Origin of the sequence: Microseira wollei NIES-4236, from assembly GCF_020521235.1 — a bacterium.
GTDB classification, from domain to species: Bacteria; Cyanobacteriota; Cyanobacteriia; order Cyanobacteriales; family Aerosakkonemataceae; genus Microseira; species Microseira wollei.
Genome location: NZ_BLAY01000075.1, coordinates 1 through 46,067 on the forward strand (window position 1 = coordinate 1; position 46,067 = coordinate 46,067).

A 46,067-nucleotide genomic window follows, 5' to 3' on the forward strand; every position below is an offset into this window, starting at 1 on the left:
ACAACCTGTAGGGGCACGGCACCAGCAACTATTGTTCTCAAAACAGAGAAGGTTTATACTGCCGTGCCCCTACCGCCGCCGATGTTAGGGATGATTTGTTTAACAAATTGCAAATTGACCAACAAAAGAATCAATTGGTGGAACAACCTGTAGGGGCACGGCACCAGCAAATATTGTTCTCAAAACAGAGAAGGTTTATACTGCCGTGCCCCTACCTGTTGGCGAATCAATTGGTGGAACAACCTGTAGGGGCACGGCACCAGCAACTATTGTTCTCAAAACAGAGAAGGTTTATACTGCCGTGCCCCTACCGCCGCCGATGTTAGGGATGATTTGTTTAACAAATTGCAAATTGACCAACAAAAGAATCAATTGGTGGAACAACCTGTAGGGGCACGGCACCAGCAAATATTATTCTCAAAACAGAGAAGGTTTATACTGCCGTGCCCCTACCGCCGCCGATGTTAGGGATGATTTGTTTAACAAATTGCAAATTGACCAACAAAAGAATCAATTGGTGGAACAACCTGTAGGGGCACGGCACCAGCAAATATTATTCTCAAAACAGAGAACGTCTATACTGCCGTGCCCCTACCTGTTGGCGAATCAATCGGTGGCACAACCTGTAGGGGCACGGCACCAGCAAATATTGTTCTCAAAACAGAGAAGGTTTATACTGCCGTGCCCCTACCTGTTGGCGAATCAATCGGTGGCACAACCTGTAGGGGCACGGCACCAGCAAATATTGTTCTCAAAACAGAGAAGGTTTATACTGCCGTGCCCCTACCTGTTGGCAAATCAATCGGTGGCACAACCTGTAGGGGCACGGCACCAGCAAATATTATTCTCAAAACAGAGAACGTCTATACTGCCGTGCCCCTACCGCCGCCGATTTTAGGGGGGAATTTCTGTTGGTAATAGCCTCGCGTCCATTAAAATGGACAAAAAGCTGAAAATAGAAACTTGAACATTCCTCGCTCGCTCTGGGTACAGGTAAAATCTCATCCGATCGGCGCAATAATTGTGGCGTTCGCTCTGATTTTTTTTGCATCCAGCAGTATCCGACACGCTTTGCTTCAATCCTCGGCGTGGGATTTAGCCATTTTTGACCAAGCTGTTTATTTAATTAGCCAAGGTCAATCTCCCATTTCGTCTTTGATCGGGTTTCACATTCTAGGCGACCACGCGGCTTTTTTGTTATATCCCCTAGCCTTACTGTATAAAATTTACCCGGATGTCCATTGGTTGCTAGCATTGCAAGCCTTGGCGTTGGCATTTGGCGCGTTACCTACCTGGTATTTATCGCTAGAAGCAGGGTTAAAAAAAACACAAGCAATCGCAATGGTGGCGGTATATCTTTTATATCCGCTGGTGTTTAATATTAATTTGTTTGATTTTCATCCAGAAGTCTTCGCTTTACCCGGAATTTTAGCAGCAGTTTTGGCGGCGAGGTTAGGTGCGGTTGGGTGGTTTTGTGTTTGGATTATTTTAGTTTTAAGTTGCAAGGCGGTATTAGCTTTAACGGTAGCAGCAATGGGATTGTGGCTGCTGGTGTTTGAAAAGCGACGTTTGTGTGGTGCGATCGCTCTATGCACTGGCATCGCTTGGTTTATAATTGCCACTGGAGTTATTATTCCCTTTTTCGGTGGCGAGTTAGCAACTATTGGGCGCCACCTTTCCCGCTATCAACATTTGGGAAACTCTTTTTCAGAGATTGTAAAAAATCTTCTGCTTCAGCCAGGTTTATTTATTAAAAGCGTATTCTCACTAGCTAATTTAGAATATCTTGTTCTGCTATCAGCACCGATAATTTGGGGAATTTACCCGCAACATTTAACGCCTTTAGTAGGTGCAATTCCCGCCTTGGCGATGAACATTCTCGCAGATGACTTAACTCAAAAAAACTTAGTCCATCAATATTCGCTGCCAGTTTTGCCGTTTCTGCTATTAGCAGTAATTTCCAGCTTAGCCGCTGGACGAGGATGGCTGCGTCCGCGAGGAATAATTATTTGGTCGTTAGTGGCTTTTTTAGCATTGGCAAAGTATGGTTATTTTGGTTCCATTTATCTGAATTCTCTGGATAATTGGCAGGCTACGCGGGATGCGATATCGCAAATTAAAACCTCAGAGAGTGTCTTAACTACCCATAATATTGCACCTCATTTAGCGCAACGACGTTTAATTAAATTTACCAACGCCGATTCACCCCCGACTGACTTGAATGAGTTTGAATACATCTTACTCAATTTGCGCCATCCTGGTTGGAAAAGTAGCCGCGAATTTGCGGAAAATTTAGTGAATAAAGTGCAAGATAATCCTAATTTTAAGTTAAAATTTAAACAAGATGACGTTTATTTGTTTAATCAAACTAATCGTTCGTAGTAAGGAATTCAGTCTTTCCTCTGTTGCTGAATCAGGACTAAAGTCCTGACGACGAACGATCTGTCAATTTCAGGACTTATATTATGTCCGTTGAATCACCCATAATAAAACCTGACCACGTTGCCACCCAGATGATGGGAATTTAGGGAACATCCGAGATATCTTGCCAGAACAGATAACCTTCAAGCTGCCTTGGCCCTACGCTCAATCGCGGGTAATCGACCGGACATGATATGACGCAGCAACTCCAGATATGGTGGAGATGGTGCGTTACGCTTGGCTAACGCACCCTACATCTAGAGACTTTGGGATAAAGAGAAAAGTTGCTCAGCAAAGGATGCAATCAAATCGCGGTATGCTAGGCGATCGCGCCAGGATTGGGGTATCCCCTGTTCTCCATAAAAGGCTCCGGCTAACTGTCCGTAAACTGCCCCCGTTGTATCGGCATCATCCCCCAAATTGACGGCTAAAAGACAGCCTTCTTCAAAAGATTGACTGTGGTAGAATGCCCACAACGCTGCTTCTAAAGATGCGACTACATAGCCGGAACCTTTAATTTCTGGGGGTTGACGATGTTTAAACGATCCTGCTGCAATGGCGTCGATTTCATCAACTAATGGATTTTGTTGCCAATAGTTGGGAATCGGGCTGTAATATGGGGAGAGTAACTCATCTCGACTAGCTCCATTGACGGCTCCCACAAGCAGCGCGCCTAAATATCGACAAGCATCAATAGCAGTTGCTGCGCCATGAGTTGTGCGAGAACTTTCACCGGAAAATGCGATCGCATCTTCAGGGTTTTGAGCGAAAAACAGGGGTACGGGCGCCAAGCGCATAATCGACCCATTCCCAGCACTGCGGGGATTTGTGTCACCACAGTAGGATTCTCTTGTCTTCTCAAATCGCATCAGCGCCTTTCGCACAGTACGACCAATATCAAAGAAGTATCCTTTGCTACTCAGGTATCCGCGTCTATACCATTGCAGATATCGTTGCAGTTGATCGATGGGGACAAACCCGTTTTGCTCGATCAGACTTTCTGCTAAACACAATGCCATTGAAGTATCGTCTGTCCACTCTCCTGGTTGCAGTCCAAAAGGACCGCCGCCAACCATATCCTTAATGGGTGTAAATGTGTCAGGTGGTTGGAACTCTAGGGTGGTTCCCACCGCATCGCCAGCAGCTAAGCCGAGAAGACATCCCCGATAACGCTCGATTGCTTGCATAAACAGGACTTACGCAGGTTGAGGCCATCACCTTTGTTTCTTGGCGCCTGATAAAATTAAACCATTTTTTCTAAAGCTGTTTGCAAATCTTTTGTCAGATCGGCAACAGCTTGGCGACGATTGCTTTTATAAGCATCCCAACGTTCTGATATTGATATCGGTTCTCCTATACTTAAGCATACCCGTTGCTTACCCAGTTTTGGGCGCTTGAAGGCGTTACCGCCTTTAATTTTGGTCATTGTATCCCAAATGAGCAAAGTTGTTTCCGCAAACCGTTCGGGGGTTTGTTTTTCGATAACATACCTACCAGTTACAGCTACGAAACTTTCCACCAAGCGCATGTGCCACATTCGCAAACTGGCCTCTTCGGCAATCCGATCGGCGAGTCCTCGTTCTAGAGGGGGTAAAGCGTCTATATTTTTAATATCTTCTCGAAATATCCAATCCCACCCCGCTTGCTCTAGACGCCGACAGCGGTCGATTAAGCTACCTTTGGGCTGGAGGTTAAACGCTTGCTCTGCTACTTTTAAGGCTACATCGAGGAGAGATCCCAGTCGAGTTACTAACTCTTCATTCGTACTGGGGAGAGCGAATCGAGTGCTGGTAGAAGCGGCGGGCAAGGTTTGGTGATAAAACCGAGTGTAGAATTCTTCCACGCGGGTGAGTAAGTGTCCGCTCAAGCGAAACAAGCGCCGGTAACGCAAATGATGTTGGCTTTTTGCGGTTTCCTCGCTTAAATTCAAATCCTCTACAGGTAAACCGCTATCAATTTCTAATTGAGTTAAAAGCTTGTCTAAGGCATCCCACGGATCGTGTATATACTGATACTTAATACCAATGGGCACGATTAAAACTTGTTCCGAGCGTCCGGCTTTCAGTATATCTTCGACACACCAAAATCCCAGTTGGCATATTCCCGGTTCTAGGGGGCTGACAACTTCATTATGTCCGTTGGTGGCGCCTTCTGGAGCTGCCATCATGGGCAAGTTACCGTTGGCAAATAGCTCCCGTGCCGAGCGCAAACCGAGTCGGTCTACTTTCCCTCGCAGGATGGGGGTTCCACCTAGACGGGGATATAGCCATTCTACGATTGAACCAGCCCATAGGGGAATTCCCCGATCGTAGATAAAATGGGCGTGTACGGGATAGTTCAGCGGGATTTGCTTTCGTTTGGCAAGCTGCGGTACCAGATTCCACAGCAGGTGCATTAGGCTAAAAGGATCGTCGCCACTGGGATGGCGAAATGCCATTAAGAAGCGGATTTTCCCAGATTGAAACTCGTGGTAGAGATCGACGAGGCGTTCCACGTTATCTGCTTGAATGTCGCTGATATTGGTGCGCGATCGCCACCAAAACGGTAGTATCCACTGGCATCCCCGTAAAACTACCGAGTTGAGTGCCGGTGGAATAAATTCTAAAGGCGGTTGAACCTGACTCATAGCTGTCGTTATTCGGTGGAATTGATGAGTTTATTTTATTTAATCTTCGTTTTCTATAATAATTCTATCAATTCATACCCCTGAGACGATTGTAAGTTTTGCTATATTCAAAAATAAAATCATTGGAGAGTTTAGTCTTATTTGTCAACCTTAGAATTACTGAAATATTGGGTGATTTTGCGACGATTGGCTAGCAGCCATTTTTCCTGACTCTATTCAGTAGAATAACCCAAGGCATTTCTCCGAAAAGTGTATTTTAATTTAAGTATAAGGATTGAGAGCTGCTTCACAAAAACTTTAAAAAACCCAGTAGGTAACCCCGCTCCTGTAAAGTTTTCGTGAAATCACACTAAAAATATGACGGGCGTCACAAATAGGGGTGTATTAATATGAATAAGAGTTCAATTTTCATCTATCCCAAAGATAAAATTTGAACTCTGACTAAATGTAAGCTCAACAACTAGCTCCACGTTGAGTTGAACGGGAAGCGAAAAACTAACAGTTTGGGCATAGGCAATCGAAGAGATTGGTAAACTTCTTGTCTGTGCAGCACGATTAAGCAGACCTAAATTTACTTCATCAGGGGTTAAATCAGGGTATCTAGGTCTGATGATTAACATGTGATTCTTGCGGGTAAAAGTCGTTTGTCAGATAGGTAGTTATGTTCCACCTGAAGTCCCCTAAACCTAATAATTTTGACCAAGCTTTGAGCTTCCTGGAACAAAATCCTGCGCTCTCAGATTCATTGTTGGCTGAGTGTAACCACGACGTAGAAAAGGTTACAACGATTATCCAACCGATTTTGAATGCTGCCTTGCGTTGTGAAATTGCTCGCTTCTACATTCAGGCAATTACAACGGGTAGAACGACTTTTCTCGTGACGAACTTAAAAGAGTCGGAAGCGCTTCAGATTACGGACAGTGCTGCCAGCTGGTTGCTGGGACGTTCTGGCAATTGCGCGATCGCGATTAAAGATACCTGTATCTCTCGCCAACATGCCGTGATTGGACATGTCTTAGGCAGAGAGTTCTACATTACAGACGTTGGTAGCAGCAACGGGACTTGGGTAAATCATCGTCGCCTAGCTCATTTGGAGCGTTGTCTCCTTAGAGATGGCGACCTAATCCAGTTAGGTCCGGTACAGATAGAATTTTTTATCGCTAACAGTCAAATTTGGTCACCCGCAGCGTTTGATGTGGGTGTGACTGAATTTTGTTAATTCGGAAATGGGTAATGGCAAATTTTAGATTGCAGATGGCAGATTTAAAATCAATCTGCCATCTGCAATCTGCAATCTGCAATTCCCTACGTTGCAGCAGGTTGAGCGGGTTGGTCGATCAGTTCTTGGAACCGGATGGCGTCGGAGCGGGGGTCAACATAGCTGACGCGGACATCCAGACGCTCGCCCAGCGCCACGGAGCGCTTGATTTGCATGGGTAATTCTAGTCCCAGATCTTCTAGGAGAATTAACCCCAACCGTTCATCTTCCCTCAGCCAGCGCAACAATACCGCTTGCCAAGCTTGCTCCGAGGTGCGTCGGAGATATTCCAAAGCCCAATAGCGCTGGGTTTGGCGTTCTACGAGCGAGGCTTCTTGAGAAGCCGTCGTGACGCCGATCATCACTTCTTTGACTTCTTCTGCGGAAAAGGGCGGCTGTTCGCCTCGCAGGTGGGCTTTAATTTGGAAGTGGGTGAGCAAGTCGCTGTAGCGCCGGATGGGAGATGTTACCTGGGTATAGCTATCTAAGCCCAAACTGGCATGGCGAGCGGGGGTAATGCTCATTTCGCTGCGGGGCATACAGCGTCGGATGGCACAGGCGCGCACTGGACCGGCGGGGAGTTGTAGCAGTTCTTCGTCTGGGGGCAGTTCGGGTTGGGGTTGAGAGCGGAAGGGTAGGGCAAGCTGGTGGGTTTGCGCGTAACGGGCGGCGACTTCGCCTGCTAAGATCATCATTTCTGCTACTAATTGCCGCGAAGGCGAGTCCTCCAACACTTCGATGTGGATCTCGTCGGCGTCAACTTTAATGCTCGCTTCTGGCAGGTGGATATTGATCGCGCCTTGGGAACGCCGCCACATTTGTCGCCGTTGGGCGTATCGCGCGATCGCATCTATTTCCAGTTCTGCTGGAACTCCCAGTTGCAGCATCTCATCCACATCTTCGTAAGTCAACCGATAGGTAGGTTTGATAATGCTGGCGTGGATGCTGTATTCCGAAACGGCACCGTCGTCATCTAAAATAATGCCAAAACTGAGGGCGTTGCAGATTTTCCCCTGCACCAGACTCATCGGTCCGGTAGCCAGTTCCGCTGGGAACATCGGTATCATGCCAGTTGGCAAATACAACGTCGTGCTGCGCCGTCTGGCATCTAAGTCTAATTCATCACCTGGAGTGAGCCAGCGCGTCGGGTCGGCGATGTGAACCCACAGTCGCTGTTTCCCGTCTGGGATTAATTCCCAACTCAAGCCATCATCGATTTCTTTTGTACTTTCGTCGTCAATGGTATAAACTTTGAGTCGGGTCAGATCCAGGCGCTCTGAGTCCGGGTCGGGGGGAGCAACCTCAGTTCGCTGGTGAGCCACTTCTAGCACCTTTGTTGAAAAATTAACTGGAATTGACGAGCGCCGCAAAAATAAGTTTTCGTGGCGACTCCACAGGCCCAAGTCCACCAACAAATCGAAAGCACCTTGGGGGTTTTCCGGTCGTTTGAGGGCAGCCAGGGTTTCCACTGCGGCAGCGCGCCCAGTTGCTTCGTCTCCTTGGATGGCAAACCGTTCCAGTGCTTCTAGGCGATGGCGATCGCTCTGCTGCCATTCTACCTGAAAGCCACGCAGCGCTTGCTCTACCCGCGCCCAAAACTCCTTCTGCTGAGTCTCCCGCTCTCTTGCTACTTCCAATTGATGTTTTATTTCTGCCACTTGGTTCGTCGAGCGGGGTTCGTAGCGATCGCCTTTTTGTTTAAAATACAGTTTGTCTTCCGATAACAAATAGTACGCCGCGTAGCATTGCGCCGGACTTTTTTCCGAGAACAGCAGCATTGCCATTTCCGCCGGATCTACTGCCAAACCCTCTTCTACTAGGAATTCCCAAGCGACTTCCAAGCTTTCTGGGTCGATAAACGGATCTACCTCTTTGCGGAAGCGGGGTATATCCGACGGTTTGTAAGTTTCACCGTTTACTTCGTAACTAACTTGTTTAGCATTAATGGTACGAGCTTGACCGCGATCGTCTACTACGATCCAGTGGTTTTTGCCCTCCGGACGTTCTGCCACGGCGAGGCAGCGCTCTCCATGTAACCGAAATTCGACTAGGGTTCCTTTTTCCACAAGTTACTTTGATTCCCGGCACTTCTATATATATAAGTTATCCCAGACGCGCGCCATCGCTTTGTTCTTAGTAGGCGCTGTCTTCGCCGTTTCCGACTTTAAGCTATTCTTAATTTGCCCAATTCCTCTGTTTATTAGCTTGAATAGTTATGAGTGTAGAGTTTTAAGTTCCTATGAACCCTTATCTCTACCACTCAAAACTATTTTTGTTAGCCTTCTTGATTGATGAAAGGCAACAATGCCACAATGCGTGCCCGCTTAATCGCAAGTGTCAAGTCTCTTTGTTGCTTAGCGGTCAACCCGGTAATGCGGCGCGGCAAAATCTTCCCGCGTTCGGTGATAAATTTCCGCAACAGATCGATGTCTTTATAATCAATTGGTTCGCTTGGTTTAATCGGCGAAAGGCGACGACGGTAGTAGGTCATAGTTCTTGGTAATTGGTCATTGGTCATTGGTAATTGGTCATTGGTAATTGGTCATTGGTAATTGGTCATTCCCATTACCGATTACCCATTACCCATTACCATCTACTTGATTTCTTTGTGGACGGTATGTTTGTTACAGTGAGTGCAGAACTTTTTCAGTTCTAACCTTGCCGTCGTGTTGCGACGGTTCTTGGTTGAAGTGTAACGAGATACGCCCTTTGAGCGCTTGGCTGGGTTAGAGCGACACTCGGTACATTCCAGGGTGATGATAATACGAACACCTTTTGCCATACTTTAAACTTAGGTGTAAAGTCAAGAACAGAATTAATCACAAATTTCTATTCTCGCATAAGACGAGTCGCTTGTGCAACCAGCCGCTTGCAGCTGACGAGTCACAGGAGCAGGTGAGCAGGTGAGCAGGTGAGCAGGTGGGCAGGTGAGCAGGGGGGAAATTATTTTACTTGTGAGAGCAAGAAACTTTGGTGATAGGTCGCCCAAGCGTAAGTCCTGTAAATCTAAAATCTAAAATCTAAAATCTAACTTATTGTACGAGGCTGGGGAAAAGGCAATGCTTTCGGTTCAACAAGCAGAGGAAATAATCTTCAATCGGGTGCAGCCGTTGGATGCAAAGCTTGATGCAGAAGTTGCAGACTTATTGGCGGCGAGCAATCGCATTTTGGCAATGCCGGTAACGAGCGATCTGGATTTTCCCCATTGGGATAATTCGGCGATGGATGGTTACGCGGTGCGATCTGCGGACGTGGAAGGCTGTAGCGCCGAACAGCCAGCAGTATTGGAAATTGTAGAGGAAATCCCGGCGGGAAAGCAGCCCCAGCATACTATTCAACCAGGACAAGCGGCGCGGATATTCACCGGGGCGATGATGCCAGAGGGGGCGGATACCGTCGTGATGCAGGAAGTAACGCGCCTTTCAGGTTCCCGCGTTGTCATTTTAGCAGCCCCAAAACCCCAAGCTTTCGTGCGCCATCGGGCATCTTATTACCAAGCTGGTACGCCCTTGCTGATGCCGGGAATACCCCTATTCGCCCCGGAAATCGCGATTTTGGCATCGGCGCAATGTCCGCAGGTTTCGGTTTACCGCCATCCTCGCGTGGCGATTTTATCCACGGGTGACGAACTGGTGACGCCGGATCGTCCCTTACAACCGGGTCAGATTGTAGACTCGAATCAGTATGCAATGGCTGCTTTAGTGGCACAAAGCGGCGGCATTCCTCTTTTGCTGGGTATTGTTCCCGATCAACCATTAGCGCTGAAAAATGCGATCGCCTCCGCCCTCACCTCTGCCGATATCGTTGTTTCTTCCGGCGGCGTTTCTGTGGGAGATTACGATTACGTAGACCGCATTCTGGAATCTCTTGGTGCTGAAATACACCTGCGTGCAGTTGCGATTAAACCGGGTAAACCCTTGACATTTGCCACGTTTAAGCGGGGCGAAGCCCAGCGCCCAGTTTTATACTTCGGACTTCCGGGAAATCCCGCATCTTCCCTGGTAACATTTTGGCGGTTTGTCCAACCGGCACTGAAGAAACTGTCAGGACTTGCTCAGGGTTGGAAACCGATGTTCGTGCAGGCGCGTGCTGGTCAAGATTTGCGTTCCGATGGCAAGCGAGAAACATACCTCTGGGGACAGATGCATTTAATAGAAGGAGGTTATGAATTTCAGCTTGCAGGTGGCAGCCACAGTTCCGGTAACTTGATTAACCTATCGCGAACCAATGGATTAGCGGTTCTGCCAGTGGGTATAACCTCAATCAACGCCGGAGAGGCGGTGCAAGTTTTACAAGTTGGGTTGCCCTTTGGGGATTGAAGACTGGAGTCTGGGTGTGTTGATGCAAACGAAGGGGAAATCGCCGGATTTGGCGCAAGTCCGGCGTAAAAATAGCTTTCAGTATACAGCCTCTGCGATCGCTGCGCTGCCAAAATTTACAAGCGTAGGCTGGGTATGTTGATTTCGGCTAGTGGGAAATCAACAACAACCCGCCAACATGGACAGGACTTACGCTTGGGCAACCTATCACCAAAGTAACTTGGCAGCGAACGCGAGTGGGGAAGGGAGGCATATCTCTGGTGACAAAGCGACGATTTTTCCGAGAAACTTTGGTGTTTGCCTAAGTGCTGATGGAGCTACTCGATGTTTATTCAACCAGTAAAGCAGGTTATTGCGAAAGTTTATGGACAAGTACCGCTGCAAATGGTTCTCATCGTTCCGTTTGTCCTGCAAATTGCCGGGGCGGTGGGACTGGTGGGGTATCTCTCCTATCGCAACGGACAGAAGGCTGTTAACGATCTAGCCAGTCAATTGCGGCTGGAAATTACCAAGCATATAGAGGATAACCTGCGTACATACCTAGCCATTCCCCATCAGGTTAATCAGAGCAACGCTGCTGCGATTCGTCTCGGTCAATTGAACTTGCAAGATAAGGCAGGATTGGAACGTCACTTTTGGCAGCAAATCCAGATATTTGATAGCCTAACTTTTGCCGGATTGGGATTAGAGCGAAAAGATAACGTTGGGGCAGAAAGGCGCGATGATGGTTCGCTGACAATTCGAGTGGGGACTTTAGCTACGGGATATGATTTTCGGACTTATTCTACAAATGAATTGGGGGAGCGCACCAAACTCCTAGACCACAAAAGCGACTTCGATCCTCGTACTCGCCCCTGGTATAAAGCCGCTGTTGCTGCTGGTAAACCCACTTGGAGTCCGATTTATCCTCATACTAAAGGCATCACTGCTTATCTGGGTGCATCGATGCCTTTCTACGATAAACAAGGTAAACTTCAAGGAGTTTTACTAACTAATATTAATTTATCGCAAATTGGCTATTTTTTACAAAAAATAGAAATCGGAAAAACTGGACAAAGTTTTATTATCGAGCGCGACGGAATGTTGGTGGCAACTTCGACAGGGGAACAACCTTTTCGCACCAAACCAAAGGACTACGGAGCCGAAAGAGTTAAAGCCACAGAGAGTCAAAACTCTCTCACGCAAGCTACAGCGCGATATCTAGACGCAAATTTTGACAAGACAAAGCTGTTTCAAAAGTCAGAGCAACTGGAATTTAACATCAACGGTGAGAAACACTTTTTGCAAGTCGTGCCGTTTCAAGATGATAAAGAACTCGACTGGCTAATTGTCGTGGTCATTCCAGAAACTGATTTTATGGAGCAAATTAAGGCCAACACTCGCACGACATTCCTGTTATGTCTGGTAGCTTTAATCTGCGCTATATTCATCGGGATTATCACCGCTCGTTGGGTCACGAGTCCGATTTTACGTCTCAACGCCGCTGCCAAAAATATAGCGAAGGGGGATTGGGAGTTGACGGTAAAAATTGACCGGGTGGATGAAGTAGGGCAATTGGCCAATTCGTTTAATAATATGGCTAAGCAACTGCAAGAATCCTTTGCCGAAATGAAAACATTGAATCAAGCCTTATTAGCAAGCGAGCGCCGACTGAATCAATTTTTGGAAGCTTTACCCGTAGGGGTGTGTGTCATTGCTGCCAATGGCACGGTTTCCTATGTCAATCAAACCGGACAGCGTTTATTGGGTCAAGGGATAGTCTCAGAATGCAGCGTTGAAAAATTAACAGAAGTTTACCACATTTATCTTGCTGGAACCGATCGGTTCTACCCCACCGAGCAACTGCCAGCGATGCGGGCATTAAAGGGGGAAACCGTAACTGTTGATGATATAGAAATTCATCTAAACGGAGAAATTGTACCCGTTGAAGTACGAAGCATCCCAATTTTTGACGACCAAGGCAATGTGATTTATGCGATCAATGTTTTTCAAGATATTACAGAACGCAAAGAAGCTGATGAAATTTTAACAGACTACTATCATACTTTAGAAACCAAAGTAGCAGAACGCACTGCCCAACTTGCCCGTGCGAATATGAAATTAGAGCAGGAAATTGCCGAACGCGAGCAAACAGAAGAAGCATTGCGGCAGAGCGAAGAACGGTTCAGAAGAGCTTTTGATACGGCAGCAATTGGCATGTGTTTGGTTTCTTTAGAGGGTCAGCCTTTGGCTGTTAATCCTCAAGTTTGCCAAATGTTTGGCTATTCAGAATCAGAGTTGCTATCTTTATCGGTTGGGGATATGACTTATCCAGATGACCGAGGTAGTGACCAGGAATACGTGCGGGAATTATTGGCTGGGACGCGACCTTATTATCACATGGAGAAGCGTTTTCTGCATAAAAATAGGCAGACGATATGGGCGCGAATAAGCGTTTCTTTGGTGCGGGATTGGCAGCAAAAACCGCTTTATTTTATTTGTCAAATTCAAGATATTACAGCGCGCAAAGAAGCGCAACAGGAATTGCAAAAGAGCCAAGCGCGGTTTCAGAAATTAGCGGCAAACGTACCGGGAGCGATTTATGAAGTTGTGTTTCACCCAGATGGGTCGGTAGATTATGAATATATGAGTGCGGCTTGTTTAGAAATTTATGAATTAGAACCGAAGCAGGTGATGAAAAATGCTCAGTTAATTTATGACTGCATTCATCCGGATGACCGAGAAAGTTTTTATGCAGCGACTAGACAAAGTTCTAAAACTTTAGAACCTTTTGCCCGTGAATGGCGGATTGTCACGCCATCTGGGAAGATCAAGTGGTTGCAAGGAAATTCTCGACCGGAACGGCGGGAAAACGGCGATATTGTCTGGCATGGGGTGGCGATTGACGTGAGCGATGGCAAGCGGGTAGAACAGGAATTAGCCAAAGCCAAGGAAGCCGCCGAAGCCGCCAATCGCGCCAAAAGTGTGTTTCTTGCCAATATGAGCCACGAATTGCGGACGCCCCTCAACGCCATTCTCGGCTTTTCCCAACTCATGAGTCACAATCCAAACTTATCCCCAGACCAAATAGAAAATCTGGGCATTATTCGCCGCAGTGGCGAACACTTGCTCACCTTAATTAACCAAGTGCTTGACCTATCTAAAATCGAAGCCGGACGCCTGACGCTTAACGAACAAAATTTCGACCTTTATCAGTTGCTGGATGATGTCAAACTTATGTTTTCTTTGAAAGCAAAGGATAAGGGATTGCAGTTACTGTTCGAGCGGGCTTCTAATGTTCCCCAATACCTGCTAACTGATGAAGTTAAGTTACGGGAAGTGCTGATTAATTTGCTCGGTAACGCAATGAAATTTACCACCACCGGCAGCATATCAGTCAGAGTGGGACTGGGTGATGAAAAAGAAATGCTCAATGACCAAGAAGACGCGGTTGAAGAAGACAGGGGGACAGGGAGACGCTCTGACGCGGGGAATGTACTACAAGAACTTTCCGCATCTCCCACTCAGAGCGTCATCCCGTCTTCCTCCCCGCGTCGCCGCGTCACCGTGTCTCCGTCTCGTCTTCAACAATTCCATTTTGAAGTAGAAGATACGGGAACTGGTATTGACCCTGATGAATTAGATAAAATCTTTGAACCGTTCGTGCAAACTTTATCAGGTCAAAAAGTGCGGGAAGGAACGGGTTTAGGATTAACGATTAGTCGCCAATTCGTGCGGTTGATGGGGGGTGAAATTACTGTCAGCTCGCAAGTCGGAAAAGGCAGTATTTTTAAGTTTGATATTCAAGCCAGCGTAGTTGCTGGCACCGCGAGCGAGAATAAACAACCAAAGCGGGGCATGATTGCTATTGAACCCAACCAAGCCCGCTATCGCCTACTAATTGTCGATGACCAAGATGACAGTCGGCGACTGTTGATAAAAATTTTTAATTCTCTTGGATTTGAATTGCAAGTTGCTAGCAACGGTAAAGCAGCTGTGGAAATTTGGTCGAGTTGGAAGCCACATTTGATTTGGATGGATATGCGGATGGCGGTTATGGATGGCTATGAGGCAACTCAACGCATTCGAGATCTTGAGCAGGGAAGCAGGGGAGCAGGGGAGCAGGGGAGCAGGGGAGCAGGGGAAAATAGCTCATCCCCAATGCCCCAGAAGCGTACTGTAATTATTGCTTTGACTGCTAGTACTTTTGAAGAAGAGAGGGCTGCTGCCTTATCAGTTGGCTGCGATGATTTCATCCGCAAGCCTTTCCGTGAGGAAGAAATCTTTACTTGTCTGAGCAAACATTTAGGGGTGCGATATATCGACGCGGAAGCGATTTCCTTGCCCGTTGGCGCAGGGTCAGAGGAGGAGAATGCAATCCCAATTGGGGATCGGATGCTGACTTTAGCTGACTTAGCTGCTTTACCTGGGGATTGGTTGGTCAGTTTACACCAGGCAACCCTCGAAGGGCATATTAAACGAATGCAGGCGCTGATCGAGGAAATTCGTCCACAACATGACTTTGTTGCCAAAGCTTTGTTAGATTTGGCTAATCAGTACCAATTTGAGCAGCTATTAATCTTAACTCAGCCTAGAACCGATTAATGAATCCCGAACAGCTTCTACCATCCAAGGGAAATATTTTAGTTGTTGACGACCACTATGCCAATTTAAGCCTATTAACTCAGGTGTTGTCCGAGCAAGGGTATGAAGTGCGAGTTGCACCCAACGGCAAACTGGCGCTGAAATCTGCTAAGGCAACTCCCCCTGACCTGATTTTGCTGGATATTATGATGCCGGAAATGGATGGTTATCAAGTCTGCGATCATCTTAAAGCAGATAAGAGAACTCGCGAAATTCCAGTGATTTTTTTAAGTGCTTTGGGAGAATCATTGGATAAGGTAAAAGCTTTTGATGTGGGCGGGGTAGACTACATTACGAAACCCTTCGATCCGGTAGAAGTTGTAGCGCGCATCAAGAATCACTTGCGCTTGCGCGAGTTCGAATTAAAACTAATGGATCAAAATGCACTGCTGCAAAAGCAAATTGAATCCCGCCGACAAGCTGAAGTGGAAATTCGCCTGTTGCTGGCAACAACCCAAGCGATTAGCCGCTGCGATGACGTTCACTCGGCTTTAGCAGCGGTTTTGCGTTTAGTTTGTATAACAATTCAATGGAATTATGGAGATGCTTGGATTCCCAGCAATGATGGCAGGGTTTTAGAATGCAGTCAAGGTTGGTATGCTAGCGACCCCAGTTTCTCGGATTTCAGACATCAAAGTTTAAACTTAAAATTTGCCCCCAATGTTGGGTTACAAGGGAGGATTTGGACTTCTAAACAGCCCGAATGGATAGAAGATATTGCTCTGGAAGACGAGCAAAGTTTCCTGCGTTCTCAAATTGCGATCGCCGCCGGATTAAAAGCCGCTTTTGGGGTGCCGATTCTGGTGAACGACCAAGTGTTAGCGATTTTGATTTTTTATAAAAAAACAACGGCAGCTATCAGTTCGCGGTTAATCGAGTTGGTGACGGCGGTAGCAACTCAGTTAGGGGCGCTGATCCAGCGCAAGCAAATGGAAGATACGCTGCGAATTGCTGAAGAGCGCTATCACAGTATTGTGGAAAATGCGGTGGAAGGCATTTATCAAGCGACGCCTTCTGGACGTTTGTTGAGTGCTAATCCAGCGCTGGCAAAACTGTATGGTTATGACTCTCCCGCAGCGTTGATGACGAGTTTACAAGATATTTCGCAACAGCTTTATGTTGACCCCAACCGCCGCAACGAGTTTGTTGCTGCAATGGAAACAGATAATGCAGTAATTGGATTTGAGTCGATGATTTACCGTAAGGATGGACAAAAAATTTGGATTTCTGAAAATGCCCGTGCGGTGCGCGATTCTCAGGGACATTTGTTGTACTACGAAGGGACGGTTTCTGATATTACGGCGCGGAAACTAGCCCAAGAAGCTTTAAAATATCAAAAGGAACAAACCGAGCGACTTTTGTTAAATATTTTGCCTAAGCCGATTGCGGACCGATTGCAAGAACAGCCGCAGATTATTGCCGATAGTTTTGCTGAAGTCAGCGTTTTATTTGCAGATTTAGTCGGGTTTACCGATTTTTCATCCCAAAAAAGTCCGACCGAATTGGTGGAAATCCTCAACCTGATTTTTAGTAAGTTTGACTTATTATCTCAACAACATGGTTTGGAAAAAATTAAAACTATTGGAGATGCTTATATGGTAGTAGGAGGTTTGCCGACTTATCGCGAGGATCATGCTGAAGCGATCGCGCGCATGGCTTTGGATATGCAAGCGTCTCTGGATAGCGTTAATCATAAGCTGGGTCAAAGTTTTTGTCTCCGCATTGGTATCAATATCGGTCCCGTTGTCGCTGGGGTAATTGGTCTGACTAAATTTATCTACGATTTGTGGGGCGATACGGTTAATGTTGCTTCGCGCATGGAATCAAGCGGTATACCCGGCAAAATTCAGGTTACTTCAGCAGTTTACGAGCGATTAAAGCACAAATTTACCTTGAAAAAACGAGGTGATATTGCGATTAAAGGCAAAGGGGAAATGACGACTTATTTTCTAGTGAATAGCCATGAATCCTCTGGATAAAATTATTTTAATATCTTGGAGCAACGGATGTGTAGCACCTTGACGGGAAAGTGGTAGAGATTAAAAAATATATGAGTCAGGAACGGTATTTCATAGCAGGTTCAGATATCTTGGTCATTGATGATAGCCCTAATAATTTAAGTTTGTTAACCCAAATGTTGTCAGATAAAGGGTATAACGTGCGAGTCGCAACCAACGGTAAATTGGCGCTGCAATCTGCGTCGGCGACTCCCCCAGATCTGATTTTGTTGGATATTATGATGCCATCAATGGATGGTTATGAAATCTGCGAACAGTTAAAAGCAGATGAACTCACTCGCGACATCCCGGTGATTTTTTTGAGTGGTTTGAACGAAGCGCTGGATAAAGTGCAAGCGTTTGCGGTGGGTGGGGTAGACTACGTAACAAAACCCTTTGAACCTTTAGAAATTTTAGCGAGGAGCGAGAATCAATTGCGCTGGCGATCGCTCGAGTTACAGCTAAAAGAGCAAAATGCCCAACTGCAACTCTTGCTAACAGCAACCCAAGCAATTAGCAAAGCGGCTAATGTAGACTCGGCACCAAAAGTAATTTTGTCAAAAATTTGTCAAACCATTGGTTGGAATTTGGCAGAAGCTTGGCTTCCTAACCCTCACTTAAAAGCTCTCGTATGCAGTCGTGGTTGGTATGCTAACGATAGCAGTCTGTTACCCTTTCGCCAACTCAGTCAAGCGTTGACTTTTCCACCTAATGTAGGATTGCCAGGAAGAGTTTGGTTATCAAAAAAACCTGCATGGAGCGAAGATATTTCTCAAACAAACGATCGCAGTTTTCTGCGGGATAAAATTGCCGCTGCTGTCGGAATTAAAGCAGCTTTGGGCGTTTTGATTATTGTTGGCGATCGCGTCTCGGCGGTATTAGTATTTTTGCATAAAAATCAAATCACACTCGATGGGCGCTTAATTGAATTAGTTAATGGCGTCGCAACGCAATTGGTTGCGCTGATTCAGCGCAAAAAAGCCGAAACCGCTCTCAAAAAAGCCAATCAGGAATTAGAACGACTGGCGGCGTTAGATGGGTTAACCTCTGTTGCCAATCGTCGCCAATTTGACAAAATTCTCCCACAGGAATGGTACAGACTAAAACGGGAACAGTTGCCTTTATTGTTAATTATGTGTGATGTGGATTATTTCAAACGCTACAACGACCGCTACGGACACCTGGAGGGAGATAATTGTTTAAGACAGGTTGCTAGTGCGATCGCCAGCGCCTCACGACGTCCAGCGGATTTAGTAGCGCGATATGGAGGAGAAGAATTTGCGGTGATTCTACCTAATACAAGTGCTGAGGGAGCGTTACAGCGGATTGCTTTCTTAGTGAGGTACAGCCTTAAGGCTTCGTTTGTCAAGCGCGCACCGTTAACGGTGCGCGCTTGACAAACAAAGGTGTACCTCATACGACTGCAATCCGCTGTAAAAGTCGCTGAATCGATCCGAAAACAAGTGCAACAACTCAAAATTCCCCATCCTTTATCTGATGCAAGTCAATATGTTAGCTTGAGTTTGGGCGTCAGTACGATTGTTCCAACTGGGGATAGTTCGCCTCTGGACTTGATCGAGATCGCCGATCTAGCGCTATACTCAGCCAAACAGCAGGGGCGCAATTGCGCTGTGGCGCGTAGTTATGCGCTCGCTACGAAATAATTTCAGATTTTAGATTTCAGATTTCAGATTTGCTAAAAGGATAAAATCAACCATGAGAAAAGAACAAAGTAAACGCGCAGTTGCAGCTTTTCAAGACTTCCTCAATACGCCCCTCGATCTGCGCCTAAATCAATATCAAAATGACTCTCCCCAAGCAGCTGTATTGTCTTTATTTCGCGATGTGGCGGCGCAGGTTCCTGCTTACAGAGCTTTTTTAAACGAACGAAATATAGATCCTGCTTCGATTCAAACCTTTGAAGATTTCCAAACACTGCCGTTAATTACCAAAGAAAATTACTTACAGCGTCATCCGCTGGCAGACTTGTGTCGTGGGGGACAGTTGGAAACCTGCGACATGATAGCTGTTTCTTCTGGTTCCACGGGCAAACCTACATTTTGGCCTCGCTTTTTTGCTGATGAACTTCAAATTGCCACCAGGTTTGAACAGATATTTCACGAGAGTTTTTCTGCCGATAATCGCCGCACTCTAGCTGTAATTTGTTTCACGTTGGGGACTTGGGTAGGTGGGATTTATACGACGAATTGCTGTCGCTATCTTGCGAGTAAAGGCTATTCCATTACGGTAATTGCTCCCGGTAATAACAAAGAAGAAATATTCCGGGTTGTTCAAGAACTCGGTACGGCGTTTGAGCAAGTTGTATTGTTGGGTTATCCGCCCTTTATTAAGGATGTCATCGATACGGGCAAGGCGCGGGGTGTAGAGTGGCAAAAATATAATATTAAAATGGTGTTTGCCGGAGAAGTTTTTAGCGAGGAATGGCGCAGTTTGGTGGGGGAAAGAGTCGGTTCAATTCATCCTTGTTACGACTCCGCCTCCCTGTATGGAACCGCCGATGCAGGAGTTTTGGGTAACGAAACGCCGCTGAGTATTTGCATTCGCCGCTTTCTAGCAGAAAATCCCGATGCTTCCCGTGCTTTGTTCGGAGAATCTCGCCTCCCGACTCTCGTTCAGTATGACCCTTTGAGTCGATTTTTTGAAGTTAAAGATGGCACTTTATTGTTTTCTGGAGATAACGGCATTCCGTTAATTCGCTATCACATTTCCGATACGGGGGGAATCATTTCTTATGAGGAAATGCTTAAGTTTTTATCAGAATTGGGCTTCGATCCAGTAGCTGAATTATCTCTTGTGGGGCAGACTTCTAGCTTGCCAGTAGAGGGCGGGCAAGATGCCCACCCCACAAGAGAAGAAGATGCCCACCCCACAAGAGAAGAAGATGCCCACCCCACAAGAGAAGAAGATGCCCACCCCACAAGAGAAGAAGATGCCCACCCCACAAGAGAAGAAGATGCCCACCCCACAAGACAAGAAGATGCCCACCCCACAAGAGAAGAAGATGCCCACCCCACAAGACAAGAAGATGCCCACCCCACAAGACAAGAAGATGCCCACCCCACAAGAGATATCAGAGGAATTCATCAATTACCTTTCGCCTATGTTTTTGGCAGGTCTAATTTTACAGTTTCTTATTTCGGCGCGAATATTTACCCAGAAAATGTGACCGTGGGATTAGAACAACCTGCAATTAAAGAATGGGTGACGGGTAAGTTTGTGCTGCAAGTTAAGGAAAATGCGGATAAAAATCGGTTTTTATCCGTTGTAGTGGAATTAGCACCGGGGGTGGAAGAAAGTGAGGAAAAAACGGAAGCGATCGCATCCTCCATTCTCTCCCAATTACGCCGCCTCAACAGCGAGTTTGCCAACTACGTCCCCCCAGAATATCAAACACCCCAAATCACACTTACCCCCACCGGCGATCCAGAATATTTCCCCATTGGCGTCAAACACCGCTATACCCGCAAATAATAGCAGGTGAGCAGAGGGACCCAGGGGCAAAGGAGGATTAGCAATTACCAATTAGCAATTAGCAATTAGCAATTCCCTATTCCCTCTCCCCCCATTCGTGCATCGCCTCAATAATCGGTTTCAAACTTTCTCCTAAAGGCGTTAAAGAATACTCGACTTTCGGCGGAATTTGCGGATAAACCTGGCGATGGATAATTCCATCGTCCTCCATTTCCCGCAGTTGCTGCGTCAGCATCTTCTGGGTAATTCCCTCCAAAGCGCGTTGCAGTTCACCAAACCGTTTGACTCCGGTAAACAGTTCCCGCAGAATCAAAAGCTTCCAGCGTCCGCTAATCGCTTTTAAGGTATTTTCCGCCGGACAAGTCTTTCTTTGGTAATTCTCGCTTCTGGCTTCCATGTTGAATCCAGTATCTTTTTAGTAACTATCTTACTATAAAGTGCGTACTTTACATCATAATTTAAAGCCTTTAAATTAGAAATATACAAAACAACTGAGATTCCAGAAACAGGAGAACACCATGAGCGAACCTTTTATTGCCGATAAAAAACCTGCCGGACTCGAGCTGGAACCCGGAACTTACTACTGGTGTAGCTGCGGACAATCTAAAAACCAACCTTACTGCGATGGTTCCCATAAAGGCAGCGAATTTGTGCCATTAAAGTTTACAATCGAAGAGAAAAAGCGGGTGGCGTTATGCCAGTGTAAATACACCAAAAATCAACCATTTTGTGATGGAGCGCACAGCAAATTGCTAATGGCTAATGGCTAATGGCTAATGGCTAATGGCTAATGGCTAATGGTTAATGGCTAATGGTTAATGGCTAATTTTATCAGCCAAATATTCCCATGATCAATTAGCAATCAGCAATTAGCAATCAGCAATCAGCAATTAGCAATCAGCAATTAGCAATTAACTTGGTTTAGGAGCAGAAAATGCTGACAATTCGTAAATCAGAAGAACGCGGACATGCGAGTCACGGTTGGCTGAATTCTTACCATACATTTTCGTTTGCCAACTATTACGACCCCGCGCATATGGGATTTAGAACTTTGCGGGTGATTAATGAAGACAGAGTCAACCCCAGTAGAGGTTTTGGAGCGCACTCCCACAGGGATATGGAAATTATTTCCTATGTGCTAGAAGGTGCGCTAGAGCATAAAGATAGCATGGGTAATAGTTCCATAATTCGCCCTGGTGAAGTGCAAATTATGAGTGCTGGTACTGGGGTTACTCACAGCGAATATAACCATTCTGACAGCGATTTGGTACATTTTATGCAAATTTGGATTCTGCCCAATCAAACTGGTTTAAAGCCTAGTTACGAGCAGAAAATGTTTGCTGATGCAGAAAAGCAAGGTCAGTTACGCTTGATTGTTTCGCCAGATGGTCGAGATGGTTCTGTGACGATTCATCAAGATGTTAATATTTTCGCAACCTTGCTCGATCCAGAACAGCAATTAGACTACCAAATTAGACCCGAACGTTATGCTTGGGTGCAGGTAGCAAGAGGTAGCGTCATGCTGAATGACCGTTTGCTGAAACAAGGCGATGGTGCAGCAGTTAGCGACGCGAATTCTCTGACACTGCTTGGTCAGGAAAGATCGGAAGTATTGGTATTCGAGCTGGAATGAGTGATACCAGAAACCCGGTTTTTCTAAAAAACCGGGTTTCTAACAAGCTTTCAGCGGAATTTTAATCTCAAATTCCGCTCCTTTTCCAGGTGAAGAAATACACTGCAACGAACCTTTGTGTCGTGAGGTGATAATCTGATAGCTAATAGATAAACCCATTCCAGTTCCTTTACCAACGGGTTTGGTTGTAAAGAAAGGGTCAAACAATTTTTGCTTGACACTTTCTGCCATTCCCGGTCCATTATCGGCAATGCGAATGATTGCCCAATTATCTTTTAGTTTCGTGGAAATACGAATTGTTGGTAATTGGTAATTGGTATTTTCTTTTCCATGACCCTCGTTCCCTGGATCCGCCTGGGAATGCCATGACCTATTACCCTGTTCTAAAGCATCAATTGCATTACTCAAAATATTCATAAAAACTTGATTGAGTTGTCGGGCATAACATTCGAATAAGGGGAGATTACCGTATTCTTTAATTATCTCAATCCCAGGACGATGCGGTTGGGCTTTGAGCCGATGTTGCAACAGCATCAAAGTGCTATCTAACCCCTCGTGAATATCAACGGCTTTAAGCTCAGATTCATCTATGCGGGAGAAGTTGCGTAGGGAAGCAACAATTTTCTCGATGCGTTCTGCTCCCACTTTCATAGAATAAAATAATTTGGGCAAGTCTTCCATGAGAAAATTAAGCTCGATTGCTTCGGCTTGTTTTTGAATCTGTGGAACGGGATTGGGATAGTATTTCTGGTAAAGCCCGATGAGGGAAAACAGATCGGTAATGTAGTCTTTGGCGTGGGTGAGGTTGCCGTAGATAAAGCTAACCGGGTTGTTGATTTCGTGGGCAACTCCGGCGACGATTTGACCCAAACTAGACATTTTTTCGCTTTGCAGCAGTTGGGATTGAGTGCGTTGAAGTTCTTGTAAAGTTTGCTGTAAATCTCGTGCTTTTTGTTTGAGTTGTTGCTCGCTGTTTTGCAGAGCAGCTTCGGCAATTTTGCGCTCGCTGATATCGCGAGCAATCCCCTGAAAGCCGATAATATTGCCCCCGGCATCTTTGAGGGGCGAGATATTGCACGTCATCCAATACCAACTGCCATCCTTGCGTTTGGCTCGCAGTTCCAGCCCCGCCTGCTTATCTCCAGTTGCTACAATTCGGTCGAGAAAAGCTTGAGTCGCTGGCAAATCTTCAGAATGCACGAGCGGGATAAATGACCGTCCTAGAAGTTCTTCTGCGTCGAATCCCGTAATGTCCTTGACCTTAGGGGACAGATAAGTGAAAATGCCATCGATTGAGTGTTCGTAAATTAGGTCATTGGCGTTTTCTACTAAATGGCGGAACTTCATCTCGCTTTCGGCTAATGCAGCAATGGCGGCTTTGCGATCGCTCACATCCCGCGCAATGGCATAAATCAGGCCATCTTGCAGATACGGTGCGGCTTTCCAAGACAGCCACTTGTAAGCACCATCCTTGCAGCGCCAGCGGTTTTCAAAGTTAACCACCATCGCACCCGCGATAATTTTATCGAATTGCTTGAGGGTTTTTTCTATATCGTCGGGATGGACAAAATTAATAAAAGGTGCGGCTAAGATTTCCGCCATCGTGTATCCTAATGCGGTTTCAAACGCTGGATTTGCTTGCTTAAAGTAGCCATCCATATCGCAGATACACATCATATCGAGGGAAATATTGAAGAAGCGATCTCGTTCGATTTCAGCAGTCTTGCGCTTTGTAATATCGCTCGCGGTTCCAGTTGCGCCTATAACATTTCCCGCTTCGTCGCGCAGCACCATTGCATTAAATGCCAGGTGGATCGAGTTACCATTTTTAGCCATGTGGGTCGTCTCGTATTGTAAGAAAGATTCCCCTGCTAAAACGCGCTGATAAGTCTCCAGATCTTTTTGCCATTCTTCGGGTGCGATGAAATCTACGAATGGACGACCGATCATTTCTTCTGGTGAGTAGCCGTAAATCTGTCTAGCTGCCGAGTTGACAAAGGTATACCGCCCCTGCTTATCGGTTGCCCAAATCATGTCTTGGGAAGTTTCGACCAAGATGCGATACTTGCGCTCGCTTTCAATTAAGGCGGTTTCAACTTGTTTGCGATCGCTAATATCCCGGACAATACCCTGAAGCCCGACAATATTACCATCAGCATCTTTGATTGCCGAATTGTTGGCAGTCATCCAACACCAACTACCATCTTTACGTTGAGCGCGAAATTCAAATCCAGCTTGCTTTTGTCCGGTTTTAATCATGCCTTTGACAAAGTCAATACAAGCCTCCCGATCCTGCGGATGGATAAAGGGTACGAAGGATTTTCCGATCATTTCTTCCATTTCATATCCTAATATCTCGGTGACGTTGGGAGAGATATAGGTGAACTTTCCATCGGGTGCAAGCGAGTGGATGATATCGCTCGCATCTTCGACAAAGCGGCGGAATTTTGCCTCGCTTTCCGCTAAAGCTGCTTCTGCTTGTTTGTGAAAGGTGATGTCGCGGGATACGCCCACGGTCATAATTACCTCACCTTTATTGTTGCGGATGGGGGATTTGACCGTACTGAACAGGCGCACTTCGCCGTCGTGGCGCGTCACGGGTTCGGCAGGAATTGCTAAAATTTCTCCGGTTTCAAATACATAGGCATCGTCTTTGATGTATTGGAGAGTATAATCCGGCTCGTTAAATGGAGCATCAACGATATCTTGGAGTTGCTCGTTGGTCATGCCGTAATAATCGCGGAATGCTTTGTTAGCCCAGAAGATTTTAGATTTTGGCGCTTTGACCAACACCATATCGGCGATGGAGTCAAGTATTTGTTGATACATTTTCTCGCGCTCGCGCGCCCCGGCAAGGGAGGCGCGTAATTTTTGTTCGGCGCGGGTACGATCGCAAACCTCTTGGCGCAATTTTGTCACCATTTGCCGTAACTCAGTCGTGGGTTGCTCTACCTTATTTTCTAGTTCCGCAGCGGTTTCTAGAGTTGATTGCTGCTGCAATTGCACGATCAACCCCGCATCCAGGGAGGCGCGAATTTTACTAACCAAGGTCATGAGTACTTCTTGCCGTTTCAGCCCTTGTTGGCACTTTACCGCTATTTCTAACTCAGCAAAGTGCTGGCTTAAGGTTGTCCACTGTTGGTGCAGCAATTGGTCGGACATAAGTTACTTTTGAGCAAACCCGTGTTTTCACTCTTACCAGTTAATTCCCACCCAGTGCAGATAGGAGTCACTGACTGGGTGTGATAGCTGTCATTGCTAACTGTTTGGGTTTGACCAAAGACAGGTTTTGTGCTAAAATATACCTCTTTAATAATGCCCAACTCGCGATCAAATGTAACAATTTAGCCAGTAGGGGATGAGTGCATTTGAGCGATCGCTGACCAATAGCTAATTGCTAATTGCTAATTGCTAATTGCTAATTGCTCGTAATATCATCTCAGCTTTGGTTGTATATAGTAGGGTCGGGTTTTACGAGAGATATTTGAAGGCTTGCTCCAGGAATAAATAAACCCGCGACCTTAGTGCTTTAACGATGCAACCGAACATGATATAATATAGCATTTTATAACATTAGCCATTAGCCATTAGCCTCGTTCCCACAGCTCCTGCCTGGGAACGCCATTAGCCGCCAGTTTAACAAGTTTTAAGTGGAATTTTAATCTCAAACTCTGCCCCTTTTCCGGGTGAAGAAAAACACTGTAACGACCCTTGATGGCGTGAGGTGATAATCTGATAGCTAATCGATAAACCCATGCCAGTTCCTTGACCAACTGGTTTAGTTGTAAAAAAGGGGTCAAATATTCGCTTTTGGACAGTTTCTGTCATGCCCGACCCATTATCGGCAATGCGAATTACCACCCAATTATTATCTAAGTAGGTACGAATGCGAATGGTTGGTAATTGGTAATCGGGAATTGGTAATTGGTAATTGGTATTTTCTTGTTCATCACCCTCGTTCCCTGGATCCGCCTGGGAATGCCATGACGTATTACCCTCTGACAAAGCATCAATTGCATTACTCAAAATATTTATAAACACTTGATTGAGTTGTCCGGCATAACATTCGACTAAAGGTAGGTTACCGTATTCTTTGATTATTTCAATAGCCTGACGGTTAGGTTGAGCTTTCAGCCGATGTGACAAAATCATCAAAGTGCTATCAATACCATCGTGAATGTTAACTGCTTTCATTTCGGCTTCATCCATGCGGGAGAAGTTACGGAGAGACAAAACAATTTTCTGGATGCGGTCTGCCCCGAACTTCATGGATTTGAATAATTTGGGCAAATCATCTAACAAAAATTCTAGCTCTATGGCTTTGCTCCATTCAATAATTTCTGGGTGGGGATTGGCATAGTGTTTCTGGTAAAGTTCGACTAGGGAAATCAGATCTTGGATGTATTCATCGGCATGGGTAAGGTTGCCGTAGATGAAGCTAGTGGGGTTGTTAATTTCGTGAGCAACTCCGGCAACGAGTTGTCCCAAACCAGACATTTTTTCGCTTTGCACCAGTTGAGCTTGCGTGCGTTGAAGTTCTCGCAATGTTTGCTCTAACTCGAAGGCTTGTTGCCTTAACTGTCCTTCCGATTCCCGCAAGGCTGCTTCTGCTTGTTTGCGTTCGGTGATGTCTTCAGTAATTGCTAACAGATATTGGGGGTTACCTTCTGCATCTAAAATCGCTGTTTTCTTGGTGTGTAATATGCGCGATTCTCCGGTGACGGTTTGGATGGTTTCTTCAGGGATATCCAGAATTTTCTTGCTTTTGAGAACTTCCCGATCAATGCTAGTGAAAAAGTCGGCTTGTTCTTTGGGGAAAAAGTCATATTCATTTTTGCCCAAGGCTTGTTCTGCGGTTAAACCCAGCACCTCTTCTGCGGCTGGATTCCACAAGACAAACCGTAATTCTTCCGCGTCCTTGGCTATCACCCCAACTGGCAGAGTATTTAAGACGGACTGCAAAAAATTTCGGGTCTGTTGTAATTGGGCTTCTACCTGTTTGCGATCTCTAATATCGCGGATAATAGTAGAAATAAACTCAACTTCTCCCGTTTCTGACTTGTGTACCATAATCACTTGAGAAACGGGAATTTCTTGCCCATTGCGATGCAAAAGAACAGTTTCACCCGACCAAGTTCCCTCTTGCAAGGCAATCGACATTGCCTTTTGCGTTGCTTCTAGTGCGGCGGGTGCAACTAAGCTCATGCAATGAATGGTTGAGATGTCTTCATCCAATTCCAACCCCACCATTTTGCGTCCAGCTTGATTGATGTATGTATGATATCCGTTAGCATCAGCAACGCCAACGAAGTCGGTGGTTGCTTCCAGAATGGCAACGAGTCTTTGCTGTTCTTTTTCGGCAATTTTGCGGAACCTTCGCGCAGCTTGCTGTTCGCTAATATCGCGCACGATACCCTGAAAACCAACCACATTGCCATCGGTGTCTTTAATCGGTGAAGTATTAGCTATCATCGAACACCAACTACCATCTTTCCGTAAGGCGCGAAATTCTAGCCCTGCTTGCTTTTGACCAGTTGCTACAATCCGAGCCAAAAAGGCGTAACACCTCGGCAAATCATCCGGATGGATTAGGGGTGCAAACGACTGTCCTAGAAACTCCTGGGTGTCATATCCCAAAATATCGGTGAAATTAGGAGCGAGATAAGTGAATAATCCGTCTGTGGTGAAAGAGAAAATCAAATCGTTGGCATTTTCTACAATGCTGCGGAACTTGGCTTCACTGGCGGCTAATGCTGCTTCGGCGGCAATGCGATCGCTAATATCCCGCGCCATACCAATCAAACCGATAATGTTTCCTTCCCCATCGCGCCAAGGACTTTTAGTGGTGAGATACGTCTTTATTTTATCCTTGTACGGTAAAAATTCTTCAATCGTCTCGGACAAGCCTGTATTCATAATTTTCAAGTCATTTTCTCTCATTTGAAGCGCTGTTGATCTGGGGAATATTTCCGCGTCTTTCTTATTAGTCATTTTCTCTATAGATTTGCCAATAAAATCGGCAAACGCCGAATTTATCATCACGTAGCGTCCCTCAATATCTTTAACAAAAACGACATCGGGGGTGCTTTCAATCACCGAGTGCAAGAGGTTATAATTGTGCTGTAGTTGGGCAAGATCGGCTTTGCGATCGCCTATTTCTCGCCAAACTACATGAAGTATTTGCTTTCCATCTACTGCGATCGCCGTGAGTAAAACTTCTACCCAAAAATCTTCTCCATCCATGCGGCGATGCACCCACTCAAACCGATGGCTGCCTTTTTGCAATGCCGTTTCAATCATTTCCTCCGCTTTCTCGAATGAACCACGACCATCGGGTTGAGTTAACGGCGAAATCTCAGACGGATGCAGGGATAATAACTGCTCTTTATTGGCGCAGCGCATCATTTCAACGGCAGCTTGATTGCAGTCTGTAAACACTCCCCCATCAAAAATTAAAATGGCATCGGCTGATTTTTCAAACAGTTGTCTCAGTCTTGCTTCTGCTTTTTCCCGTTCCCGAATTTCTTGCTGTAACCTAGTAACTGTCTGCTGTAATTCGGCAGTGCGTTCAACAACTCTAATTTCTAATTCTTCCTTAGCCTGTTGCAGCGCTAATTCTGCCTGTTTGCGCTCTGTAATATCCCTAGCAATCCCGCAGACGGCGTAAGGCTGACCGTCAGCGTTCAAAAGCGGGAACTTGAGGGAAATGTAGGTGTGTATTCCATCTGATTGCGGCGCTACCTCTTCTAATTCGATTAATTTGCCGCTGGCAAAAACTTGCAGATCTATTTGTCGGAAAGCATCTGCCGCTTCTGGCGGAAAAAGATCGTAATCGGTCTGACCCCGAATCTGTTCGCGGCTGATGTTAAACAAAGTCTCGAACTGCTGATTTATTAATAAATAAGTGCCGTTTGTCTGCAAATATTCCTTGACAAAAATACAGGCATTTGTATGATCAACGATGGTTTGCAATAGTTGCTGACTGTTATGCAACTCTTGTGGGAGTTTCTGCGATATAGGGTACATAAACTCAACTCTTTAATTAATCTGTGTTTTTTTGGCATCAGTTGATGCTCTAACTCTCAACCCACTTGACTTAATTGGCTTGGGAAGTAGGAACAGAGTTTTTTTAGACTTAGAGAATAGTCTGGCAGCGTGAAAGCCCACTGGCTTTTAGTAGTGGGATGAAACGCGACACGGGCAGCAGTCTTCTGTTGTATGGTATAATCCCACTACTGTTACAGGCTGAAAAACCGCTAGGACCTGCCCGACAAATATGGCCCAAACAGTGCCACAGGACAGCCTATGGCGATAACTCGTAAAACAGCTAGGTAATACGCAACCGATTGCGACAACCCAAAAAGATTTCGCTGTAACGCAGGTACAGTAGGGCATACCGAAACTTCTGCTGCAATGCAGAAAACCCTTGGAAAGCCAACCTTAAGTGGGCATCTAGATAGCAAGTGATATTCTAGTAAGCTCGGTTGGGACATGATGTGTAAGACCTCAAGTATGGGCAACCAGAACGGGGCAATACCAGCTCAAGAATCCCACGACTTTAGCGACGTAAGCAGCGCAGTCATGGGATTGTCCATTAACTATTAAAGTACCCAGTTCAAGTCCCAAATCAACAATTGCACTGCACTAAAAGTACCTACAGCGCGATCGCCTGATGCTACAAATGAGGCAGATTGGGAAGTAATCTCTTCTCCTCGTTCCCCCATATTCGCTAAATATTGCCATGAACGGGAATAGCAGCGCCTCTCACATCTTTAGCTGCTTCAGACGCTAGGAAACAAATGACTGGCGCTAAAGATTCCGGTTTTACCCACTTAGAAGCATTTTCTTCACCCATTGCTTGTCGGTTGCTGGGGGTGTCGATGATGGTGGGTAGGACGATGTTGGCGGTGATGTTAGTGTTTTTGGTTTCGTCTGCGATCGCTTGCGTCAATGCTACCACTCCCGCTTTAGACGCGCAGTATGCTGCCATTTGTCCCCCCGGTTGTACGGCACCCCGCGAAGTGACGATGGGTCCGTAGCGATTTTGTACCATTTTTTTCAGGCTGTGCTGACAAACTAAAAAAGTACTATTCAGGTTTAAATCAAGCTGTTGTTTCCAATCTGTAAAGCTGTATTCGTGAGTTTTACCGATCGAAAAACCACCCACGAGGTGAATTAGCACATCCACCCGTTCCATGCGGTTAATTAAGTTCTCTACCGAACCTTCATCGGTGAGATTGCTAGGTATAAATTGAATCTTGTCAAAATCCTTCGGCGTTAGAATCCCCTTGAGGAAAATTGACATAAGGAATCGTTACCGATGTTGCACCTTGGGCGAGAACTGTTGGCGTCACGCCCAACCCCAGTCCGCCAGTACCGCCAGTGACTCATACATGCTTATCTTTCATCGTTGTTTGGTTCTGTCACATCCCATTTTCCACATACCGCGACATGGGATAGTAAAATTCAACAGGATAGCTGATGGAGTTTCTCATGTCTGAACAGTTTTCGGCTCAAGTAAGCGATTCGCTACGCGACGGCGTTGCCGAACGCATTTGCGCCCACATGAACGACGACCACGCCCACGCGGTATTACTTTATGCCAAAGCATTCAGTAATTTAACAGATGCCACTGCCGCCCAGATGTTATCCATCGACTCGGAAGGCATGGATTTGAAGGCACAGGTGAACGGGGAAGCCGTAACCGTCCGCATCCAATTTGACCATGTATTAAAAGATGCCGAAGATGCTCACCATACGCTGATTGAGATGGTGAAACAGGCGAGGACGCAGGCAAAAATCTAGGATCGGGGTGGGTATGCGATCGCACGCCATGATTCGGAGGAAAAGGTGCGATCGCTCAAGATATTTCAATTAGCTCCCCCAACTTGTCCGGCGTCTATTCGTTGATCGTGTGCTTCACTCACCACAAGTTATTGACAATATATCACTTGTATGTATATGCCAAAGCAGCCGTTCAACTAGCTTTTGCTTGCTCGTTGGAAGACGCAAGCAGCAGCGAGTCGTTCCAATATCGCTCGACCAAGCACTGCCAGATCGCTGATAGGCATACACTGAATTATGAACTGCTCCCTGAGTTTGGAGGAAACTCCAAGATTGGGTTGAGCGCCAGGGAAACCCAAAAATTTGAGGCTAACAAATTGGGTTTCGTTGCTCAACCTAACCTACAAGCTACACCCAATTAAACAAAACAATTTGAGGCTAACTAGCAATCAGTTTTAAGTCAGAGTTAGCACTTCAATCCCATTTGAACAGCCTTTTCTTTCGTCTGTACCAAAAATGCTTCTACAAGCGGTTTTCCCAACAGCATCAACGGTTGTACAATTCCTTCACCTGCCATTTCTGGAGTGCCAGCGTTGAAAGGCGGTTCCGGGTTTCCAGCATTAATTGAGTCATCTTTGCGACATCTTCTCCGCATAATAAACTGACCAGAGTCAACCCAAAGTCAATACCTGAAGTTACCCCAGCACCCGTAATTCGATTGCGGTCGATCGCAACTCGTTCGGGAACAACTTCAACCCCTAACATTGCTAGTTGATCGCGAAATGCCCAGTGACAGGTTGCTTTGTAACCTTGCAGCAAACTCGCCGCCGCCAGAATTATCGACCCCGTACATACGCTAGTGACATACTGTGCTTTTGCTCCTTGTTGTTGCAAAAAAGCCAAAATTTCAGCATCTTTCATCACCTCCACTTGCCCAAATCCACCACCAGGAACGCAAATAACATCCAGGGTTGGACAATTTTCGAGTGTTGTTGTCGGAACAATAGTCAAACCTTCATTGCTGGTAATAGGCGTCAGGTTTTTCCACAGGAGATGCATCTGCGTGTTGGGTGGAAAGGCAAGAACTTGATAAGCTGCCATGACATCAAGTTGAACGACACCTGGATAGATCAGAAATCCTATTTGCAGTTGCTGGTTTGTCATGCAGTTGCTCTACTTGTTGCTTAATTTTGTTGCTTGTGGAACGATTGTAAATAGGGTTGCTGCCCTTGGATAGTCCTCAAGTGGGTACACTTCGCTGCAATGATGGCTGGTTCAATACATACTCTGTTTCATGCGATCGCCACTGCTCAAACTGAGCAAGAACTACGGTTTAGATTTATGGACACCGTAGAGGAACACTTTGGAGTACAACGCTGGGGTATTTATCTTTTGAATCAGCAGAACCACTTAGCAAGTTTCGATGTCAAGGGCGTTTCCGAGGCTTTTGTTGAGCGATATGAAAAAATTGGACGCTCTGTCGATCCGGTGTTGAAATATGTTCTGGAACACCACGTTCCAGCTCATGAAGAGTTAATGCTACCAAGAGGCAGTTGGAAGCAAAGCGAACTCTACCAACGCTGTTGTTCTGAGTACGACCACGCCCACATTATGACTGGACCAATTGTTGGTAATGGGCAATTAATTGGTACAGTTCATTTTGCCCGCGTTGGTGATACGCCTGCGTTTAACTCACAGGATTTAGTCAAATTAAGTGCAGTTTGCACGCATTTATCAACTTGTCTTGCAGCGTTACTAGCAAATAAACGCGACCCCAATCCATTAGCAAAACGGCTGACTCTGCGAGAACTACAAATCGCCGATTTAGTTGCCAAAGGGTTGACCAATGCTGAAATTGGCAAAGAACTTTGGATTACCCAAAATTCAGTTAAACAAGCTCTGAAGCGGATGTTTAGGAAGTTGGAAGTCTGCTCCCGGACGGAAATGGTAGCAAAACTAACAGATCTAGAATAGCGTATTATAGCGGTTTGCAACTTGGTAAAATACACTTATAGCCATTTTCAGTTAAATCAATGGGGGGTAGGGGCACGGCATCAATAAGTTTTCTCGCCAGCTCAAAGGTTTTCTCCTGCCGTGCCCCTACTACTTATATCGCCACGCGCCCACTTGACAATTTCGATCAGTTTCTCTTTTCCTTCTGCGATGAACTCTACCTTCGATTTTCACCACTAAAGGGCTACCCCACTCACCAAAAGTTATTGACAATATATCACTTATATGAATAGGCACTAGAAGCAGTTCAACTAGCTTTTGCTTGCTCGTTGGAAGACTTAGCAGCAGCCGCGAGTCGTTCCAATATCGCTCTACCAAGCACTGCCACGTCACCGATCGGCATACACTGAATTTTCTTGAGCATATCATTCAAATCCACAGGTTCTGGCAGCCGCTTCCCTTCGAGGTAACAAAGTAGCTCTTCCATCGTGAAGCCTGCTCTAACTGCAATTTGAGCCAAATTCTCTGTATCTGGGATAGTCTGCCCCTTTTCCCACAGTTGCACCGCAGTCGCAGAGACTCCCAAAAGCTTACCAAACGCTCGCTGACTCATCTCGCCACGCGCCCGTTTGACAATTTCGATTAGCTTCTCCTTTCCTTCTGCGTTCACAGTACTGTTCTAGTTCACGCTCCCAAAGACTCAGATACCTCAGAAAATCTATCCGCCACAGCTCGACCGATCATCGCTACCTGAGACAGGGGCATGACTTTAATTTTATTCAGAATTTGATTGATCTCAGAAGGGTCAGACAGGGGTTTACCCTCCAAAAAGCCAAGTAGCTCTTCCAAGGTATAACCCGATCTCGCAGCTATTTTCGCCAAATTTTCGGTATCGGGAACTGTATCACCCCTTTCCCAAAGCTGAACTGCTGTAGCAGAAACTCCCAACAGCTTGCCAAAAGCTCGCTGACTCATCGCACCACGAGCCTTTTTCACGATCGCAATCAGTTTATCTCTACCTTCGATGTTCACCACTGGAGGGCTACCCCACTCACCAAAAGTTATTGACAATATATCACTTATATGAATAGGCACTAGAAGCAGTTCAACTAGCTTTTGCTTGCTCGTTGGAAGACTTAGCAGCAGCCGCGAGTCGTTCCAATATCGCTCTACCAAGCACTGCCACGTCACCGATCGGCATACACTGAATTTTCTTGAGCATATCATTCAAATCCACAGGTTCTGGCAGCCGCTTCCCTTCCAGGTAACAAAGTAGCTCTTCCATCGTGAAGCCTGCTCTAACTGCAATTTGAGCCAAATTCTCTGTATCTGGGATAGTCTGCCCCTTTTCCCACAGTTGCACCGCAGTCGCAGAGACTCCCAAAAGCTTACCAAACGCTCGCTGGCTCATCTCGCCACGCGCCCGTTTTACAACCTCGATTAGCTTCTCCTTTCCTTCTGAGTTCACAGTATCGGTCAATACTTTAGCATACTTATAAGTTTACTTGCTTGTTATTAAATCTATGTTTATGCATTGACAAGCCAACTTTTTAGCCTTAATCTATAATTACACTTTTAATTGAAAAGTTTCCTTTTAACTTCTAACTAACAGAGTTAGCTGGGATAGTTATAAGCCGAGAACAACTTAGTTTTAGAGCGATCGCTCACCAATGAGGATACCATGAATACGCGCAAAACTCGCAAAACACGCCAAACGGGACAAAGCCTAACTGCTGCTGGCAAAATCCACCCCGAAAAGTGGAACATCTCGCCACAAGAAGCAGCGTTTGCCCTCAAAGCGCTGGGTATCCCCGTCAAAGAAGTGAGAAAAGTCCGCTGTCTCCCCCATCAGGTTTGCGTGTCTTTCTGGAACGAACAAGACAAAGCGTGCAGTTCGTTTTTCAGCTACCGAGCTTTTCCCACTTGGCAGCAAGCAGTAGAGCAACTAATTGCCACCACTCAAACTATCCCACAATTCGAGTATTTGGAACAGATCGTTGAATACGACCTAGTACAGTTTCCTTACCCGGTAGAAATGGCAGACGCCATCTGGGATGCTCTAAAAAACCGCCAATACGAACTTTTAGCCGCCAAACGAGCAGCCGAAATAGAACAAAGCCTAGCCGCAAAACCCGCCCTTTCTTTGGCAAGTTAGCGCTAAAGTCTTGACAAAATATTATTCGTTAGTTAAACCCAATCTAGCCCGCGCTTCTGCTGCTGAAACAGTTTTTGTTTGCTGTCCGCGCTCATCAAGAAACGCCATAAATTCCTGATTTTGGCGGGTTAACTCAATTTCTCGATCGAAGTCATTAACCTCAGCCAAAATAAACTCTACACCATCAGGAGTTCGCAGAATTAGATTTTGATGTCTGGCTTCTGTCAGAAGGGTAGCTAACGATACTGAATCCAACGAAACATCGATAACCTTCATAGGTTAAACTCCTTTCCCCGGACATAAAGTTTGTTGTGTTCTTTAAAGCCCACAACCTCAATTTTAACTACTCTGACGATTTCAGGACTTGCTTCACTGATAACATCATAGAATACCCGGTACTTGCCAATCCGCTAATTTTTTAGCCCAACCTATATAAATAATCTCACCCGCTTGCTCAAGGGCAAAGTATATAGCGGGTGAGTTAAGTAAATTATGTTGTTCTGTGAGAGGAAGAGAATGTAAAGTTAAAGGATTAACTTGCAAAAATTCTTGCATTTTAATTACCTTTGACTCTAACGGCACTAAGTTTAGCCTCGCTTATCTTAGTGCCATTTCCTTTGAGTCTTCCTCTGAAATTTTCACTCTAATTGCATTACGACCCAGAAGCCGCCAGTTCAGCCAAGCGTTCCTGCTGGTCTTGACTAATGCAAGCTTGAATAACTGGCTCCAAGTCACCTTCCAAGACCGTAGCCAGAGTGTAATTCTGATTCAAGCGGTGATCGGTGGCGCGGTTATCTTTATAGTTGTAAGTGCGGATCTTTTCCGAACGGGAACCCGTACCGACTTGCATCAGCCGCATCGACCTTACTGCTTCCTGTTGTTCGCGCAGCTTCATTTCATAAAGCTTCGCCCGCAAAATCTGCATCGCCCGTTCTTTGTTTTGCAGCTGAGAGCGCTCTTCCGTACAGAAAATGCGAATACCCGTCGGTTTGTGGAACAAGTCAGCCGCTGTTTCCACCTTGTTGACGTTTTGTCCGCCAGCACCGCCGGAACGAGCGGTTTTCATTTCAATATCCTTCGGGTCGATATGCACTTCCACCTCATCGACTTCCGGCATGATCGCCACGGTAGCCGTTGAAGTGTGAACCCGTCCCCCCGCTTCAGTTACGGGCACGCGCTGCACGCGGTGGACTCCAGCTTCAAATTTCAGCTTGCTGTAAACTTGGTCGCCCTGAATTTCCAGCACGGCTTCTTTAAAGCCGCCCATCTCAGCTAGCGACTCGCTCATCAGTTTCACTTTCCAACCTTGAGTTTCGGCGTAGCGCGAGTACATCCGCAGTAAGTCACCCGCCCAGATACTTGCTTCATCCCCACCCGTCCCGGCTCGAATTTCCAACATGATGTTTTTATCATCATTCGGATCGCGGGGCAGAAGTAAGATCTTGAGGCGATTTTCTAACTGCTCTACTTTTTCCTCTAGTTCTTTGACTTCCAGCGATGCCATTTCCTGCAACTCCAGGTCCCCATTTGCTTCTTTGAGGATTTGTTTAGCTCCTACCAGATCGTCGGTGGTTTTTTTCCAATCATCATAAGTATTAACCACTTCTTCCAACGAGGAGCGTGCCTTGGCTACTTTTTGATACTCTTGAGGATCGGAAGCGATATCTGGATCGGCTAATTTGCGGTTGAGTTCGTTAAAGGTTAGCTCAACAGATTTAAGTTTATCTAGCAGGTAAGTTTCAGCCATAGTCAGTTGCCAGTTGTCAGTTGTCGTTGGTTAGAGAGCTTTGAAAATAAGTTAAGCGTCGGTTGTCAGTAGAAGACTACGGACAACGGACTACAGACAAATGACTATCCCGCTACCGTTTCTTTTTGCCGCCAGCACCACCAGCTGGAGATTGGTCGCCACCTTCCAACATGCCGTACTTACGCAGGAAGCGCTCGACGCGACCTTCGGTGTCGATAATTTTTTGGGTGCCGGTGAAAAAGGGATGGTTACCCGACCACACGTCTACGTGCAGTTCTGGCTGGGTGGAACCAACGGTCATCACAACTTGACCGTTGCAGTAAACTTTTGCTTCCGGGTACCACTTAGGGTGAATATCAGGTTTTGGCATTTTGTTCGCTCCTCGACAAATTTTTATGCTTGCTAATTGCTAATTGCTAATTGGTAATTGGTAATTTCAGATTTTAGATTTTAAGAAAGCTCTCCAGCTTAAATCTGCCATCTGCAATCTCCAATCTGAAATCACCCGTATACCATATTTTAACGCTTAGAGTACTGAGGTGCTTTGCGAGCTTTATGCAAGCCGTATTTCTTGCGCTCTTTCGCCCGTGGGTCGCGGGTGAGATAGCCTTCGGTTTTGAGCGGCTTGCGGTTTTCTGGGTCTAATTGACACAAAGCTCTAGCCACGCCCAAGCGAATGGCATCTGCCTGACCTGAGACGCCGCCACCGTGGGCGTTGACGAGGACATCGTATTCATTTTCCAGTCCCAAGGTTTCCAAAGGGGCTTTGGCGAGGGACAGAAAGGCGGTGTTGAACTGGAGGTATAGATCCCCTGGTTTTCCGTTGACTGTCATTTGACCGCTACCGGGCACTAGGCGCACGCGGGCTACGGCTGATTTGCGACGCCCGGTGCCCCAGTACATGACGCGATCGCTTGCTTCTGTTGCTTGCATTATCCTTCTCCTGGAATCGTGTTAATTTTCAATGCTTGGGGTTTTTGAGCAGCGTGGGGATGGTCTGGCCCAGCGTATACTTTCAGCTTGGTAAACAAGCTGCGACCGAGGGAATTTTTTGGCAGCATCCCGCGCACGGCGTGTTCGACTATCCGTTCTGGTATGCGTGCTTGCAATTGAGCAAAAGTTTCGGTTTTCATACCCCCCGGTCTTTGGGAAGTGCGCCAATAAATTTTTTGGGAACGTTTTTTCCCAGTGACCATTACTTTCTCGGCGTTAACAACGATCACGAAATCCCCCGTATCCATATGGGGAGTATAAGTCGGCTTGTTTTTCCCCCGCAAGATCGCGGCTATTTCGCTAGCCAGACGCCCCAATCTTTGATTGGCAGCATCTACAACGTACCACTGTTGCTCGAGGGTATCTTTACTAGGGAGGTAGGTTTTGTTCATCGTTTTCTCTTGATAGTGGTTGGTAATTGGTAATTGGTAATTGGTAATTGCTACCCAGTACCTATTACCGACTATTTATTACCCATTAGCTATTAGCCATTAGCTATTAGCCATTAGCAAAAAACAAATTTGGGCTGGTTGTCAAACCAGATTTCTTTGGCAAATGGAAATTCCGGATAGCCGACCCGCAACAGGCACAAGCCTTGTGGTGGGGCTGCATACTTGACTTCAGACCGCTTTTGGTGTACCCAGAGCGAGGTAAAATTTGACTCTGAGCGATCGCCTCGACCCACCTGAACTAGCAACCCCACGAGTAGTCGCACCATGCCATACAAAAATCCATCGGCTTGAATTTCGATATGAATCAATGGCCCCCTGCGGTAACACTCCACTTCCTGCACTTGTACTTTGGAATGAGAGCGACCAGAATTGGCGCGATGAAAGGCAGCCAAATCGTGGTGACCGATGAGTGGGTTAAGTGCCGCTTGCATCAGCGATTCGTCGAGCGGGGCATAATAATAATGCCAAGCAAAGGGTCGCAGGAACAAGTTCGGTTGCAGGTCTGTATAGATCGTATAGCGATAGCGCCGCCAGCTGGCACTAAAGCGGGCGTGCCAGTGAGAATCTACGGCAGCAGATGCCAGAATTAATATATCTTTCGGCAGTTGAGTATTGAGGATGGCGGCCCACTTGTCGGCAGGGATGGAACTGTTGTGGTCAAAATGAGCCACTTGGGCGGCGGCGTGAACTCCAGCATCGGTTCGACCGGCGCCGTGCAGGGTTACATGTTGATTGAGGATGGCAGAAAGTACTTTTTCTATTTCCTCTTGTACAGTGCGATCGCTCTTTTGCCGTTGCCATCCATGAAAATGAGTGCCCAGGTATTGAATTACCAGGGCGACTCGCTGCTTGGCTGTGATCTGCTGTCCGTTGTCCATTTTGTTGCCAATTGGTAATTGGTAAAAAGGCGATCGCGTAATTCCCATTACCCTCGTTCCCACGGCTTTGCCTGGGAACGCGATTACCCATTACCAATCACCTCAAACCAGTTCAATAATTGCCATTTCGGCATTATCGCCCCGGCGACGGACGGTTCGCAGGATGCGGGTATAGCCGCCAGCGCGATTGCCATAGCGAGCTTTTGCTCCACTTTCTCCTTCATCAAACAGCGCGTGGACGAGATCTTTATCGTAGATATAGCCCAACGCTTGTCTGCGCGCTGCCAAAGAGCCATCCTTGGCTAAACCGATCATTTTTTCGGCCTCAGACCTCACTGCCTTGGCTCGTACTTTTGTGGTTTCGATCCTACCGTGGCGCAGCAGTTGGGTTGTCAGCGCTCTTAAGAGCGCCCGACGCTGGTCTGCTGGCTTACCAAGTTGAGGAACGCGACAACGGTGACGCATAGTGATTGTTAGTTAGTAATTGGTAATGGGTAATCGGTGATTGGTAATTGGTAATGGGTAATCGGTCATTGGTTTTCTTTACCATTACCAATTACCCATTAGCAATTAGCCATTAGGTTTTGCTGCTTTTTCCTGCGGCAAGGTAATTCCTAAGTGTCGCTGTAGGGCTTCACTCACTTCTTCTGCCGACTTTTGACCAAAGTTTTTGATTTCCAGTAAGTCTTCGTAGGTGTAACCCAGCAAATCTGCTACTGTGTTAATCTGAGCCCGTTTCAGGCAGTTATAAGCCCGCACCGAGAGTTGCAATTCCTCAATCGGAATTTGAGGCTCTACATCCCCGGAATCATCTATTTCTGGAGGGATGGTCTTGATGTCTTTGAGTGGGTTGAACAGATCTACCAAGATATTCGCTGCCTGGGAGAGTGCTTCTTCGGGTGACATGCTGCCATTTGTCCAGATTTCCATCAGCAGCCGGTCTTTTTCCCGATCGCCATCGCCGCGAATTTCTTCAACGCTGTAGTTGACTTTCCGCACCGGCATAAAAACCGCGTCGATCTGGAGAAAGTCCAAGGCTGTGGCTTCGTCGTGACCCCGATCTACGGAGCGATATCCCTTCCCGGTTTCTAGCCGGAATTCCATTTCCAGTTTGGCTCCTTGTGCCAAGGTGGCGACGTACTGCGCCGGATCGACCACCTGTACCTCAGAAGACATGTTAAACTGCCCCGCCATAACGATTACAGGGCCGTTGTTTGCCGTGACTTCTAACCGACCAATCTGGGGTTGGGAGGTATAGCTTTTGAAAACTATTTCTTTCATGTTGAGCAGGATTTCCAGCACATCCTCCCGCACTCCCGGAATTGTGGCAAATTCGTGATTCACACCGGCAATGCGAACCGCCGTGACTGCACATCCTTCCAGGTTAGATAGCAGCACCCGCCTCAAAGCGTTGCCAACGGTTGTCCCTTGACCTCTTTCTAGCGGCTCGATTACAAATTTGCTGTATTGACCTCGATTTTTCTCAGTGCTAGACTCGACACATTCAATTTGAAATTGCGCCACAGAGCGATCCCCCTACCCTTTGTGGATTTTGGATTTTGGATGAGCGGATTTTAGATTCATCTGGTTGCACCCCCGAGCGGATGAAACGATTTTGGATTCAAGAAATAACCCCAATATTGCTTTGGTTTTTTGTTTTTGTCCGGTTAACTTCAATCCAAAATCTAAAACCTAAAATCTAAAATCTTCTAAACGCGACGCCGCTTAGGTGGGCGACAGCCGTTGTGGGGAATGGGAGTAATGTCCCGAATTAGAGTAATTTCCAATCCAGTACCCTGAAGCGCTCGAATCGCGGTTTCGCGGCCTGCTCCCGGCCCGCTGACCATTACTTCTATCTGCCGCATTCCGGAGTCCATCGCTCTGCGAGCTGCTCCTTCGGCAGCCGTTTGCGCTGCAAAGGGCGTTCCTTTTTTGGCGCCCTTGAAGCCGCTAGACCCGGCAGAAGCCCAGGAGATTACATCCCCATTTTGATCGGAAATTGTGACTATGGTGTTGTTGAAGGTTGATTGGATGTAGGCTATCCCGTTGGGTACGTTCCGCTTTTGCTTCTTGGCACCAGTTTTTTTGGTTACTTGTCGCGCCATATCGGTTTATCTGCTTCGGTTTTAACTTGCTTGCTAGTTGTAGTTTGTTCCGCCCAACCTTATTCCAGGCGAAAATCTTACGGTTATTTCTTAGCTGCTGGCTTTTTCTTGCCTGCAACGGTTTGCCTTCTACCCCGACGGGTTCTGGCGTTGGTGCGGGTTCTTTGACCTCGAACGGGTAAGCCCAAGCGATGACGCCGTCCCCGATAGGTTCCGATGTCGATCAGGCGCTTGATATTCATCGCTTCCCAACGTCTCAAGTCACCTTCAACTTGATAGTCGCTTTCTACGGTCGCTCTCAAGGCTGCGACTTCGGCATCTGATAGATCCTTGACGCGGGTGTCTGGATTGATGCCCGTTGTCGCTAAAATTTCTTTAGACCGGGATAGCCCAATTCCGTAAATGTAGGTCAGACCAATTTCGACGCGCTTATCGCGCGGAAGGTCTACACCGGCAATCCTTGCCACGCTTTTTTCTCCCTTATTTTGCCTTTGTTTCTATTGACACTCCCCGCGCCTATTGCTACGGGGATTATTAAGACCTCACAGCCTTAATATCCTTATTTCTCAGGTTCCTGTTGCTCTCACCACTGTTGCCACCAGGGCGTGGTGATATGTCCTGACATTGTTTTGGGCGTTCGTGGATTCCCCACGTACCATTTCTCCTGCTAGAAAATAGCTGAATTTACGCGGGTATACAACAGTACATTACATTACAGTGAATCCAGGTTCTACCCTTGGCGTTGCTTGTGCTTTGGGTTAGAACAGATCACCATCACTCGACCTCGCCGCCGAATGACGCGGCATTTTTCACAAATTTTCTTGACAGATGCTCGAACTTTCATGCCTACTGGGCTGCGCTACAAACTAAACATTATATCATTTTTAGTTTTTTTTGTAAGCTAAAAACGTAGCACGAATCGGAATTTTATTTCTTCTTTAGAAATGTTTCGTGCGGGCTTATTTCTTACGCAGGCGGTAAGTAATTCTGCCTTTGCTCAGGTCGTAGGGCGTCAGCTCGACTTTGACGCGATCGCCCGGTAATATTTTGATGTAATTCCGGCGGATCTTGCCGGAGATATGCGCCAAAACGTTGAAGCCGTTATCCAGGTCTACGCGAAACATGGCATTCGGTAGGGATTCTGTTACCGTGCCTTCCATTTCAATCAAATCTTGTTTAGACAATGTATTTTTTCCTCAACTCGGTGGGTGGTGCTTGCCAGGGTTATTGGTTTTTCACCCCAGCCTGTTAAAAGGCATCTGAATCAAAGCTCAGACACCCTTAACAGATTTTATCAAATTGTGCGACAAAAAGGGTGAAACGGCTCTTGACTTTTACCCTATTTCAACCATCGGATGGAATTATTTTGCGATTGGGGCAAGGATAATCCACCGGGCAAGTTGAGTTTATAGATCGATGGCGTCCTTGAGTTGTTCGGTGACTTCCGACATTGAGCGATCCCCATTGACAGCGGTAAGCTTCATTCGTTGGCGATAAAAATCGATCAGGGGTTCGGTTTGTTCGCGATAGACTTCTAGACGACGGCGAATCACTTCTTCGGTATCATCGGCACGGCCTTCTTTTTTGGCGCGTCCCAACAGGCGGGCGATCAAAACTTCATCTGGCACTTCCAGACTGAGGACGCGATCGCATTCTTGATGCATATCCAACAGCAAAGCTTCCAAAAAACCCGCTTGAGTACAATTCCGAGGAAAGCCATCGAGTATCCAACCTTGGGCGGCATCGCTTTGAGACAGGCGATCGCGCATCATATCTAAAATCAAGCTATCCGGAACCAACTCGCCTTTTTCCTGGTACGACTTGGCTTTTTGACCCAAAGGCGTGCCTTTTGCTACCTCATTGCGTAAAATATCCCCTGTCGAAATATGAGGAATTTGGCAAATTTCGGCTAAAATCTTGGCTTGAGTTCCTTTTCCTGCTCCTGGCGGCCCCAAAAAAATCAATCGCGTCACTCTTGTTTCACCATTCCTTCGTATCGCTGGGAAATCACGTATGTTTGAATTTGTTTTGCTGTATCAATGGCCACACCAACCAAAATCAATAGAGAAGTTGCCCCTATCCCTTGAAAGGTTCTGATATTAGTGGCGCTTTCAACAGCAGTAGGTATGATAGCCACTGCTCCCAAAAAGATTGCTCCCAAGAAGGTCAAGCGATTCAACACCCGCTCTACATACTCGCTGGTGGTGCGACCGGGACGAATGCCGGGAATGCTAGAACCCATCTTTTTCAGATTTTGCGCCAAATCGACCGGGTTAACGATCAAAGAGGCGTAGAAATAACTGAAAAAGACGATAAACAGCAGATAAAACACGACGTGCAGTGCCGTTCCCGGAGCCAATAAATTGGCAATTTGAATCACAGTTGGATTGGGAAATACCTGAGCCAGAGACGTGGGAATAATCAAGACAGCCGAAGCAAAAATAATCGGCATTACGCCGCCTTGATTTAACCGCAAAGGTAAATAGCTATTTTTTTCCAGAAAAACCTTCCGTCCCACCTGCCGACGTGCCGAAATAATCGGGATGCGGCGAGCGCCTTCTTGGACGAAAACGATGCCAACAATTGTCACCAGGAACACGACCAGCAGGATGATGATTTTACCTACCTGTTCCCTGCCACCACTTTCAGCCAACCTGATCGTGTCCCCCAAAGATTTAGGTAAAGCCGACACAATGTTGAGGAAAATCAACAACGATGCCCCGTTACCGACACCCCGTTCGGTAATCAATTCCGACACCCACATGACAAACATCGACCCTGCCGTCAGCGCCAATGTTGTCTTGACGACGAACAAAAATCCCGGCTCTTGTGCGTAGGGGGCAATTAAGCGAGCGGAAATGAATGTACTTTGCAGAAATCCCCATCCCAAAGCCACATAGCGGGTAATCTGAGAAATCTTCCGCCGTCCGGCTTCGCCCTCATTTTTCTGTAAGTTTTCTAAACTGGGGATGGCTTGTGTCAGCAGTTGGACGATAATCGAAGCATTAATGTAGGGCAAAATTCCCAGAGCAAAAATGCCCAAGGTGAGGAAGCCGCCGGTGAAAATGTCCAAAAATCCAATTAACGGATTATTTTGCAGGCTTGCAGCAAAGGCGGCTCGATCAATTCCTGGCATTGGCAGGAAAACGCCCAGGCGTACCAAAACGAGCAGCCCAATGGTGACAAGCAGCCGACTTCTCAGTCCAGCTGCTTGAGCCATCTGCATAAAGGTTTCCTGAGCTGTTGGGGCTTTATTTTGACTAACCATATAAAAGGGACCTCTACGCGATCTGGGCCACTATCTGCAGCACAAAAAGCCCTAACCCTTAGCCTTCTTCTCGATGATTTCGCAAGTTCCGCCAGCCGCTTCGATTTTGCTGCGAGCGCCTGCCGTAAATGCTGCTGCTTTTATGTTTAGGGGTACAGAGAGTTCTCCATCTCCCAAAATTTTCAGCGGACCGTCATTGGTTGTGACAATGCCAGCTGCGATCAAAGAGTCCAGGGTTACTTCTGTATTAGCAGGGAGTGATGCCAGCTTACTGACATTGATCGTAGTGTATTCGCGACGATTAATGACAGTAAAGTGCTTTAACTTGGGGATGCGCTTGTATAGGGGCTGTTGACCACCTTCAAAACCGGGTCTAGTACTGCCACCGGAACGAGCTTTTTGACCCCTCATCCCTTTACCGGCGCTGGCGCCTTGTCCGGCGGAAACTCCCCTACCTAGTCGGCGGGGGCGTTTTTTAGAGCCAGCCTTTGGCACGGCATCGTTTAGTCTCATATTTTTGTTTGTCCTTGTTATATCGTGCAGATTAGATCAACCCGCCCACATCAGTTACGATTGAGGGCGGCTAACTGCTGGCTGAGCATAGAGATTTTCCACGGGGATACCGCGATCGCTGGCAACATCAGCAAAGGTTCTCAGGGTTTCTAGGGCGTTGATCGTCGCTCTAGCGTTATTGAGCGGGTTATTTGAACCCAACTGTTTGGCTAATATGTTGCGCACCCCAGCCAGTTCTAAAACCGTGCGGACGGCACCGCCTGCAATTACCCCCGTACCTGGGGCGGCGGGTCGCATCATCACCGCAGCGCCACCGCCGCTGCCTTTGGCTGGATGGGGAATCGAGTTGGCCTTAGTCAGGGGCACATCAACCAGGTGTTTTTTGCCGTCGGCGACGCCTTTTCTCACCGCACCGATGACGTCGCTGGCTTTACCAACACCGACGCCTACTTGTCCGCGTTCGTTACCGACGACGACAATAGCGCGGAAGCTGAGTTTTTTACCGCCTTTAACGACTTTGCTTACCCGACGAATTTGGATAACTCGCTCTTGCCAGGCGGATGTTTCTTTTTCCCTTGTACGGCTGCTGGCTTTTTTACGACGTTCTCGTTGTTCTGCCATAGTTTTTCCTTTGGTAGTTGGTAATTGCTAATTGCTAATTGCTAATTGCTAATTTTCTTGGGTTTATTAGCCATTAGCCATTAGCCATTAGCCAAATTAGAATGCTAATTGCTAATTTTCTTGGGTTTATTAGCCATTAGCCATTAGCCATTAGCCAAATTAGAATGCTAATTGCTAATTTTCTTGGGTTTATTAGCCATTAGCCATTAGCCATTAGCCAAATTAGAAT

At 46.5% G+C, this 46,067-nt stretch carries 43 protein-coding genes and 3 pseudogenes; 15 read left to right on the plus strand and 31 right to left on the minus strand.

Features of this window, described 5'->3' with window-relative positions:
- Positions 1 to 205 precede the first annotated feature (205 nt).
- From MiSe_RS23395 to MiSe_RS23405, 3 genes are all read left to right on the plus strand, one after another.
- Positions 206 to 391: a hypothetical protein gene (locus MiSe_RS23395; protein ID WP_226585381.1), complete on the plus strand. Its 186-nt coding sequence runs from the start codon at positions 206 to 208 to the stop codon at positions 389 to 391.
- A 194-nt stretch (positions 392 to 585) separates the two neighbouring features.
- Positions 586 to 918: a hypothetical protein gene (locus MiSe_RS23400; protein ID WP_226585383.1), complete on the plus strand. Its 333-nt coding sequence runs from the start codon at positions 586 to 588 to the stop codon at positions 916 to 918.
- 45 nt (positions 919 to 963) lie between these two features.
- Positions 964 to 2,382 carry a DUF2079 domain-containing protein gene (locus tag MiSe_RS23405; protein WP_307731515.1) on the plus strand — a complete coding sequence of 473 codons (1,419 nt, stop codon included), beginning with the start codon at positions 964 to 966 and terminating at the stop codon, positions 2,380 to 2,382.
- 296 nt (positions 2,383 to 2,678) lie between these two features.
- Here MiSe_RS23405 and MiSe_RS23410 read toward each other — a convergent pair whose 3' ends face one another.
- The 3 genes from MiSe_RS23410 to MiSe_RS23420 form a co-directional block, all read right to left on the minus strand.
- Positions 2,679 to 3,608 (minus strand): ADP-ribosylglycohydrolase family protein, encoded by a 930-nt coding sequence (locus MiSe_RS23410; protein ID WP_226585386.1) that lies wholly within the window; start codon positions 3,606 to 3,608, stop codon positions 2,679 to 2,681.
- Positions 3,609 to 3,664: 56 nt separating this feature from the next.
- Entirely contained in the window at positions 3,665 to 5,047 is a 1,383-nt protein-coding gene (locus tag MiSe_RS23415) for a lysophospholipid acyltransferase family protein (protein WP_226585388.1), read from the minus strand.
- 401 nt (positions 5,048 to 5,448) lie between these two features.
- On the minus strand, positions 5,449 to 5,667 hold the full coding sequence (locus MiSe_RS23420; RefSeq protein WP_226585390.1) for a hypothetical protein: 219 nt from the start codon (positions 5,665 to 5,667) through the stop codon (positions 5,449 to 5,451).
- Positions 5,668 to 5,708: 41 nt separating this feature from the next.
- On the opposite strand from MiSe_RS23420, the gene MiSe_RS23425 reads away from it, so the two are divergent.
- Positions 5,709 to 6,266, plus strand: coding sequence for an FHA domain-containing protein (locus MiSe_RS23425; protein WP_226585393.1), 558 nt, complete (start codon positions 5,709 to 5,711; stop codon positions 6,264 to 6,266).
- A gap of 86 nt (positions 6,267 to 6,352) precedes the next feature.
- On the opposite strand, the gene MiSe_RS23430 is transcribed toward MiSe_RS23425, so the two are convergent.
- The 3 genes from MiSe_RS23430 to rpmG form a co-directional block, all read right to left on the minus strand.
- Positions 6,353 to 8,371: a ribonuclease catalytic domain-containing protein gene (locus tag MiSe_RS23430; RefSeq protein WP_226585395.1), complete on the minus strand. Its 2,019-nt coding sequence runs from the start codon at positions 8,369 to 8,371 to the stop codon at positions 6,353 to 6,355.
- 209 nt (positions 8,372 to 8,580) lie between these two features.
- Positions 8,581 to 8,796 carry a 30S ribosomal protein S18 gene (gene rpsR, locus MiSe_RS23435; protein ID WP_226585466.1) on the minus strand — a complete coding sequence of 72 codons (216 nt, stop codon included), beginning with the start codon at positions 8,794 to 8,796 and terminating at the stop codon, positions 8,581 to 8,583.
- Positions 8,797 to 8,898: 102 nt separating this feature from the next.
- On the minus strand, positions 8,899 to 9,087 hold the full coding sequence (rpmG, locus tag MiSe_RS23440) for a 50S ribosomal protein L33 (protein ID WP_226585397.1): 189 nt from the start codon (positions 9,085 to 9,087) through the stop codon (positions 8,899 to 8,901).
- Positions 9,088 to 9,364: 277 nt separating this feature from the next.
- Between rpmG and MiSe_RS23445 the strand changes: the two genes are divergently transcribed.
- The 5 genes and pseudogenes from MiSe_RS23445 to MiSe_RS51135 all read left to right on the plus strand — a co-directional run bounded on the left by MiSe_RS23445 (position 9,365) and on the right by MiSe_RS51135 (position 20,736).
- Positions 9,365 to 10,624 carry a molybdopterin molybdotransferase MoeA gene (locus tag MiSe_RS23445; RefSeq protein WP_226585399.1) on the plus strand — a complete coding sequence of 420 codons (1,260 nt, stop codon included), beginning with the start codon at positions 9,365 to 9,367 and terminating at the stop codon, positions 10,622 to 10,624.
- 324 nt (positions 10,625 to 10,948) lie between these two features.
- Positions 10,949 to 15,208: a PAS domain S-box protein gene (locus MiSe_RS23450; protein WP_226585401.1), complete on the plus strand. Its 4,260-nt coding sequence runs from the start codon at positions 10,949 to 10,951 to the stop codon at positions 15,206 to 15,208.
- On the plus strand, positions 15,208 to 17,226 hold the full coding sequence (locus MiSe_RS23455; RefSeq protein WP_226585403.1) for an adenylate/guanylate cyclase domain-containing protein: 2,019 nt from the start codon (positions 15,208 to 15,210) through the stop codon (positions 17,224 to 17,226). Before MiSe_RS23450 ends, MiSe_RS23455 begins: the two co-directional genes overlap by 1 nt.
- Before the next feature lie 71 nt (positions 17,227 to 17,297).
- A pseudogene (locus MiSe_RS23460) lies at positions 17,298 to 18,908 on the plus strand (diguanylate cyclase domain-containing protein).
- 52 nt (positions 18,909 to 18,960) lie between these two features.
- Entirely contained in the window at positions 18,961 to 20,736 is a 1,776-nt protein-coding gene (locus MiSe_RS51135; RefSeq protein WP_264196662.1) for a phenylacetate--CoA ligase family protein, read from the plus strand.
- 76 nt (positions 20,737 to 20,812) lie between these two features.
- On the opposite strand, the gene MiSe_RS23475 is transcribed toward MiSe_RS51135, so the two are convergent.
- Positions 20,813 to 21,133, minus strand: coding sequence for a winged helix-turn-helix transcriptional regulator (locus MiSe_RS23475; RefSeq protein ID WP_226585409.1), 321 nt, complete (start codon positions 21,131 to 21,133; stop codon positions 20,813 to 20,815).
- Positions 21,134 to 21,254: 121 nt separating this feature from the next.
- On the opposite strand from MiSe_RS23475, the gene MiSe_RS23480 reads away from it, so the two are divergent.
- Together MiSe_RS23480 and MiSe_RS23485 are read left to right on the plus strand one after the other, a co-directional pair.
- Positions 21,255 to 21,506 (plus strand): CDGSH iron-sulfur domain-containing protein, encoded by a 252-nt coding sequence (locus tag MiSe_RS23480; RefSeq protein WP_226585411.1) that lies wholly within the window; start codon positions 21,255 to 21,257, stop codon positions 21,504 to 21,506.
- Between the two features lie 164 nt (positions 21,507 to 21,670).
- Positions 21,671 to 22,369 carry a pirin family protein gene (locus MiSe_RS23485; protein WP_226585413.1) on the plus strand — a complete coding sequence of 233 codons (699 nt, stop codon included), beginning with the start codon at positions 21,671 to 21,673 and terminating at the stop codon, positions 22,367 to 22,369.
- Positions 22,370 to 22,408: 39 nt separating this feature from the next.
- Here the strand turns inward: MiSe_RS23485 and MiSe_RS23490 are convergent, their stop codons facing one another.
- From MiSe_RS23490 to fabG, 3 genes and pseudogenes are all read right to left on the minus strand, one after another.
- Entirely contained in the window at positions 22,409 to 25,531 is a 3,123-nt protein-coding gene (locus tag MiSe_RS23490; protein WP_226585415.1) for a PAS domain-containing sensor histidine kinase, read from the minus strand.
- A 474-nt stretch (positions 25,532 to 26,005) separates the two neighbouring features.
- Positions 26,006 to 29,395: a PAS domain-containing sensor histidine kinase gene (locus tag MiSe_RS23495; RefSeq protein WP_226585417.1), complete on the minus strand. Its 3,390-nt coding sequence runs from the start codon at positions 29,393 to 29,395 to the stop codon at positions 26,006 to 26,008.
- A gap of 703 nt (positions 29,396 to 30,098) precedes the next feature.
- A pseudogene (gene fabG, locus MiSe_RS23500) lies at positions 30,099 to 30,735 on the minus strand (3-oxoacyl-ACP reductase FabG).
- Between the two features lie 127 nt (positions 30,736 to 30,862).
- Between fabG and MiSe_RS23505 the strand changes: the two are divergent.
- Together MiSe_RS23505 and MiSe_RS23510 are read left to right on the plus strand one after the other, a co-directional pair.
- Positions 30,863 to 31,174 (plus strand): DUF2470 domain-containing protein, encoded by a 312-nt coding sequence (locus MiSe_RS23505; protein WP_226585419.1) that lies wholly within the window; start codon positions 30,863 to 30,865, stop codon positions 31,172 to 31,174.
- A 131-nt stretch (positions 31,175 to 31,305) separates the two neighbouring features.
- Positions 31,306 to 31,575, plus strand: a complete 270-nt coding sequence (locus tag MiSe_RS23510; protein ID WP_226585420.1) for a hypothetical protein — start codon at positions 31,306 to 31,308, stop codon at positions 31,573 to 31,575.
- Positions 31,576 to 31,619: 44 nt separating this feature from the next.
- Here MiSe_RS23510 and MiSe_RS23515 read toward each other — a convergent pair.
- Positions 31,620 to 32,317: pseudogene (locus MiSe_RS23515) on the minus strand (DJ-1/PfpI family protein).
- A gap of 102 nt (positions 32,318 to 32,419) precedes the next feature.
- Here MiSe_RS23515 and MiSe_RS23520 point away from each other — a divergent pair.
- A complete protein-coding gene (locus tag MiSe_RS23520; RefSeq protein WP_444980539.1) occupies positions 32,420 to 33,127 on the plus strand; it encodes a LuxR C-terminal-related transcriptional regulator in 708 nt (235 codons plus the stop codon).
- Between the two features lie 286 nt (positions 33,128 to 33,413).
- On the opposite strand, the gene MiSe_RS23525 is transcribed toward MiSe_RS23520, so the two are convergent.
- The 3 genes from MiSe_RS23525 to MiSe_RS23535 form a co-directional block, all read right to left on the minus strand.
- Positions 33,414 to 33,776, minus strand: coding sequence for a helix-turn-helix domain-containing protein (locus MiSe_RS23525; RefSeq protein ID WP_226585426.1), 363 nt, complete (start codon positions 33,774 to 33,776; stop codon positions 33,414 to 33,416).
- 14 nt (positions 33,777 to 33,790) lie between these two features.
- Positions 33,791 to 34,138: a helix-turn-helix domain-containing protein gene (locus MiSe_RS23530; RefSeq protein WP_444980540.1), complete on the minus strand. Its 348-nt coding sequence runs from the start codon at positions 34,136 to 34,138 to the stop codon at positions 33,791 to 33,793.
- 73 nt (positions 34,139 to 34,211) lie between these two features.
- A complete protein-coding gene (locus MiSe_RS23535; RefSeq protein WP_444980541.1) occupies positions 34,212 to 34,574 on the minus strand; it encodes a helix-turn-helix domain-containing protein in 363 nt (120 codons plus the stop codon).
- A gap of 213 nt (positions 34,575 to 34,787) precedes the next feature.
- Between MiSe_RS23535 and MiSe_RS23540 the strand changes: the two genes are divergently transcribed.
- Positions 34,788 to 35,261: a hypothetical protein gene (locus MiSe_RS23540; protein ID WP_226585432.1), complete on the plus strand. Its 474-nt coding sequence runs from the start codon at positions 34,788 to 34,790 to the stop codon at positions 35,259 to 35,261.
- Between the two features lie 21 nt (positions 35,262 to 35,282).
- On the opposite strand, the gene MiSe_RS23545 is transcribed toward MiSe_RS23540, so the two are convergent.
- The 17 genes from MiSe_RS23545 to rpsE form a co-directional block, all read right to left on the minus strand.
- Positions 35,283 to 35,537, minus strand: coding sequence for a hypothetical protein (locus MiSe_RS23545; protein WP_226585434.1), 255 nt, complete (start codon positions 35,535 to 35,537; stop codon positions 35,283 to 35,285).
- A gap of 105 nt (positions 35,538 to 35,642) precedes the next feature.
- A complete protein-coding gene (locus MiSe_RS23550) occupies positions 35,643 to 35,816 on the minus strand; it encodes a hypothetical protein (protein WP_226585437.1) in 174 nt (57 codons plus the stop codon).
- Positions 35,817 to 35,913: 97 nt separating this feature from the next.
- Positions 35,914 to 37,008 carry a peptide chain release factor 1 gene (prfA, locus tag MiSe_RS23555; protein ID WP_226585439.1) on the minus strand — a complete coding sequence of 365 codons (1,095 nt, stop codon included), beginning with the start codon at positions 37,006 to 37,008 and terminating at the stop codon, positions 35,914 to 35,916.
- 112 nt (positions 37,009 to 37,120) lie between these two features.
- A complete protein-coding gene (gene rpmE / locus MiSe_RS23560; protein ID WP_226585441.1) occupies positions 37,121 to 37,378 on the minus strand; it encodes a 50S ribosomal protein L31 in 258 nt (85 codons plus the stop codon).
- Between the two features lie 149 nt (positions 37,379 to 37,527).
- Positions 37,528 to 37,941, minus strand: a complete 414-nt coding sequence (gene rpsI / locus MiSe_RS23565) for a 30S ribosomal protein S9 (RefSeq protein WP_226585443.1) — start codon at positions 37,939 to 37,941, stop codon at positions 37,528 to 37,530.
- Positions 37,941 to 38,393, minus strand: coding sequence for a 50S ribosomal protein L13 (gene rplM, locus MiSe_RS23570; RefSeq protein WP_226585445.1), 453 nt, complete (start codon positions 38,391 to 38,393; stop codon positions 37,941 to 37,943). The genes rpsI and rplM overlap by 1 nt, the downstream gene beginning before the upstream one ends.
- A 113-nt stretch (positions 38,394 to 38,506) precedes the next feature.
- A complete protein-coding gene (truA, locus tag MiSe_RS23575) occupies positions 38,507 to 39,331 on the minus strand; it encodes a tRNA pseudouridine(38-40) synthase TruA (RefSeq protein ID WP_226585470.1) in 825 nt (274 codons plus the stop codon).
- 102 nt (positions 39,332 to 39,433) lie between these two features.
- A complete protein-coding gene (gene rplQ / locus MiSe_RS23580; protein ID WP_226585447.1) occupies positions 39,434 to 39,796 on the minus strand; it encodes a 50S ribosomal protein L17 in 363 nt (120 codons plus the stop codon).
- 105 nt (positions 39,797 to 39,901) lie between these two features.
- Positions 39,902 to 40,855 (minus strand): DNA-directed RNA polymerase subunit alpha, encoded by a 954-nt coding sequence (locus MiSe_RS23585; RefSeq protein WP_226585449.1) that lies wholly within the window; start codon positions 40,853 to 40,855, stop codon positions 39,902 to 39,904.
- 185 nt (positions 40,856 to 41,040) lie between these two features.
- The gene (gene rpsK / locus MiSe_RS23590) at positions 41,041 to 41,436 is read right to left on the minus strand and encodes a 30S ribosomal protein S11 (RefSeq protein ID WP_226585451.1); all 396 of its coding nucleotides are present in this window, start codon (positions 41,434 to 41,436) and stop codon (positions 41,041 to 41,043) included.
- Between the two features lie 83 nt (positions 41,437 to 41,519).
- The gene (gene rpsM, locus MiSe_RS23595; RefSeq protein WP_226585453.1) at positions 41,520 to 41,903 is read right to left on the minus strand and encodes a 30S ribosomal protein S13; all 384 of its coding nucleotides are present in this window, start codon (positions 41,901 to 41,903) and stop codon (positions 41,520 to 41,522) included.
- A gap of 263 nt (positions 41,904 to 42,166) precedes the next feature.
- On the minus strand, positions 42,167 to 42,280 hold the full coding sequence (gene rpmJ / locus MiSe_RS23600; RefSeq protein WP_006618079.1) for a 50S ribosomal protein L36: 114 nt from the start codon (positions 42,278 to 42,280) through the stop codon (positions 42,167 to 42,169).
- Positions 42,281 to 42,395: 115 nt separating this feature from the next.
- Complete coding sequence (gene infA / locus MiSe_RS23605) at positions 42,396 to 42,620, minus strand: translation initiation factor IF-1 (protein WP_006196724.1); 225 nt, start codon at positions 42,618 to 42,620, stop codon at positions 42,396 to 42,398.
- A gap of 222 nt (positions 42,621 to 42,842) precedes the next feature.
- On the minus strand, positions 42,843 to 43,409 hold the full coding sequence (locus MiSe_RS23610; protein ID WP_226585455.1) for an adenylate kinase: 567 nt from the start codon (positions 43,407 to 43,409) through the stop codon (positions 42,843 to 42,845).
- Positions 43,406 to 44,704, minus strand: a complete 1,299-nt coding sequence (gene secY / locus MiSe_RS23615) for a preprotein translocase subunit SecY (protein ID WP_226585458.1) — start codon at positions 44,702 to 44,704, stop codon at positions 43,406 to 43,408. The genes MiSe_RS23610 and secY overlap by 4 nt, the downstream gene beginning before the upstream one ends.
- A 51-nt stretch (positions 44,705 to 44,755) precedes the next feature.
- Positions 44,756 to 45,217: a 50S ribosomal protein L15 gene (gene rplO / locus MiSe_RS23620; protein WP_226585460.1), complete on the minus strand. Its 462-nt coding sequence runs from the start codon at positions 45,215 to 45,217 to the stop codon at positions 44,756 to 44,758.
- Between the two features lie 54 nt (positions 45,218 to 45,271).
- Positions 45,272 to 45,838 carry a 30S ribosomal protein S5 gene (gene rpsE, locus MiSe_RS23625; protein ID WP_226585462.1) on the minus strand — a complete coding sequence of 189 codons (567 nt, stop codon included), beginning with the start codon at positions 45,836 to 45,838 and terminating at the stop codon, positions 45,272 to 45,274.
- Between the last annotated feature and the right edge of the window lie 229 nt (positions 45,839 to 46,067).

What these genes read in the sequence shown, in the direction of transcription:
- rpsR (WP_226585466.1), bottom strand. Translation starts at nt 8,796, where the DNA reads ATGACCTACTACCGTCGTCGCCTTTCGCCGATTAAACCAAGCGAACCA.
- MiSe_RS23420 (WP_226585390.1), bottom strand. Translation starts at nt 5,667, where the DNA reads ATGTTAATCATCAGACCTAGATACCCTGATTTAACCCCTGATGAAGTA.
- MiSe_RS23450 (WP_226585401.1), top strand. Translation starts at nt 10,949, where the DNA reads ATGTTTATTCAACCAGTAAAGCAGGTTATTGCGAAAGTTTATGGACAA.
- MiSe_RS23540 (WP_226585432.1), top strand. Translation starts at nt 34,788, where the DNA reads ATGAATACGCGCAAAACTCGCAAAACACGCCAAACGGGACAAAGCCTA.
- rpsI (WP_226585443.1), bottom strand. Translation starts at nt 37,941, where the DNA reads ATGCAAGCAACAGAAGCAAGCGATCGCGTCATGTACTGGGGCACCGGG.
- MiSe_RS23520 (WP_444980539.1), top strand. Translation starts at nt 32,420, where the DNA reads ATGGCTGGTTCAATACATACTCTGTTTCATGCGATCGCCACTGCTCAA.
- rpmE (WP_226585441.1), bottom strand. Translation starts at nt 37,378, where the DNA reads ATGCCAAAACCTGATATTCACCCTAAGTGGTACCCGGAAGCAAAAGTT.
- rplM (WP_226585445.1), bottom strand. Translation starts at nt 38,393, where the DNA reads ATGAACAAAACCTACCTCCCTAGTAAAGATACCCTCGAGCAACAGTGG.
- secY (WP_226585458.1), bottom strand. Translation starts at nt 44,704, where the DNA reads ATGGTTAGTCAAAATAAAGCCCCAACAGCTCAGGAAACCTTTATGCAG.
- MiSe_RS23445 (WP_226585399.1), top strand. Translation starts at nt 9,365, where the DNA reads ATGCTTTCGGTTCAACAAGCAGAGGAAATAATCTTCAATCGGGTGCAG.
- truA (WP_226585470.1), bottom strand. Translation starts at nt 39,331, where the DNA reads ATGGACAACGGACAGCAGATCACAGCCAAGCAGCGAGTCGCCCTGGTA.
- MiSe_RS23410 (WP_226585386.1), bottom strand. Translation starts at nt 3,608, where the DNA reads ATGCAAGCAATCGAGCGTTATCGGGGATGTCTTCTCGGCTTAGCTGCT.
- rplQ (WP_226585447.1), bottom strand. Translation starts at nt 39,796, where the DNA reads ATGCGTCACCGTTGTCGCGTTCCTCAACTTGGTAAGCCAGCAGACCAG.
- rpsK (WP_226585451.1), bottom strand. Translation starts at nt 41,436, where the DNA reads ATGGCGCGACAAGTAACCAAAAAAACTGGTGCCAAGAAGCAAAAGCGG.
- prfA (WP_226585439.1), bottom strand. Translation starts at nt 37,008, where the DNA reads ATGGCTGAAACTTACCTGCTAGATAAACTTAAATCTGTTGAGCTAACC.
- MiSe_RS23490 (WP_226585415.1), bottom strand. Translation starts at nt 25,531, where the DNA reads ATGTCCGACCAATTGCTGCACCAACAGTGGACAACCTTAAGCCAGCAC.
- MiSe_RS23415 (WP_226585388.1), bottom strand. Translation starts at nt 5,047, where the DNA reads ATGAGTCAGGTTCAACCGCCTTTAGAATTTATTCCACCGGCACTCAAC.
- MiSe_RS23455 (WP_226585403.1), top strand. Translation starts at nt 15,208, where the DNA reads ATGAATCCCGAACAGCTTCTACCATCCAAGGGAAATATTTTAGTTGTT.
- rpmJ (WP_006618079.1), bottom strand. Translation starts at nt 42,280, where the DNA reads ATGAAAGTTCGAGCATCTGTCAAGAAAATTTGTGAAAAATGCCGCGTC.
- MiSe_RS23495 (WP_226585417.1), bottom strand. Translation starts at nt 29,395, where the DNA reads ATGTACCCTATATCGCAGAAACTCCCACAAGAGTTGCATAACAGTCAG.
- MiSe_RS23505 (WP_226585419.1), top strand. Translation starts at nt 30,863, where the DNA reads ATGTCTGAACAGTTTTCGGCTCAAGTAAGCGATTCGCTACGCGACGGC.
- MiSe_RS23485 (WP_226585413.1), top strand. Translation starts at nt 21,671, where the DNA reads ATGCTGACAATTCGTAAATCAGAAGAACGCGGACATGCGAGTCACGGT.
- MiSe_RS23545 (WP_226585434.1), bottom strand. Translation starts at nt 35,537, where the DNA reads ATGAAGGTTATCGATGTTTCGTTGGATTCAGTATCGTTAGCTACCCTT.
- MiSe_RS23425 (WP_226585393.1), top strand. Translation starts at nt 5,709, where the DNA reads ATGTTCCACCTGAAGTCCCCTAAACCTAATAATTTTGACCAAGCTTTG.
- MiSe_RS23475 (WP_226585409.1), bottom strand. Translation starts at nt 21,133, where the DNA reads ATGGAAGCCAGAAGCGAGAATTACCAAAGAAAGACTTGTCCGGCGGAA.
- rpsE (WP_226585462.1), bottom strand. Translation starts at nt 45,838, where the DNA reads ATGGCAGAACAACGAGAACGTCGTAAAAAAGCCAGCAGCCGTACAAGG.
- rplO (WP_226585460.1), bottom strand. Translation starts at nt 45,217, where the DNA reads ATGAGACTAAACGATGCCGTGCCAAAGGCTGGCTCTAAAAAACGCCCC.
- MiSe_RS23550 (WP_226585437.1), bottom strand. Translation starts at nt 35,816, where the DNA reads ATGCAAGAATTTTTGCAAGTTAATCCTTTAACTTTACATTCTCTTCCT.
- rpmG (WP_226585397.1), bottom strand. Translation starts at nt 9,087, where the DNA reads ATGGCAAAAGGTGTTCGTATTATCATCACCCTGGAATGTACCGAGTGT.
- MiSe_RS23480 (WP_226585411.1), top strand. Translation starts at nt 21,255, where the DNA reads ATGAGCGAACCTTTTATTGCCGATAAAAAACCTGCCGGACTCGAGCTG.
- MiSe_RS51135 (WP_264196662.1), top strand. Translation starts at nt 18,961, where the DNA reads ATGAGAAAAGAACAAAGTAAACGCGCAGTTGCAGCTTTTCAAGACTTC.